Source organism: Shinella sp. WSC3-e, assembly GCF_945994535.1.
Classification (GTDB): domain Bacteria; phylum Pseudomonadota; class Alphaproteobacteria; order Rhizobiales; family Rhizobiaceae; genus Shinella; species Shinella yambaruensis.
The window spans coordinates 3,240,774-3,296,173 of the sequence record NZ_OZ000530.1 but is presented as its reverse complement, the minus strand read 5'-3'; the positions used below and the strand labels follow the sequence as shown (position 1 = coordinate 3,296,173).

55 protein-coding genes (2 of these 55 cut by a window edge) are annotated in these 55,400 nt (G+C 65.5%); 42 read left to right on the top strand and 13 right to left on the bottom strand.

Annotation, left to right across the window (positions count from 1 at the left end; all coding sequences use genetic code 11):
* Window positions 1-458, top strand: the final stretch of a protein-coding gene (gene ubiV, locus AABF56_RS16330) for a ubiquinone anaerobic biosynthesis protein UbiV (protein ID WP_272806736.1). Its footprint begins 478 nt before the window's first position; the window shows 458 of its 936 coding nt (coding positions 479-936); its start codon lies off the left edge, out of view; the stop codon is at window positions 456-458.
* A 6-nt stretch (window positions 459-464) separates the two neighbouring features.
* Here ubiV and AABF56_RS16325 read toward each other — a convergent pair whose 3' ends face one another.
* Complete coding sequence (locus AABF56_RS16325; RefSeq protein ID WP_272806735.1) at window positions 465-926, bottom strand: hemerythrin domain-containing protein; 462 nt, start codon at window positions 924-926, stop codon at window positions 465-467.
* 9 nt (window positions 927-935) lie between these two features.
* Entirely contained in the window at window positions 936-1,091 is a 156-nt protein-coding gene (locus tag AABF56_RS16320) for a hypothetical protein (RefSeq protein ID WP_023514989.1), read from the bottom strand.
* 109 nt (window positions 1,092-1,200) lie between these two features.
* Here AABF56_RS16320 and AABF56_RS16315 point away from each other — a divergent pair, with 109 nt between their 5' ends.
* The 6 genes from AABF56_RS16315 to AABF56_RS16290 all read left to right on the top strand — a co-directional run bounded on the left by AABF56_RS16315 (window position 1,201) and on the right by AABF56_RS16290 (window position 6,862).
* On the top strand, window positions 1,201-1,752 hold the full coding sequence (locus AABF56_RS16315; RefSeq protein ID WP_272807524.1) for a cytochrome c oxidase subunit 3: 552 nt from the start codon (window positions 1,201-1,203) through the stop codon (window positions 1,750-1,752).
* 7 nt (window positions 1,753-1,759) lie between these two features.
* Window positions 1,760-2,035 (top strand): cytochrome C oxidase subunit IV family protein, encoded by a 276-nt coding sequence (locus AABF56_RS16310; RefSeq protein WP_272806734.1) that lies wholly within the window; start codon window positions 1,760-1,762, stop codon window positions 2,033-2,035.
* A gap of 157 nt (window positions 2,036-2,192) precedes the next feature.
* Window positions 2,193-2,645 carry a c-type cytochrome gene (locus AABF56_RS16305; protein WP_244769797.1) on the top strand — a complete coding sequence of 151 codons (453 nt, stop codon included), beginning with the start codon at window positions 2,193-2,195 and terminating at the stop codon, window positions 2,643-2,645.
* 84 nt (window positions 2,646-2,729) lie between these two features.
* The gene (locus tag AABF56_RS16300; RefSeq protein WP_272806733.1) at window positions 2,730-4,076 is read left to right on the top strand and encodes a nitric-oxide reductase large subunit; all 1,347 of its coding nucleotides are present in this window, start codon (window positions 2,730-2,732) and stop codon (window positions 4,074-4,076) included.
* A gap of 65 nt (window positions 4,077-4,141) precedes the next feature.
* Window positions 4,142-4,954 (top strand): CbbQ/NirQ/NorQ/GpvN family protein, encoded by an 813-nt coding sequence (locus AABF56_RS16295; RefSeq protein WP_272806732.1) that lies wholly within the window; start codon window positions 4,142-4,144, stop codon window positions 4,952-4,954.
* Between the two features lie 9 nt (window positions 4,955-4,963).
* On the top strand, window positions 4,964-6,862 hold the full coding sequence (locus tag AABF56_RS16290) for a nitric oxide reductase activation protein NorD (protein WP_272806731.1): 1,899 nt from the start codon (window positions 4,964-4,966) through the stop codon (window positions 6,860-6,862).
* A gap of 59 nt (window positions 6,863-6,921) precedes the next feature.
* Here the strand turns inward: AABF56_RS16290 and hemN are convergent, their stop codons facing one another.
* The gene (hemN, locus tag AABF56_RS16285) at window positions 6,922-8,274 is read right to left on the bottom strand and encodes an oxygen-independent coproporphyrinogen III oxidase (protein ID WP_272806730.1); all 1,353 of its coding nucleotides are present in this window, start codon (window positions 8,272-8,274) and stop codon (window positions 6,922-6,924) included.
* A gap of 227 nt (window positions 8,275-8,501) precedes the next feature.
* Between hemN and AABF56_RS16280 the strand changes: the two genes are divergently transcribed.
* Genes AABF56_RS16280 through AABF56_RS16265 form a run of 4 tightly spaced genes read left to right on the top strand, consistent with a single transcriptional unit; the run spans window position 8,502 to window position 11,007 of the window.
* Entirely contained in the window at window positions 8,502-8,780 is a 279-nt protein-coding gene (locus AABF56_RS16280) for a DUF2249 domain-containing protein (protein WP_272806729.1), read from the top strand.
* 33 nt (window positions 8,781-8,813) lie between these two features.
* Window positions 8,814-10,166: a hypothetical protein gene (locus tag AABF56_RS16275; protein WP_272806728.1), complete on the top strand. Its 1,353-nt coding sequence runs from the start codon at window positions 8,814-8,816 to the stop codon at window positions 10,164-10,166.
* Between the two features lie 3 nt (window positions 10,167-10,169).
* Window positions 10,170-10,703, top strand: coding sequence for a DUF2249 domain-containing protein (locus AABF56_RS16270; protein ID WP_272806727.1), 534 nt, complete (start codon window positions 10,170-10,172; stop codon window positions 10,701-10,703).
* A 4-nt stretch (window positions 10,704-10,707) separates the two neighbouring features.
* On the top strand, window positions 10,708-11,007 hold the full coding sequence (locus AABF56_RS16265; RefSeq protein WP_272806726.1) for a metal-sulfur cluster assembly factor: 300 nt from the start codon (window positions 10,708-10,710) through the stop codon (window positions 11,005-11,007).
* A 40-nt stretch (window positions 11,008-11,047) separates the two neighbouring features.
* Here the strand turns inward: AABF56_RS16265 and AABF56_RS16260 are convergent, their stop codons facing one another.
* Window positions 11,048-12,262: an NnrS family protein gene (locus tag AABF56_RS16260; protein ID WP_272806725.1), complete on the bottom strand. Its 1,215-nt coding sequence runs from the start codon at window positions 12,260-12,262 to the stop codon at window positions 11,048-11,050.
* A gap of 212 nt (window positions 12,263-12,474) precedes the next feature.
* Between AABF56_RS16260 and nirK the strand changes: the two genes are divergently transcribed.
* The 3 genes from nirK (at window position 12,475) to AABF56_RS16245 (ending at window position 15,436) form a co-directional block, all read left to right on the top strand.
* The gene (gene nirK, locus AABF56_RS16255; RefSeq protein WP_272806724.1) at window positions 12,475-13,617 is read left to right on the top strand and encodes a copper-containing nitrite reductase; all 1,143 of its coding nucleotides are present in this window, start codon (window positions 12,475-12,477) and stop codon (window positions 13,615-13,617) included.
* A 133-nt stretch (window positions 13,618-13,750) separates the two neighbouring features.
* Window positions 13,751-14,665: a formylglycine-generating enzyme family protein gene (locus tag AABF56_RS16250; RefSeq protein ID WP_272806723.1), complete on the top strand. Its 915-nt coding sequence runs from the start codon at window positions 13,751-13,753 to the stop codon at window positions 14,663-14,665.
* 75 nt (window positions 14,666-14,740) lie between these two features.
* Complete coding sequence (locus tag AABF56_RS16245; RefSeq protein WP_272807523.1) at window positions 14,741-15,436, top strand: Crp/Fnr family transcriptional regulator; 696 nt, start codon at window positions 14,741-14,743, stop codon at window positions 15,434-15,436.
* Window positions 15,437-15,460: 24 nt separating this feature from the next.
* Here AABF56_RS16245 and AABF56_RS16240 read toward each other — a convergent pair whose 3' ends face one another.
* Entirely contained in the window at window positions 15,461-18,511 is a 3,051-nt protein-coding gene (locus AABF56_RS16240; RefSeq protein ID WP_272807522.1) for an aminotransferase class III-fold pyridoxal phosphate-dependent enzyme, read from the bottom strand.
* Between the two features lie 126 nt (window positions 18,512-18,637).
* Between AABF56_RS16240 and AABF56_RS16235 the strand changes: the two genes are divergently transcribed.
* The 10 genes from AABF56_RS16235 (at window position 18,638) to AABF56_RS16190 (ending at window position 28,134) form a co-directional block, all read left to right on the top strand.
* Window positions 18,638-19,072: an Lrp/AsnC family transcriptional regulator gene (locus AABF56_RS16235; RefSeq protein ID WP_064331380.1), complete on the top strand. Its 435-nt coding sequence runs from the start codon at window positions 18,638-18,640 to the stop codon at window positions 19,070-19,072.
* A 116-nt stretch (window positions 19,073-19,188) separates the two neighbouring features.
* A complete protein-coding gene (locus AABF56_RS16230; RefSeq protein ID WP_336314389.1) occupies window positions 19,189-20,028 on the top strand; it encodes a MurR/RpiR family transcriptional regulator in 840 nt (279 codons plus the stop codon).
* Window positions 20,029-20,124: 96 nt separating this feature from the next.
* Window positions 20,125-20,790 (top strand): N-acetylmannosamine-6-phosphate 2-epimerase, encoded by a 666-nt coding sequence (locus tag AABF56_RS16225; protein WP_272806722.1) that lies wholly within the window; start codon window positions 20,125-20,127, stop codon window positions 20,788-20,790.
* Window positions 20,791-20,815: 25 nt separating this feature from the next.
* Entirely contained in the window at window positions 20,816-21,829 is a 1,014-nt protein-coding gene (locus AABF56_RS16220; protein ID WP_272806721.1) for a Gfo/Idh/MocA family protein, read from the top strand.
* A gap of 93 nt (window positions 21,830-21,922) precedes the next feature.
* Window positions 21,923-23,215 carry an ABC transporter substrate-binding protein gene (locus AABF56_RS16215; RefSeq protein ID WP_272806720.1) on the top strand — a complete coding sequence of 431 codons (1,293 nt, stop codon included), beginning with the start codon at window positions 21,923-21,925 and terminating at the stop codon, window positions 23,213-23,215.
* Window positions 23,216-23,226: 11 nt separating this feature from the next.
* A complete protein-coding gene (locus AABF56_RS16210) occupies window positions 23,227-24,141 on the top strand; it encodes a carbohydrate ABC transporter permease (protein WP_272806719.1) in 915 nt (304 codons plus the stop codon).
* Window positions 24,141-24,950, top strand: a complete 810-nt coding sequence (locus tag AABF56_RS16205) for a carbohydrate ABC transporter permease (RefSeq protein ID WP_272806718.1) — start codon at window positions 24,141-24,143, stop codon at window positions 24,948-24,950. Before AABF56_RS16210 ends, AABF56_RS16205 begins: the two co-directional genes overlap by 1 nt.
* Window positions 24,951-24,954: 4 nt before the next feature.
* Window positions 24,955-26,049 carry an ABC transporter ATP-binding protein gene (locus tag AABF56_RS16200; protein ID WP_272806717.1) on the top strand — a complete coding sequence of 365 codons (1,095 nt, stop codon included), beginning with the start codon at window positions 24,955-24,957 and terminating at the stop codon, window positions 26,047-26,049.
* A gap of 53 nt (window positions 26,050-26,102) precedes the next feature.
* Window positions 26,103-26,966: an ROK family protein gene (locus tag AABF56_RS16195; RefSeq protein ID WP_272806716.1), complete on the top strand. Its 864-nt coding sequence runs from the start codon at window positions 26,103-26,105 to the stop codon at window positions 26,964-26,966.
* A gap of 31 nt (window positions 26,967-26,997) precedes the next feature.
* Window positions 26,998-28,134: a GNAT family N-acetyltransferase gene (locus tag AABF56_RS16190; protein ID WP_272806715.1), complete on the top strand. Its 1,137-nt coding sequence runs from the start codon at window positions 26,998-27,000 to the stop codon at window positions 28,132-28,134.
* Window positions 28,135-28,225: 91 nt separating this feature from the next.
* Here the strand turns inward: AABF56_RS16190 and AABF56_RS16185 are convergent, their stop codons facing one another.
* Window positions 28,226-28,906 carry a GntR family transcriptional regulator gene (locus AABF56_RS16185; protein WP_272806714.1) on the bottom strand — a complete coding sequence of 227 codons (681 nt, stop codon included), beginning with the start codon at window positions 28,904-28,906 and terminating at the stop codon, window positions 28,226-28,228.
* A 254-nt stretch (window positions 28,907-29,160) separates the two neighbouring features.
* Here AABF56_RS16185 and AABF56_RS16180 point away from each other — a divergent pair, with 254 nt between their 5' ends.
* From AABF56_RS16180 to AABF56_RS16155, 6 genes are all read left to right on the top strand, one after another.
* Window positions 29,161-30,348 (top strand): ABC transporter substrate-binding protein, encoded by a 1,188-nt coding sequence (locus tag AABF56_RS16180; RefSeq protein WP_244769819.1) that lies wholly within the window; start codon window positions 29,161-29,163, stop codon window positions 30,346-30,348.
* Window positions 30,349-30,445: 97 nt separating this feature from the next.
* Window positions 30,446-31,315 carry a branched-chain amino acid ABC transporter permease gene (locus tag AABF56_RS16175; protein ID WP_244769820.1) on the top strand — a complete coding sequence of 290 codons (870 nt, stop codon included), beginning with the start codon at window positions 30,446-30,448 and terminating at the stop codon, window positions 31,313-31,315.
* Window positions 31,316-31,319: 4 nt separating this feature from the next.
* Window positions 31,320-32,291, top strand: a complete 972-nt coding sequence (locus AABF56_RS16170) for a branched-chain amino acid ABC transporter permease (protein ID WP_272806713.1) — start codon at window positions 31,320-31,322, stop codon at window positions 32,289-32,291.
* Window positions 32,288-33,070, top strand: coding sequence for an ABC transporter ATP-binding protein (locus tag AABF56_RS16165; protein ID WP_272806712.1), 783 nt, complete (start codon window positions 32,288-32,290; stop codon window positions 33,068-33,070). The genes AABF56_RS16170 and AABF56_RS16165 overlap by 4 nt, the downstream gene beginning before the upstream one ends.
* Window positions 33,071-33,073: 3 nt before the next feature.
* Window positions 33,074-33,796, top strand: a complete 723-nt coding sequence (locus tag AABF56_RS16160) for an ABC transporter ATP-binding protein (protein ID WP_244769823.1) — start codon at window positions 33,074-33,076, stop codon at window positions 33,794-33,796.
* 1 nt (window position 33,797) lies between these two features.
* Window positions 33,798-34,511 (top strand): aspartate/glutamate racemase family protein, encoded by a 714-nt coding sequence (locus AABF56_RS16155; RefSeq protein WP_272806711.1) that lies wholly within the window; start codon window positions 33,798-33,800, stop codon window positions 34,509-34,511.
* Window positions 34,512-34,568: 57 nt separating this feature from the next.
* Here AABF56_RS16155 and derI read toward each other — a convergent pair whose 3' ends face one another.
* The 7 genes from derI to AABF56_RS16120 all read right to left on the bottom strand — a co-directional run bounded on the left by derI (window position 34,569) and on the right by AABF56_RS16120 (window position 41,725).
* Entirely contained in the window at window positions 34,569-35,027 is a 459-nt protein-coding gene (derI, locus tag AABF56_RS16150) for a D-erythrulose-4-phosphate isomerase (protein ID WP_244769825.1), read from the bottom strand.
* A gap of 13 nt (window positions 35,028-35,040) precedes the next feature.
* Window positions 35,041-35,805, bottom strand: a complete 765-nt coding sequence (locus AABF56_RS16145; RefSeq protein WP_272806710.1) for a triose-phosphate isomerase — start codon at window positions 35,803-35,805, stop codon at window positions 35,041-35,043.
* Complete coding sequence (locus AABF56_RS16140) at window positions 35,802-36,572, bottom strand: DeoR/GlpR family DNA-binding transcription regulator (protein ID WP_272806709.1); 771 nt, start codon at window positions 36,570-36,572, stop codon at window positions 35,802-35,804. The genes AABF56_RS16145 and AABF56_RS16140 overlap by 4 nt, the downstream gene beginning before the upstream one ends.
* A gap of 85 nt (window positions 36,573-36,657) precedes the next feature.
* The gene (locus AABF56_RS16135; RefSeq protein WP_244769828.1) at window positions 36,658-37,602 is read right to left on the bottom strand and encodes a sugar-binding transcriptional regulator; all 945 of its coding nucleotides are present in this window, start codon (window positions 37,600-37,602) and stop codon (window positions 36,658-36,660) included.
* Between the two features lie 72 nt (window positions 37,603-37,674).
* The gene (locus AABF56_RS16130) at window positions 37,675-38,610 is read right to left on the bottom strand and encodes a TIM barrel protein (protein ID WP_272806708.1); all 936 of its coding nucleotides are present in this window, start codon (window positions 38,608-38,610) and stop codon (window positions 37,675-37,677) included.
* 8 nt (window positions 38,611-38,618) lie between these two features.
* A complete protein-coding gene (locus tag AABF56_RS16125; protein ID WP_272806707.1) occupies window positions 38,619-40,130 on the bottom strand; it encodes a glycerol-3-phosphate dehydrogenase in 1,512 nt (503 codons plus the stop codon).
* 44 nt (window positions 40,131-40,174) lie between these two features.
* Entirely contained in the window at window positions 40,175-41,725 is a 1,551-nt protein-coding gene (locus AABF56_RS16120; protein ID WP_272806706.1) for an FGGY-family carbohydrate kinase, read from the bottom strand.
* A 771-nt stretch (window positions 41,726-42,496) separates the two neighbouring features.
* Here AABF56_RS16120 and AABF56_RS16115 point away from each other — a divergent pair.
* The 12 genes from AABF56_RS16115 to AABF56_RS16060 all read left to right on the top strand — a co-directional run.
* Window positions 42,497-43,144, top strand: a complete 648-nt coding sequence (locus AABF56_RS16115) for a DUF2291 family protein (protein WP_272806705.1) — start codon at window positions 42,497-42,499, stop codon at window positions 43,142-43,144.
* Window positions 43,141-44,679, top strand: coding sequence for a sugar ABC transporter ATP-binding protein (locus AABF56_RS16110; protein WP_272806704.1), 1,539 nt, complete (start codon window positions 43,141-43,143; stop codon window positions 44,677-44,679). The genes AABF56_RS16115 and AABF56_RS16110 overlap by 4 nt, the downstream gene beginning before the upstream one ends.
* Window positions 44,680-44,782: 103 nt before the next feature.
* Window positions 44,783-45,823 carry an ABC transporter permease gene (locus AABF56_RS16105; protein ID WP_244769834.1) on the top strand — a complete coding sequence of 347 codons (1,041 nt, stop codon included), beginning with the start codon at window positions 44,783-44,785 and terminating at the stop codon, window positions 45,821-45,823.
* Between the two features lie 118 nt (window positions 45,824-45,941).
* Window positions 45,942-46,889 (top strand): D-ribose ABC transporter substrate-binding protein, encoded by a 948-nt coding sequence (locus tag AABF56_RS16100; protein ID WP_244769835.1) that lies wholly within the window; start codon window positions 45,942-45,944, stop codon window positions 46,887-46,889.
* Window positions 46,890-47,005: 116 nt separating this feature from the next.
* On the top strand, window positions 47,006-47,860 hold the full coding sequence (locus tag AABF56_RS16095) for a DeoR/GlpR family DNA-binding transcription regulator (RefSeq protein WP_398432045.1): 855 nt from the start codon (window positions 47,006-47,008) through the stop codon (window positions 47,858-47,860).
* A gap of 73 nt (window positions 47,861-47,933) precedes the next feature.
* A complete protein-coding gene (locus tag AABF56_RS16090; protein WP_272806703.1) occupies window positions 47,934-49,634 on the top strand; it encodes a dihydroxyacetone kinase family protein in 1,701 nt (566 codons plus the stop codon).
* A gap of 327 nt (window positions 49,635-49,961) precedes the next feature.
* Window positions 49,962-50,789, top strand: coding sequence for a phosphogluconate dehydrogenase C-terminal domain-containing protein (locus AABF56_RS16085; protein ID WP_272806702.1), 828 nt, complete (start codon window positions 49,962-49,964; stop codon window positions 50,787-50,789).
* Window positions 50,790-50,893: 104 nt separating this feature from the next.
* A complete protein-coding gene (locus AABF56_RS16080; protein WP_244769839.1) occupies window positions 50,894-51,835 on the top strand; it encodes a D-ribose ABC transporter substrate-binding protein in 942 nt (313 codons plus the stop codon).
* A gap of 69 nt (window positions 51,836-51,904) precedes the next feature.
* Window positions 51,905-52,543, top strand: a complete 639-nt coding sequence (locus AABF56_RS16075; protein ID WP_244769840.1) for a DUF2291 family protein — start codon at window positions 51,905-51,907, stop codon at window positions 52,541-52,543.
* 1 nt (window position 52,544) lies between these two features.
* A complete protein-coding gene (locus tag AABF56_RS16070; protein WP_272806701.1) occupies window positions 52,545-54,089 on the top strand; it encodes a sugar ABC transporter ATP-binding protein in 1,545 nt (514 codons plus the stop codon).
* On the top strand, window positions 54,089-55,156 hold the full coding sequence (locus AABF56_RS16065; RefSeq protein WP_244769842.1) for an ABC transporter permease: 1,068 nt from the start codon (window positions 54,089-54,091) through the stop codon (window positions 55,154-55,156). The genes AABF56_RS16070 and AABF56_RS16065 overlap by 1 nt, the downstream gene beginning before the upstream one ends.
* 2 nt (window positions 55,157-55,158) lie before the next feature.
* A protein-coding gene (locus AABF56_RS16060) for a Gfo/Idh/MocA family protein (protein WP_272806700.1) crosses the window boundary here: on the top strand, window positions 55,159-55,400 show its beginning. The gene runs 793 nt beyond the window's last position; only the first 242 of its 1,035 coding nucleotides appear in the window; the start codon lies at window positions 55,159-55,161; its stop codon lies off the right edge, out of view.

Below are 55,400 nucleotides of genomic sequence, written 5' to 3'. Positions count from 1 at the left end.
ATTTCTCCTTCGAGGTCTTCGCCTTCGGCCGCATGCCGCTCGCCATTTCCGCGCGCTGCGCCCATGCGCGCTCCAAGGGGCTGACCAAGGACAATTGCCAGTTCGTCTGCGGCGAGGAGCCGGACGGCCTGCCGCTGCGCACGCTCGACCGTCAGTCCTTCCTCGTGCTGAACGGTGTGCAGACCCTGTCGAACAGTTGCGTCGTGCTCGTCGATGATCTTGCGCCGCTCGTCGAAGCGGGCCTGTCGCGCGTGCGGCTCTCCCCGCAGGATTGCGACATGGTGAAGGTGGCAAACCTCTACCGCGGGGTGCTCAACGGCAGGATCGACGGCGAGGAGGCGATCGCGGACCTGGTGAAGGTCTATCCCGGCGTGCGCTTCTCCAACGGCTTCCTGCACCGGCAGGAGGGCGCGGCCTGGGTGTCGCGCGGGCGGAACGCGGCGATAGGACGGGACTGAGGGCGGTCAGGCGAAGACATCGCGCCCCTCCGCCTTGGCGGCGATGAGCGTCTCCAGGATCATCTGTTCGGAAAAGACATGGCGGCGCAGGCTTTCCTGGAAGCCGCTTATCATGCGCGACACCGTCTCGGGCGAAAGCCCGCAGCGACCGTCGGCGACGGCCTTCAGCGTCAGCGAAAGCTCCTCGGCGGCGAGCCGGTCGCAGCGGTGCTCTGCCTTCAGGCGCTCGATCGCCAGGGCGGCGAAGCAGGAGCCGGCATGCCGGTCGAAATCCGGAAAGAGCAGGCGCTCCTCCAGCTCGTGCACCGCCTTGAGGGCGGGCGGAATGGCGTCGGCGAGCGCGCGCAGCTCGCCGGCGGTGCCCGGCTCGCTTGCCGTCTCCTCGAGGCGCAGGCAGAGATCGAGCAGGGCCTGGTGAAGCGTTTCCAGCCGGTCGATATCGGCGGCGTCGAGGCTCGCATCGTCCATCGCCGCCTCCTACTGGCCGAAGAAGAGCACGGCGGCGATGACCACCGAGGCGCTGACGGCGGACAGCGTTCCCGCGCCCTGCAGCACGCCCATGCGGTAGAGCATCAGGGCGAAACCGGCGATAACCGGAGCGGCGATGAGGAGACCGAACTGTGCATCCGTCATGGGAAGGTCCTTTCCGTTGCCGCCATCATGCCGCGTTGGGCAGCGCCGCTCTTTGCGCCGGCGCAAAGAAGCCCGCGGCTTCATGGGCTAGGGCTGGGCCATGGCGACGATGGACGATATGCGCACGGCGGTTGCGAAGGCGGAGAGCGGGGAGGGCGATTGCCTTCTTCTCTGGATCCTGGTGTGGAGCGAACTTTTGGCCTTCGGCGCGCTGCTCGTCGCCTTCATGGTGATGACGCTGGTGGACGTCGAAAATGCGTCGTTCCTGCGCGCGCATCTCCATCCCGGCCTTGCCGCGCTCAATACGATCCTTCTCGTCCTCAGCGGCTGGCAGGCGGCGCTGGCGGTTCGCCGCGGGGCGGATCTTTCGGGCGTTCGCCGCTCCCTCGTCCTTGCGGGCCTTCTCGGCCTTGCCTTCGCGGCGGTGAAACTCGCCGAATACGGGATGGAGGTCCGCTCCGGCATCGGCGGGGCAGGCACGCTTGCCGAACTCTATTTCCTCGTCACCGGCTTCCACCTGCTGCACGTCGTCTTCGGCGCTGCCATCCTCTTCCTCGTCGCCTGGCGCCCGTCGCGCAGCAATGCCGTGATGATCGCGACGCTCTGGCATGCGATCGACCTCGTCTGGCTCGTGATGTTCCCGATCGTCTACCTCACCTGAGACCGCCATGACCCGACAGGCCCGCGAACAGTTCATCGCCACCCTTGCCATGCTGCTGACGCTCGCCGTCGGCGGCGCCCTCGTCGGCGGGCTCAGCGGCGGGCTGCTGGTGCCGATCGCCGCGGTGCTGATCATGGCCTATGCCAAGGGTCGTTTCGTCATCCTCGATTTCATGGAATTGCGCGCGAGCCGCAGCGCGCTGCGGCCGGCCCTGCTTGCCTGGCCGGCGCTGCTCCTGTCGCTGGCGCTCGCCCGCTCGGTCCTCGCCGCGCTCTTCGGCTGACGAACCGCCCCGCTCTTTGCCAATGCGCAAAGAAGGCTTTTTCCCTCCCGCTAGAACAAGGACGTCCCGCAGTGCCGGCGAGGGGATCGCCGGCAGAAAGTCGGCGGGGGTTTTTCGCCGGAGCCATGGAGTTTCCGGCAAGGGAAAGGACCATGGGATGGCAGAGCGCCTTACCAAGACCGGGGCCCGCAACGTCTTCTATGGCGGGTCCATCTTCTTCTTCACGATCTTCGTCGGGCTGACCGCCCATTCCCATTACTACATGCGCACGACCGCCACCGACGAGACGACGCTGACCGACAGCGTCGCGCGCGGCAAGCATGTCTGGGAGAAGAACGCCTGTATCAACTGCCACACGCTGCTGGGCGAAGGCGCCTATTTCGCGCCCGAGCTCGGCAATGTGTGGAAGCGCTATGGCGGGGCAGACGACCCGGAAGGCGCGCGCGAGGCCTTCAAGGCCTGGATGGCGGCGCAGCCGAGCGGCGCGGAGGGCCGGCGGCAGATGCCGCAGTTCAACCTCACCGAACAGGAACTCAACGATCTCGCCGATTTCCTCGAATGGACGAGCAGGATCAACACCCAGAACTGGCCGCCGAACGATGCCGGCTGAAGCCTTTCCGTTCTTACGCAATTCCGGACGCAAAACCGCGTCGCACTTTTACTGGAATTGCTCCCGGCGTTCAGGAGACAAGAGATGAAATATCAAACGCAAAAGGTCGCCATGCTGTATTTCTACGGCGCGCTCGGCCTCTTCCTCGCCCAGGTGGCTTTCGGCGTCCTCGCCGGCACGATCTACGTGCTGCCGAACGTGCTCTCCGAGCTGCTGCCCTTCAACATCGTGCGCATGATCCACACCAATGCGCTCGTCGTCTGGCTGCTCATGGGCTTCATGGGCGCCACCTACTACATGATCCCGGAGGAGACCGAGACGGAGCTTTACAGTCCTAAACTCGCCGTCCTGCAGTTCTGGATGTTCTTCGTGGCGGCGGGCCTGACGGTGGTCGGCTACATGTTCCGCATCCATGAGGGCCGCGAATTCCTTGAGCAGACCTTCATCGCCAAGGTCGGCATCGTCGTCGTCGTCCTGATGTTCCTCTTCAACATCACCATGACCGCGCTGAAGGGCCGCAAGACCACGGTCATCAACATCCTGCTCTTCGGCCTGTGGGGCCTCGCGCTCTTCTTCCTCTTCGCCTTCTACAACCCGGTCAACCTGGCGCTCGACAAGATGTACTGGTGGTATGTCATCCACCTGTGGGTCGAGGGCGTCTGGGAACTGATCATGGCCTCGGTGCTCGCCTTCCTGATGATCAAGCTCAACGGCATCGACCGCGAGGTCGTGGAAAAGTGGCTCTATGTCATCGTCGGCCTCGCGCTCTTCTCGGGCATCCTCGGCACGGGCCACCACTATTACTGGATCGGTGCGCCGGGCTACTGGCAGTGGATCGGCTCATTGTTCTCGACGCTGGAAGTGGCGCCCTTCTTCACCATGGTCATCTTCACCTTCGTCATGACCTGGAAGGCCGGCCGCAACCATCCGAACAAGGCGGCGCTCCTCTGGTCGATCGGCTGCTCGGTCATGGCCTTCTTCGGCGCCGGCGTCTGGGGCTTCCTGCACACGCTGTCGTCGGTCAACTACTATACCCACGGCACGCAGGTCACCGCCGCGCATGGGCACCTCGCCTTCTTCGGCGCCTATGTGATGCTGAACCTTGCCATGATGGCCTATGCGATCCCGGAAATCCGTGGCCGCGCGCCGTTCAACCAGTGGCTCTCCATCGCCAGCTTCTGGATCATGTGCACGGCCATGTCGGTGATGACCTTCGCGCTGACCTTCGCCGGCGTCGTGCAGGTCCACCTGCAGCGCGTGCTCGGCGAGGGCTTCATGGACGTCCAGGACCAGCTCGCGCTGTTCTACTGGGTGCGCCTCGGCTCGGGCGTCGTCGTGCTCGTCTCGGCGCTGATGTTCATCTGGGCGGTGCTCGTGCCCGGCCGCGAGCGTAGCGACAGCCTCACCCGGATGGTCCAGCCGGCCGAGTGAGTGCTGGCCGGCCCCGTCATCCCGCGGGGCCGGCACCTTCTTTCGACAGTTTCTTGGAGATCAGAATGAACGTCCTGCTCAAGGATACGCCCCGTCCCGTTCCGGATATCCCGGCCTACAGCCCCTCCGGCAACGAATGCGCCCTGTTCGAGACGGCCTGGACGCGCCAGCTCCCGCTGCTCCTGAAGGGGCCGACCGGCTGCGGCAAGACCCGTTTCGTCAGCCACATGGCGGCAAGGCTCGGCTTGCCGCTCTCCACCGTCTCCTGCCATGACGATCTTTCGGCCGCCGACCTCACGGGCCGCTACCTCCTGAAGGGCGGTGATACGGTCTGGGTGGACGGGCCCCTGACCCGCGCGGTGCGTCAGGGCGGCGTGTGTTATCTCGACGAGATCGTCGAGGCGCGCAAGGACGTCGCCGTCGTGCTGCATCCGCTCACCGACGACCGGCGCATTCTGCCGCTGGAGCGCACCGGCGAGGTGCTGGAAGCGCCATCCGGCTTCATGCTCGTCGTCTCCTACAATCCCGGCTACCAGAACCTCCTGAAGGCGCTGAAGCCCTCCACCCGCCAGCGCTTCGTCGCCATCGAGTTCGATTTCCTGCCGAAACCCCAGGAAATCGCCGTCGTCGCCACGGAAAGCGGGCTGGACGAAGCGCAAGTCGCGCCGCTCGTCGCGCTGGCACACCGGTTGAGGGCGCTCAAGGGGCACGACCTGGAAGAGGGGGTCTCCACCCGCCTCCTCGTCTACTGCGCCTGCCTTATCGACAGCGGCATGACCATGCGCGAGGCGGTGCGGGCGGCGATGATCGAGCCGCTGACCGACGAGCCGGATGTCCGGGCCGCCCTTCTCGAAATCGCCGACGCGATGATCCGCTGAGGAACCGCCATGCTGGACTTCCTGGAGCTTGAGGAAACGGTCGGCCGGGCCTGGCACCGGCTTGTCGGCAATACCGGCACTTGGCCGCGCCATCCGGAGCATGCCGTGCGGCTGGAGGATGTCCGGCCGGTGCTCGCCGTCTGCTTCCGCGGCTTCGGCGGCGAGGGCGCGGTGCAGATCGCGCCCGCCCGCGGGCGCACCTCGGCGCATCGCCTGAGGCTACGCCAGCGCATGGGGCTCGGCGAGGAGAAGCTGGTGCAGCCCGGCCGCGACCATGCGACGCTGATGCTGCCCGCCGCGATCGACCTCTTCGCCGATCGCGGCCTCAACCGGGACCTTTATGTCTGGCTCGCAGCGACGATGGCGGTGATGCCGCTCGATCCGATTGTGGAGGGCGATCCGCTCCAGCGCGACCTTGCCATTCTCCAGCGGGCGGAGGCGACGGTAAAGGCGGTGCTTTCGGCCTTTCCGGGTCTTGCGCGTCGCTACCGGCGGCTTTCGGCCGCCACGCTTTCGGTGCGCCGCAGCCGGCCGCTTCCCTCCGTCGAGCGGCATGTGGAGAACCGCATCCTCAGCCTCCTGAGGAAGGGCGCCGGCCTTGCGGACGATACGCTGCCGGTCATCTTCCCGCACCGGGCGCCGGCCGGATACCTGCCGATGCTGCCTGTGCCGCTATGGCCGGATGCGCTCCTGCGCGAGGAGGGCGAGGGGCGCGGCGAGGAGGACCAGCCGGCGACGGGCGGTACGCCCGAGACCCCGGAGACCGGCCGCCATGTCGCGCTGCGCGAAAAGGCCGAGAACCGCAAGAACGAGCGCAGCCCCTTCATTCTCAACCGCTTCGAAAAGATCCTCGCCATGGCGGAGATGGTCAATGTTGACCGCCCCGGCGATGACAGCGACGACCACGATTCGAGCGCCGCCGACGAACTGGACGACATGACGCTCGGCGAGCGCAAGGGCCGCCCGTCCGCCCGCTTCCATTTCGATCTCGACCTGCCGCCGGAGGCGCTCGACCGTACGCAGCTCACCGGCGAGCACACCTATCCCGAATGGGATTTCCGTACGGGCACCTACCTGCCGGACCATTGCCGGGTGCTCGCCTCGCCGGCACCGGATATGGCTGCCGTGCCCGAGGCCGATGCCGACACGAAGAGCCTGATCCGCCGCGTGCGCCGGCAGTTCGAAGTGCTGCGGCCGCGCCACGAGATGCTGCGCGCGCAGCTCGACGGGGCAGAGTTGGATCTCGACGCCGTGGTGCGCGCCCGCAGCGACCTTGCCGCCGGCGGGCAGGGCAGCGACCGCATCCACCTGATGAGCCGGCCGCAGGCGCATGACCTTGCCGTCACCATCCTCGTCGACGTGTCGCTTTCGACGGACGCCTGGTTCGACAACCGCCGGGTGCTCGACGTGGAGAAGGAGGCGCTGCTGGTGCTGGCGCACGGTCTTGCCGCCTGCGGCGACAGCCACTCGATCCTCACCTTCACCTCGCGGCGGCGCTCCTGGGTGCGGGTCGAGACGGTCAAGGATTTCGGCGAGACGATGAACCATGCCGTGGAAGCGCGCATCGCGGCGCTGAAGCCGGGTTTCTACACCCGCATCGGCCCGGCGATCCGCCATGCGGCGGCAAGGCTGCGCGAGCAGCCGAACCGGCGAAAGCTCCTCCTGCTGCTCACCGACGGCAAGCCGAACGACGTCGACCACTACGAGGGCCGCTTCGCTCTGGAGGACAGCCGCCGGGCGGTGAACGAGGCGCGGCGCACCGGCGTCAGCGTGTTCGGGGTGACGGTCGACCGGGAGGCGCAGGCCTATGTGCCGGCCATCTTCGGCCGCAACGGCTATGCCATCGTCAGCAATATCGCTCGGCTGCCTGCGGCGCTGCCGGCGATCTATCGCGGTCTTGTCGGATAGAGGCGCGAGACCTGCGAGGAAGGGCCCGGCATGCCGCACCATGCCGGGCCCTTTTTGTCTCAAGCTGCCTTGCTGTGCGTGCGGGCCGACTGGTCGATATAGGCGTCGAAGGCGGCGGCGACCGCGCGGATGATGAAGCGGTGGTCCTGCTTCACCGTCACGGTGCCGCCGCGGATGTCGATCGCGCCATCCTCCGCAAGCGCCGCCAGCCGGGCATTGCCGTTAAGAAGCGGGGCCGCATCGAAACCGTGCCGCGCGGCGATGCTCGTCACGTCGACGCGGAAATCGCACATCAGGCGCTCGATGATCTCGGCGCGCAGCCGGTCCTCCGCCGTCAGCCGGTAGCCCTTGGCGGTGGCGAGGCGGCCGGAGGCGATGCGCTGGGCATAGAGGCCGGGCGGCACCTCGTTCTGCACGTAGCCTTCCGCCGTGCGGCCGATCGACGAGGCGCCGAAGCCGATCAGCGTGGTGCAGGCATCCGTCGTATAGCCCTGGAAATTGCGGCGCAGCCGGCCTTGCCGGGCGGCAACGGCAAGGTCGTCTTCCGGCAGGGCATAATGGTCGAGGCCGATGCGTACATAACCGGCGGCGGCAAGCGTTTCGGCGATCGCCTCGGCCTGCGCGCTGCGCATGGCGGCATCGGGCAGCGCGCGCTCGTCGATCAGCCGCTGGTGCTTCTTGAAGGAGGGGATGTGGGCATAGCCGAAGACGGCGAAACGCTCTGGCCGCATGCGGATCGCTGCCTGCGCGGTCGCGATGCAGGAGGCGACCGTCTGGTGCGGCAGGCCGTAGATGAGGTCGAAATTGATGCCGCTGATCCCGGCCTTGCGCAGCCGCTTAGCGGCCTCGGCCGTCTGCGCTTCGCTCTGGATGCGGTTGATCGCCTTCTGCACGACGGGATCGAAGCTCTGCACGCCGAGGCTCGCGCGGGTGACGCCCGCTGCGCCGAGCGCGACCGCCATCTCGGCGGAGAGGGTGCGCGGGTCGATCTCAACGGCGATCTCCGCGCCGCCGGCAAAGGCGAAGCGGGCGCGCAGGAGGCCGATCAGGTCGCGGAACTCCTCCGGCTGCATGATGGTGGGCGTGCCGCCGCCGAAATGCACATGGCGGATGATCGGCCGGCCGCCGATCGTCCCGGAGACGAGGTCGATCTCTTTTCGGAGCATGTCGATATAGTCGAGGATCGGCTCGTCGCGCTGGGTGATTGTCGTGTGACAGCCGCAGTACCAGCACATGGAGCGGCAGAAGGGGATGTGCAGGTAGAGCGAGGCATCGGTGCCGGGCTTGATGGCGGCAAGCCAGTCGCCATAGGTGCCGGTGCCGACGGTCGGCGAAAAGCCCGGCGCCGTCGGATAGCTTGTATAGCGCGGCAGCCGTGCCTCGCCGTATTTTTCGATCAGGGCCTGTTGCATGGCGCATTCCTTTGTCCGGGTGGATGAATGGGAGGAGCCTAGGGGCCGGGCCGGAGTGCTTCTTTGCGAAAAGCCAAGCAGCGGGACGTCGCGGCCGCGCATTTCCCGAATTGTTTGCGCAACGTCAAAGTGGCGGGCAGGTCGCGGGGTTAGCGTCGGCTGGTTCCGGTCGGTCGGGCCGTGCCTTCCGGAACGGGATCGGAGCGGCCGGGACGGAACAGAAAACCATGTCAGACGACCAGGCCAAGCCTTCCATCGATGTCCGCACCATTGCCCCGCGCGAGCGTCATCCGCGCATTTTCGGCATGCTCGGCGCGCTGCTTCCCGGTAAATCGATGCTGATCACCAGCGACCACGATCCGCGGCCATTGCACTACCAGCTCGAGACGAATTTCCCGGGCCAGTTCGGCTGGGACTATCTCGAACAGGGACCGGAGGTCTGGCGCGTCGAGATCGACCGGATCGAGGACCGCAGCTGCGATTGCTGCTGCGGCTCGGACCACTAGGCGGCAGACGGCACACGGCGAAGGGGAAACCTTATGCAGGGCGCGACGCTCTCCCGCTGGACCATGTCCTATTTCGCCCTGGCCTGTCTGATGCTCGTCATAGGACAGGGCCTGATGCTGGCGGGCTACGGCTATCCGACCGTCGCCGTCAGCGCGCCGGAAACCCTGGTGCTCGTCCATATCCTTGCGATCGGCTGGCTGAGCCTCCTGATGGCGGGCGCGCTCCTGCAGTTCGTGCCGGTGCTGATCGCCCGTCCGCTGGTCGGCGGGCGGTTCGCGGCGCCTGCCTTGCTGCTCATCGTTGCCGGGCTCTGCGCGCTGGTCGGCGGCTTCGTGGCGCTGTCCGGCGCCATCGACCTGCCACTCGCGCTCCTGCCCCTCGGGGGCGGATTGCTGCTGGCCGGTTTCGTCCTCCTCGCCGCCGTCCTCGCCGCCACGCTTCTTGCGGCGCGGCCCCTTCCGCTACCGGCGCGCTTCGTCGCCGTCGGGCTGTCGGCGCTCGTCGGCGCGGCCCTTGTCGGTTTCGCTTTCACGCTTGCCCTTTCCGGCACCAGCGACAATCTGTTGCTTGTGCGGCTCGTCGCCGACGGCGTGGATTTGCATGCGGCCCTGGGCCTTGGCGGCTGGCTGAGCATCACCGCGGTCGGCGTCAGCTACCGGCTGCTCGCCATGTTCCTGCTGGCACCTGAGACGGAGCGGCCGACGAGCCGCATAGTCTGGTGGGCGGCAAGCCTTGCCATCGGGCTTGTCACCGTCTGCATTCCGGTCGTCCTTCTCGCCGCCTCCGATGTGACGGCGCTTTTTGCCGCCGCCCTCCTTCTGACGCTCGCCGCGGTGCTGCTGTATGGCAGCGATGTCGTGCATCTCTACCGCTCGCGCAAGCGCAAGCAGGCGGAGCTGAACATCCGGGCGACGTTCGCTGCCTTTGGCGCGCTTCTATTGTCCGTCGCCTTGCTCAACCTGCCTGGCGTCCGTGCGGGCGAGGGGCTTGCGGCGGTCGTCTACCTTTTCGTCTTCGGCTGGCTGACGGGGCTGGGGCTTGCCCAGCTTTACAAGATCGTCGCCTTCCTGACATGGTTGGAGGCCTATGGGCCGGTGCTCGGCCGCGCGCCGGTGCCGCGCGTGCAGGATCTGGTCGATGAAGGACGCGGGCGTGTCCTGTTCTGGTTCTATTACGGCGCGGTGGCGGCGGCCACGCTCGCGCTTTTCGCGGAGGCTTCCGGCGTTTTTCGCGCGGCGGTCCTCGTGCAGCTGGCCGCGACGCTGGGTTTGATAGGAGAACTCATCCGCGCGCGCCGGCTTTGCATCGTGCCGAAAGCGCTGCGCGCGCCGGCCGGCATGGTGCGCCCCCATCTCTTCCTGCCTACATTTGTTTCAAGGAGATAACCGATGTCCGACGTCTCAAACGCCATCGCCCCCAAGACCCTCGACGTGCGGCCGATCCTGGAAAGCGGCGGCGAGCCGTTCCAGGCGATCATGGAGGCGGTGCAGTCGCTCGGCCCCGGGCAGGGGCTCCGGCTCTTCGCCACCTTCCGCCCCCAGCCGCTGTTCCGCGTCATGGCGAGCCGCGGCTTCGACCATGAGGCCCATGAGATCGAGGGCGGCGACTGGGAGGTCCTCTTCACGCCGCAGCAGGTGGTGGCACCCGTCGAAACCTCCGACAATGCGGATCGCCCTGAGACCTGGCCGGATCCCTCGCTTCATCTCGATCTCAGCGACCTCGATCCGCCCGAGCCGATGGTCCGCATCCTTGCGGCGGCCGAGACGCTCGGGCCGGGCGAGGTCCTCTTCGCGGTTCTTTCCCGCGAGCCGCTGTTCCTGTTCCCCGAACTGACGAAGCGCGGCCACCAGTGGGCCGGCAATTTCGACGAGACGGGTTCGGCCTACCGCATCCTCGTGCGGACCGGCCGGGCAAAGGCGTGATCCGATGGACGAGGACGAGAAGGCTGCGCTGACCGAGGCCATCCGCAATGCCCTGCGCATGATCATCGACCCGGAGATCGGCCGCAACATCGTCGATCTCGGCCTGATCTACGAGATCGCGGTGGAGGAGGGGGGCATCGCGCGCATAGCCATGACGACGACGACGCGAGGCTGCCCGGCAAGCGACTACCTCAAGGATGCCGTGAGCAACTGCGTCTGGTATGTGCCGGGCGTCGAATATGCCGAGGTGCGGCTGACCTACGAGCCGCCCTGGACGCCGGAGATGATAGTGGCGGAAGGCTAGGCAGAAAACGGCCCGGAACTGCTTCCGGGCCGTTTCGCGTTCAGAGCGGTGCGCGGCGCTTGCGCGCGAGGATCGGCGCATATTCCAGGCAGAAGAGCCCGAAGGCCGCGATCCAGAGAAGCCCGGAAGCGGCGTAGACGAGGTGGCTCGCCTCGGGAAAGACCTCGCCGAGCGGGCGGATGAGCGCGCAGAGGATCAGTGCGCCATAGGCGGTGACGGTGAGGCGCGAGGCCTGCAGTGGGCGGCCGGTATGGCCGAGGCTCGCCCGCGTCATGACGGCCAGCATCATGCAGGCGATGGCGCCGACCGAGAGAAGATGCAGCACGGAGCGCTCCTCCAGAAAACCGAGCGCGCTGAGGGCGATGGACGCGAGGCCGAGCGGCACGAAGGCATAGGCGACGTGCAGGACGACGAGCAGCTTTTCCGGCCGCGTCGTCCAACCACGCCAGCGGTGGAGGCGGATGCAATGCAGGAGGGCGGCGGCCAGGCCGAGGCCGGCGGTGCCGGGGTGCTCGGGCCCTAGCGTCCAGGCGGTGAGCGCGCCGACGCCGGCAAGGATGGCGACCATGTCGAAGCGGTTGTAGGGCACGGGAAAATCCGTGCGGCCGGACTTGTTGAGCCAGTTGCGGGTGAAGCTCGGCAGGATGCGGCCGCCGACGATCATCACCAGCACGACATAGGCGGCGACGGCAAGGCGGATCGCCATGTGGTCGTGTTCGCCGTCGATGGCCGCCACATGGAAGATGCCGTTGGCAACCGACAAGGCGAGGAGGCCGCCGAGTACCTTCAGGTCCTTCCACTTGCGCCCCGCCACGACCTCGCGCGTGCAGATGGCAAGCAGCGCCGGCAGGAAGAGCCCGTCGATGACGGCCGCCGCGGTCACGCCGATCGTGTCTGGCACGAGCAGTGCGATACGTCCGGCGCACCAGAGTGCAAACAGCGCGAAGAGCGGCCAGCCGGAGACGGGCAGGCGCCCGGTCCAGTTCGGCACCGCCGTCAGCAGGAAACCGGCGAGCACGGCGGAGGCGAAGCCGAACAGCATCTCATGGGCGTGCCAGTTGGGCGCGCCGTAATCGCCCCCAAGCTCGATATGCCCGGTGATCGCTGCGATCCACAATGTCATGGCGGCGACCGCCCACAGGCCGGCGCCGAGGAAGAACGGCCGGAAGCCATAGGAAAACAACACCGGGCCGGTGCGGGAAAGGCCGCGGGGAACGGCGCGGCTGATGCGCGTTGCGGGTTGGCTTGCGCTCATTTGGATCTGCTCCTTCGCATTTGTCAGCTCTTTCTAGGGCACCCGCGGGGCTCTTTCTTTGCGAGATGGCAAAGAGCAAATCAGCATCTGCCAAAATGCCGCAGCGGCCGGAAAGACCTGTTTGTCCCATCACAAAGAGGCCGGCGCGAATGCTCCTAGAACAGAGAGGACCGGGCGATACACCGCTCCGTCCTTTCAAAAGGAGAGAAACAATGACCGAGCAGTTTCAGATGACACGCCGCACAATCCTGGGCGGAGCCGCCTTTGCCGGCGTCCTGACGCCGATCATTGCGGCGTCGATGGCGCGAGCGGAAGGCGGCGCCATCGAGACAAATGCAGCCGCAACGGCGGCCGACATCGCCAAGCTGGAACGCGTGAAGGTCGAGCTGGTCAAGCCGCCCTTCGTTCACGCCCATACCCAGAAGGCCGAAGGCGGACCGAAAGTCTACGAATTCACCATGACGATCGAGGAAAAGAAGATGATCCTCGACGACAAGGGCACCGAGGTCCATGCGATGACCTTCAACGGCTCGGTTCCAGGGCCTCTGATGGTCGTGCACCAGAACGACTATGTCGAGCTGACGCTGATCAACCCCGACACCAACGAATTGCAGCACAATATCGACTTCCACTCGGCAACGGGTGCGCTCGGCGGCGGCGCGCTGACCGTGGTCAACCCCGGTGAACGCACGGTGCTGCGCTTCAAGGCCACCAAGGCCGGCGTCTTCGTCTACCACTGCGCACCTCCCGGAATGGTGCCCTGGCACGTCACCTCGGGCATGAACGGCGCCATCATGGTTCTGCCGCGCGAGGGCCTGACGGACGGGCACGGCAAGGAGCTGACCTATGACCGGGTCTACTATGTCGGCGAGCAGGACTTCTACGTGCCGCGCGACGCCGAAGGGAACTACAAGAAGTATGAGAGCGTCGGCGAATCGTATGCCGATACGCTCGAAGTCATGCGCACGCTGACCCCGAGCCACATCGTCTTCAACGGCGCCGTCGGGGCGCTGACCGGCGACAATGCCCTGCAGGCCAAGGTGGGCGAGAAGGTGCTGATCGTGCACTCGCAGGCCAACCGCGATACCAGGCCGCACCTGATCGGGGGGCATGGCGACTATGTCTGGGCGACCGGCAAGTTCCGCAACGTGCCGGACGTCGACCAGGAGACCTGGTTCATACCGGGCGGCACGGCGGGCGCTGCCTTCTACACCTTCGAGCAGCCCGGCATCTACGCCTATGTCAACCACAACCTGATCGAGGCCTTCGAACTGGGCGCCGCCGCCCACTTCACGGTCACCGGCGAGTGGAACGACGACCTGATGACCTCGGTCACGCCGCCGAGCGGCGCCTGACACCCTGAGCTGCCGGCATGCCCGTTCGTGAGGGCGGGCGTGCCAATGCGGGCCGCCGCCGGCGGCCCGGTCCGAAAGCGGCGCCCGTCCCGGACGCCGAACGATCGTCCGGGCGATGCGCAAGGAGGCCGTCATGGCTGCACTGACTTCGAAACCCGCCATTACCTGGACATCGCTCGCCCTTCCCGCGCTGCTCCTCGCCGCGCTTGCCGGCGGCATCGCGGTGAAGACGGACATTATCGGCGCTACACCCGCCGGTCCCGTGCTGGACGAGCCGATGACGGTGGAGATCGCGCCGCGCCGCTTCGAATACCGCGAGAGCGGCGAATTCTTCCGCAACGGCTTTGCCGTGGACGGGCCGGTCAAGACGGTCACCGTGCGGCGCCCGCTCACCATCATGAAATACCAGGTGAGCGCGGCCGACTACCGGCGCTGCGTCGCAGACGGCGCCTGCGCGCCGGCCGAACCCGGCTTCGTGCCGGCGGAAGCGGCCACGGCGCCGGCGACGGGCGTCAGCTATGACGATGCGATGGCCTATGCCGGCTGGCTGAGCGCCCGCACCGGCGAGATCTGGGCCCTGCCGAGCGACGAGGATCTCGCCTTCGCCGCCGGCACGCGCTTTCCCGACGATGCGCTCGGTGTCGACATCAACAGCACCAATCCGGCCGAGCGCTGGCTTGCGGACTATCGCCGAGAGGCGGCGCGCAAGGCCTCGCGCGATCCCGTTCCCCAGCCGCTCGGCCGCTTCGGCGAAAACGAGTTCGGCCTTGCCGATTTCGCCGGCAATGTCTGGGAATGGACCGCGACCTGCCACCGGCGCGTCAATCTGGACAAGGCGGGCCGGGTGGTGAACGACGTGTCGTCGTGCGGCATCTACATTGCCAGCGGCAAGCACCGGGCGGCGATGAGCTCGTTCGTGCGCAACCCGAAGGGCGGCGGCTGCGCCGTCGGCGTGCCGCCGGACAATGTCGGCTTCCGCCTCGTCAAGGACACGCGCTGGTATGCGCCCCTGCTCGTTGCCTTGAAGGAAAAGGGGTTTTCTTTCTGACGGGGATGTTCAAACTTTCAGGTGGCGGCATGGCGTGATAGAAGCCGGTAGCTTTCACGCGAGAGGGATTTGGCTGTGAAGATCGACCGGACCGTCGTCCGCTCGCTTGCCCTGTTCGACAGGATGAGCGACGAGGACCTCGACAGGCTGCTGACCCATGCGACGGCGCGCCGCGTGGCACAGGGCGACGCCATCTTCGAACAGGGCCAGCAGGCGTCGAGCTTCTTCCTCCTGCTGCATGGCCGGCTGAAGGTGACGCAGGTGACGGAAGACGGCCAGCAGATCATCGTTCGCGTCGTGCATCCCGGCGACCTCTTCGGCTTTGCCAAGGCGCTGCAGCGCACGGACTATCCGGGCACCGCGCGGGCGGCGACGGAAAGCGTCATCCTCGGCTGGCCGACGGATCTCTGGCCGCATTTCGTCGAGCAGAACCCCCGCCTTGCCGTCACGGCCATGCAGACGATCGGCCAGCGGCTGGAAGAGGCCCATACCCGTATCCGCGAGATGTCCACGCAGGAGGTAGAGCGCCGGGTGGCGCATGCCGTGCTTCGCCTGTCCCAGCAGGCCGGGCGGAAGGAAGAGGCCGGTATCCGCATCGACTTCCCGATCTCGCGGCAGGATATCGCCGAGATGACCGGCACGACGCTGCACACGGTCTCGCGCATTCTCAGCGCCTGGGAGGCACGCGGCCTCGTCGAGGGCGGGCGGCAGAAACTGCTGATCCGCGACATGGCAGGACTTTCGGCGCTTGCCGAGGGCGCGCGCGAATAGGCGCCACTTGCGGGCGCGCTTCTCCTAGCCCAGGGTCCGCGTGACGTCGGCGAAGGTTTCCTCGAGCACGGCGATCAGATGATCGGCGTCCCGCTTCGAGAAGATCATCGGCGGGCGCATCTTCAGGACGTTGTCATGCGGCCCTTCCGTTCCCATGAGCACGCCGCGGCGGCGGGCACCGTTGGAAACGGCGCGGGCGAACTCGGTGGCGGGCGCCTTCGTCCTGCGGTCGGTGACGAGCTCGATGCCGAGGAAGAGGCCGAGGCCGCGCACGTCGCCGATCACATCGTATCGCGCCTGCATGGCGCGGAAGGCATCCATCAGATAATTGCCGATGGCCAGCGCATTGCCGCGCAGGTCCTGGCCTTCGATGACATCGAGCACGGCAAGGCCGACGGCGCAGGAAACCGGGTTTCCGCCGAAGGTGTTGAAATATTCCATGCCGTTGTTGAAGCTGTCGGTCACCGCGCGGGTCGTCACCACCGCGGCCATGGGATGGCCATCGCCGATCGGCTTGCCCATGGTGACGATATCGGGCACGACGCCCTGCGTCTCGAAGGCCCACCAATGGCTGCCGACGCGGCCGAAGCCGACCTGAACCTCGTCGGCGATGCACACGCCGCCCGCCGCGCGCACCAGCCGGTAGACCTCCTTGAGGTAGCCTTCGGGCAGGAAGACCTGGCCGGCGACGCTCGGAATGGATTCGGCGATGAAGAAGCCGGGGCCTTCGCCCCTGGCCTGCATGCCGGCGATCAGCTCCGCGACGCTTTCGGCAAAGCGCTTGCCGTGCTCCTCGACCGGCCAGTCGTCGGGCGCGCGGTAGCTGTCCGGAACGGCCGCGACATGGACATGGGGCTTCGGCCCCTTGCCGCCCTTGCGGCGGAACTTGTAGGGGCTGATGTCGATCAGTTCCTGCGTCGTGCCGTGATAGGACCAGTCGAGCGTGATGGCGTTCTCGCGGCCGGTATGCGCCCGCATCAGCCTGAGCGCCAGGCCGTTGGCTTCCGATCCGCTGTTGACGAAGCCGGCGACCGTCAGTTCCTTCGGCAGCGTCGCCGTCAGGCGCTCGGCATAGGCGACGATGTTGTCGTGCAGGTAGCGGGTGTTGGTGTTGAGTGTTTCCGCCTGCTTCGCCATCGCCTCCACCACGACCGGATGGGCATGGCCGATGTGGCAGACATTGTTGAAGCAGTCGAGATAGGCACGGCCGCTGTCGTCGATCAGGAAGACGCCTTCGCCGCGCACGAACTTGATCGGCTTGTCGTAGGAGATGGAAAGGTTCGGCAGGAGCAGCTCGCGCCTGAGCTTGACGATCTCCTCATGCGAGCGGCCGTGGCGTTCGTAGAACTCCCCGGCGATGCCGGCAAAGGTGCTGGCATCGGGGAAGAGCTCCGCCCAGACGTCGAGATAGCGGGCCTCGCCGACGCCGAGGATTTCGGTGGCGGAGAGATTGGTGTCGGTGGAGAGCTGGAGATGGAGATGCGGCGCCCAGCCGCCGTTTTCCATGGGTAGGCCCATCTCGCCGACGAGTGCGCCGGCTTCCAGCCGTTCGCCGGCCTTCAGGCGGCCCGTCGCCTCATGGGCGAGATGGCCCCAGAGGCTGGTAAAGGGCGGGCAGCCTTCCGGTTCGTGGCGCAGTGCGATCAGGCAGCCGTAGCCGAGCGGCTCCTTCTCGATCTCGACGCTGACGACGATCGCCGGCAGCGGCGTGAAGACCTTCGTGCCGGCGGACATGAAGAGGTCGAGGCCGAGATGGCGGGTGCGGCGCGTCTTCTCGATGAAGCGCGAGACGAACATCTCGCCGGCATAGACGGTGCGCTCCTCGCCGAAGGGACCGATGCCGAGTTCGATGCCGTTCTCGCGGCAATGGGCCTCCCAGATCGCCTGCGCCGCGTCCGGTTGCCCGGCGGCGGACGTGACGGTCATCGGGTGGGCCGGGTCACCGTAGGGGACAAGGGCTGCCGGATAGGTCGCGGCCGGGCGCTCCAGCAGGGGGGCGAGCGCCTTGCGGTTCCTCGCGATCCAGCCGGCGACGGCGCGGGCGCCCGGCGCGGCCTCGAAGCCGCAGGCCTTGCGCAGGATGGCGGTGGCGAAACGCGGGTTCATGCGGTCGAGCTTGCGCAGCAGCGTCCAGGCCGGGCGCTCGCTGATGGCGAGATACGGGTTGTCATGCGTGTGGCTGCGGCGCGAGGCGGAGATCGTCACGGACGTGACGAGGCGGATGGCGATGAGGTCGTAGAGAAGATCGATCTCCTCTTCCTGCAGCGGATATTCGGCATGAAAACCGCTGGCAATGGCAGCGGCCGCGCCGATCGGGTCGGCATGGTCGAGGCCGGCATAGGCGGCGGCGATGGCGACCTCGGCGATGACGGGCGCATGCAGCGCATCGCCGAAATCGATCAGGCCGGAGATCCGGTCGGCATCGCCATTGTCGACGAGCACGTTCCAGTCGTTGGCGTCGTTGTGGATCACCGCGGCGCGCAGCATCGCAAGGCGCGGGGCAATGGCGGCGAAACGCGTAAGGAAGCGTTCGAGCAGCGCCCGGTCCTCGGCGGCGGCGACATGCTGCAGGCGCCCGGCGGAGCGGCCGGCATGGCGGATGTCCCAGTCGAGATCGCGCAGGGCGCCCGGATGCATGAAGCCCTTCAGCGCCGCATCGAAACGGCCGAGCATGCGGCCGAGGGCGTGGAGCGCGGCATCGCTGCGTTCCGTCTCGGCGAGCGGCCTGCCTTCGACCCAGCTGACCAGCCGGATGCGATGGCGCACGCCATGCGGCCCGGTGGTGGAGGCAAGGCTCGCGCCGGACAGCGCCGGGCGGATATGCGGCACCGGCAGGTCGCCGGCATTGGCGCCGAGATGGGCGAGCAGCGCCGTCTGGAAATCGCTCTCGACCTCAGGCTCCGCGGCGTTGACGATCTTCAGGATGAAGGTCCCCTCCGCCGTCTCCACCTTGAAATTCTGGTCCCGTTCGCTGGCCAGCGGCGAAAGCATGCCGGAAAGGCCGTAGTGCTCGGCAAGCAGCGCGGCGGCGGCGTCGATGGAGAAATCCGGGGTCGTCTTCAGCATGTCGTTCATGGTCATCCTCGTTCCTGCCGGAAGAGTTGCATGGACGGCGCGGCGGCGCATCCGGCATTATGCCGGTTGTGCCGGCACTCTGTTTATAATAACCGTCATCTTGTCGGCGTGTTGTTAGGAGGAGCCATGCAGGATACGGACGCCATCGATCGCACGATCCTCAGCATCCTCTCACGCGAAGCGCGCATTCCGATGAAGTCGCTGGCGGGACGGATCGGCCTTTCGCGCAGCGCCACCACCGAGCGTGTCAGCCGGCTGGAAAAGGCCGGGATCATCCGCGGCTACCGGGCGGATATCGGCCAGCTCGACGACGGGCAGATCCAGGCCTTCCTGCTCGTCACCCTCAAGCGCACGCCCTCGATCGGCGTGCTCGACCGCCTCGCCGGCTTTTCCGCGGTGCGCAAGGTCTCCTCGGTCAGCGGCCAGCTCGATCTCGTGGTGGAGGTGGAGGTCGGCTCGATCAATGCGCTCAACGAATTGCGCAACGAGGTCTCGACCATGGACAATGTCGAGGATCTGACGACCTCCATCGTGCTCCGGCGTGATATCGAGCGGAGCTGATCCCGGCGTGCCTGGCTGCCGCATGCGTGCGGCTCCGGCGGCGGACTGTTTTCTTTCGGCCCTCCGTCGCCTATGAATCAGGCGACCCGAAAGCTTAGATCCAGCAAGGAAACCAGGTGGACGTACATCCTCAACCGCCGCTGATCGCGCGAATCCGCTCGCATGCGCCAACGATGACCCGGGCCCTGGAACGGGTCGCCGCCTTCGTGCTTGCCGATCCGCAATCCGTTCTCTTCAAGAGCATAACGGAGCTTGCCGAAGAGGCGCAGTCCTCCGAGGCGAGCGTCATCCGCTTCTGCCGCGAGCTCGGTTACCCCGGCTTCCAGAACTTCAAGCTGGCCCTGGCGCATGAACTTGCGACCTTGCAGCAGCCCGTCTCCACGGCGACGCCTGGGGATGTCGTGCAGGAACTCGTCGAAACGGCGCGCATCGCGCTCGACGAGACGCAGCGGCTGCTCGACCGCAAGGTCATTGCGGACGTGTCGTCGTTGCTGCTGTCCGCCCGCCATGTCGAGATCTTTGGCGTGGCGGCCTCCGCCATCACGGCGCAATATCTCGAATACAAGCTCGCCCGGCTCGGCATTTCCGCCCATATCGCCCGGGATTCGCATCTTGCCACCATGGCCTCGGCGACAGCGGCGGCCGCCGACCTCTATATCCTCGTCTCCACCTCCGGCTCGACCATCGACACGCTGCGCGTGGCGGAGAATGCCCATGCGCGGGGCGCGCGCATCGTCGGCATCACCAACCGGACGAAGAGCCCGCTCGCGGCGATCTGCGATTTCGTGCTGCTCGCCTCCTCGCCGGAAACGCCGCTGACCGGGGGAGCCTTCCAGTCGAAGATTAGCCAGCTCCTGATCGTCGATGCCATCGCCAGCACCATCACCAAACTCGATCCGGCACGGCTGGAGACGATCAAGGACACGGCGGAGAGCGTCAGTGACCGCAACATCTGAAGATAAGTTTTGAAGATAATCTTCATATGAAGAAAATTATTGACGATTTCCATCAAAGACCGTAACGTCCCTTCCATTCAGGGAGATGCGGTGTTCATGGACATCATGGAAACAATGCGGGGCCGGCTCGTCGTGTCCTGCCAGGCGGCGGAAACGAGCCCGCTCCATGCCACGGAGCATATCGTGGCGCTCGCCCGGGCGGCGGCTCTCGGCGGCGCGGCGGGCGTGAGGATCGAGGGCGTGCGCAACGTGCAGGCCGTTCGCGGCGCCATCGACCTGCCGATCATCGGCATCACGAAGATCGCCCAGCCGGGCTCGGACGTCTACATCACGCCCTCGCTGGAAGACGTGCGCAGCCTTGTGGCCGCGGGCGCCGATGTCATCGCCTTCGATGCCACCGACCGGCCGCGCCCCGTGCCGGTTGCCGATATCGTGTCGGAGATTACGCGGCTGGGGAAGGCCAGCATGGCCGATGTCAGCACGCTCGCGGAGGCCCGGCAGGCCATTGCCGCCGGTGCGGATTTCGTGGGCACCACGCTTTCCGGCTACACGCCCTATACCGCAGGCACGGCCGCCCCGGATTTCGCGCTGATGGGCGACCTTGCGCAGGCCGGTATCGCCTTCGTCGCCGAAGGGCGCATCTGGGAGCCGGAGCAGGCGCGGCGCGCCCTCACGCTCGGCGCGGCCTTCGTCGTCGTCGGCTCGGCAATCACCCGGCCCGACGAGATCACCCGGCGCTTTGCTGACGCGCTTGCCGGCTGACGGCCCCGATATTTTGGAGGATGACATGATCAAGACAGCAAAAGTGGCCGTCATCGGTGCCGGGTTCATGGGCTCGATGCATGCCTCGATCTTCGCGAGCGATCCGCGGGCGGAGCTGGTGGCCATCGTCGACCGCGACCGCGCCCGGGCGCAGGCGGTGGCCGACGGGCTCGGCGGCGGCATCCGCGTCTATGGCTCGCATGAGGAGCTGCTTTCGGCCGAGACGCTCGACCTCGTCAGCATCTGCACGCCGGATCACCTGCACCTCGAGCCCGCGCTCGCGATCGCCGCAAAGGGCGTCAACCTCTTCATCGAAAAGCCGATCGCCTCGACGCTGGAGGATGGCCGGCGGATCGTTGACGCGTGCAAGGCGGCGAATGTGAAGCTCGGCGTCGGTTACCTCCTGCGCTTCGACCCGCGCTACTACAAGGCGCGCGAGTTGATCGAGACCGGCAGGATCGGCACGCCGATCCATGTCTATGCAAGGCGCAACAGTGCCCGCACGGAAGGGCCGAAGCGGTATGCCGGCACCCTGCCGCTCGCCATGCACGTCACGGTGCACGATGTCGACATGGTGCTCTGGATGCTCAAGGGCCAGACGCCGGTCACCGCCTATGCGCAGCAGACCGAGATCCTGCTCGGCGAAATGGGCACGCAGGACACGATCGCCGGCGTCGTGCGCTTTTCCGGCGGCACGGTGGTGACGTTCGAAAGCGCCTGGTCGCTGCCGGCGGGTGCGCGCCACATGATCGACGCACGCCTCGAAATGATCGGCACGGAAGGCTCCTTCGAGGTGCAGTGCGGCGACAGCGGCCTCTACTTCGCCGACAACCAGGCCTCGCGCGAGATCGACACCCAGCACTGGCCGGAGATCGGCGGCAGGGTCGGCGGTGATCTCCGCCTCCAGCTCTCCAGCGTGCTCGAATGGATCGGCGGCGCCGAATGCCAGGTCGCGACCGGTGAGGAGGCGCTCCTGTCGCTGGAATTGACTCAGGCGCTCGTGCGCTCGGCTGATACCGGCGAGGTGCAGCGGTTCTGAACGCGACAGAAATTCAGGGAGATACAGCGCGTCTCGGCGCTGCGAAGTGCGACTGACGGCTCGTTGACGAGCGACATTCAAAAGGGGAACGACATGAAAAGACGTCACTTCATTGCATTTGCGCTTGCACTGTCCTCGTCCGTGGCCGCATCGGCCTTCGCGCAGGATGCGGACCAGCCCTACAAGGGAACCCGTCTCGCCGTGCTGATGGAAGGCCATCCGACGACGGACGGCATCCAGGCGCTGCTGCCGGAATTCACCGCGGCGACCGGTATCGAGGTCGAACTCGAAGTGGTGCCGGAATCCGACATCACGGCAAAGATGCTGCTGGAGTTTTCCTCCGGTTCCGGCCGCTACGACGTGGTCCAGAACAACATCATCTACATTCCGGGTTTCCTGAAGGCCGGCTATATCGCGCCGCTCGACGAGCTCGCGGGCAAGTTCCCCGCGGACTACGACAAGGCGGACTTCGTGCCGGGCTATCTCAACACCAACATCGTCGACGGCAAGCTCTACGGCCTGCCGGTCTATGGCGAAAGCACCTTCCTGATGTACCGGAAGGACCTGTTCGAAGAATACAGCATCGCTCCTCCCAAGAGCTTTGGCGAGGTGACGGCGGCCGCGAAGACGATCAAGGAAAAGTCGAACGGCGCGGTCGCCGGCATCACCATGCGCGGCGCGCAGGGCATCCAGAACGTCTATGTCTGGGCCGGCTGGCTGTGGGGCTATGGCGGCGAGTTCATCACGGCGGACGGCAAGTCGGCGCTCGGCACGGACGAGGCCGCCGCCTCGCTCGACGCCTTTGCCAGCGTGCTGCGCGACTATGGACCGGTCGGCGTCGCCAATTTCGGCTGGGAGGAGAACCGCGTGCTCTTCCAGCAGGGCAAGGCCGGCATGACGATGGACGCCACCGTCAACGGTGCGTTCAACGAGGACCCGTCCATCTCGTCCGTCGTCGGCAAGGTCGGCTATGTGCCGGTGCCGGTTGAGACCGACACGCTGAAGGGCGGCTCCTCCTCGCTCGCCGTGCACAGCCTCTACATTTCCGAGGCCTCGCAGAACAAGGAGGCGGCCTGGCTCTTCGCTTCCTGGGCGACGGCCAAGGAACAGCAGATCAAGTCCTTCGCCCTCGCGCCGAATTCCGGCGTGACCTCGCTCGCCGCGCTGAATTCGGAGGAGTTCGCCAAGCGCTACGGCGCCTTCAAGGACGCCATGCTCGCCTCCATCAATGCCGGCAATCCGCAATACCTGCCGACCGTCGAGGCCGCCAACGAGGTCATCAACAATGCCGGCATCGCCGTCTCGAAGGTGCTGGCCGGCACGGCATCGGCCAAGGATGCGCTCGCCGAGGCCAATGCGGCGAACGACGCCGCGCTCAGCCGTTGAGAACAAGCGCCATGCCCGGTTCGCCGGGCATGGCCGGCCTTGCGGGGAGCGGCGCCATGAAGGATGCGACCACCTATTTCTACCGTCCGATCGTCCTTCTGTTCGGCTCGGTCTCGGTCATCCTGACCGTCTATGTGCTGTGGCTGACGCTGCACAATATCAGCCTGCTTCGCCCGGGGCAGGAGAGCTTCATCGGCTTCGACAACTATGTCCGGCTGCTGTTCGACGGCCGCGCCATCAATGCGCTCGGGCGCACGGTGCTGTTCACCGTCGCGGCGACGGTCATCGAAGTGGCGCTGGGTCTTGCGATCTCGCTTCTGGTGGATCGCGAATTCCTCGGCAAGCGCATCGTGCGCGGCATCCTGCTGGTGCCGATCGTCATGACGCCCGTCGTGGTGGGCCTCACCTGGCGCTTCCTGCTCGATCCTTCCAACGGCATGATGAACTATCTGCTCTCCACCATCGGCTTTGGCCCGGTCGACTGGCTCGGCAATCCGAATGTCGCGCTCTTCTCGCTGCTGATGGCCGATATCTGGCAATGGACGCCCTTCGTGGTGCTGCTCACCATGGCCTCGCTCGAATCCCTGCCGGGCGACCCGCAGAACGCCGCCCGCGTCGATGGCGCGCGGGAATGGCAGGTGCTCTGGTTCATCACCCTGCCGGCGCTGAAGCGGGCGCTCATGGTCGTCGCGCTCATCCGCGCGATCGATGCGGTGAAAGCCTTCGACATCTTCTACATCATGACCCGCGGCGGGCCGGCGCTGTCGACGGAGACGCTCAACCTCTACGGCTACATCTCCGCCTTCACCAATTTCGACATCTCCTATTCGCTGACCATCGCCCTGGTGCTGACCATCCTCACCAATGTCGCGCTGCTCCTGCTCTACAACCTCGCCTTCAAGGCGCCCAAGCAAGGAGAGATCTGATGCGCCGGATCGTGTTCTGGGTTGCGCTCGCCGTTCTTCTTCTCTGCGTGCTGTTTCCGCTCTACTGGGTGATCGCGACCTCGCTGAAGACCCAGCGCGACGCTTTCGCCATGCCGCCGGTCTGGCTGTTCGCGCCGACCTTCGAGAACTACGCCAAGGTGCTGAACAACGGCGTCTTCATCCGTGCCTTCTTCAACAGCGTCGTCATTTCGCTCTCGGCGAGCGTGATCTCGGTCGGCGTCGGCGCGCTCGTCGCCTATGGGCTGGTGGCGCAGGACGAGCCGACCAAGCGGCAGAACGAGAAATTCATCCTGAGCCTTCGCATCGCTCCGCCGCTGATCTTCATCATCCCGACCTATTTCCTGGCGGCGCAGATGAAGCTGCTCAACAATCACTGGATCGTCATCGGCGTCTACGCCTTCGTCAACATCCCCTTCGCAATCTCGCTGCTGATCACCTTCTTCGAGGATATTCCGCGGGAACTGAGGGATGCGGCCAAGGTCGACGGCGCGCGCGAATTCACAATCTTCCGCGAGATCTTCCTGCCGGTGGCGCTCGGCGGCATCGTCGCCACCTTCATCCTGTGCGTGCTCTTCACCTGGAACGAATTCTTCATCGCGCTTGTCCTGACGGGGCGCGACACGCAGACCCTGCCGGTCAGCATCACCTCGTTCCTCACCTTCCAGGGTGTGCAATGGGGGCCGCTGACGGCGGCGGCGGCGCTGGTCATGCTGCCGATGCTGGTGCTCGGCATGCTGGTCCAGGGCAAGGTGGTGCGCGGCATGTCGCTCGGCAGCATCAAGGGATAGAACGATGACGGGAACAGACACAATGAAGCGATCCCTGCTGCTGAAGAGCATCCGCAAATCCTATGGCAGCGTCAGCGTGCTGAAGGGCATCGACATCGAGGTGCAGGAGGGCGATTTCGTCGTGCTGCTCGGCCCTTCGGGCTGCGGAAAATCGACCCTCCTGCACGCGATCGCCGGCCTGCATCCGATCGACGGCGGCCTGATCGAGATCGAGGGCCGCGACGTGACGGCGGTGCCGACGCGCGAGCGGGACATCGCCATGGTGTTCCAGTCCTATGCGCTCTATCCGAACATGACGGTACGGCAGAACATCGCCTTCCCGCTGCGCATGCGCAGCGCCAGCGCGGCGGAAAAGGAGACGAAGGTCGCCGAGGTGGCGCGACTCCTGCAGATCGAACCGCTCCTGGAGCGGAAGCCGCGCGAACTCTCCGGCGGCCAGCGCCAGCGCGTGGCGATCGGCCGGGCGCTGGTCCGCGCGCCGAAAATCTTCCTGTTCGACGAGCCGCTTTCCAATCTCGACGCCACCTTGCGCGTCGAGACGCGGGCGGAGATCAAGCAGCTGCACGAGCGCATCCGCAAGACGATGATCTACGTCACCCATGACCAGATCGAGGCGATGACGCTGGCCACGAAGATCGTCGTGATGAACAAGGGCGAGGTGCAGCAGATCGGCAGTCCCTACGAGATCTATCACCGTCCCGCCAATCTCTTCGTGGCGAAGTTCGTCGGCTCGCCCGCCATGCATTTCGTGCCTGGCGACCTGGTGCTTGCGAATGGCAGGCCGGCCTTCGACGACCGGAAGGGCTGGTCGCTGCCGCTTGCCCTGCCGGAAGGAACCGTGGCGAAGGGCGACGTCCTGCTCGGCATCCGGCCGGAACATATCCGCCTTGCGCGCGACGGGCAGCCGGCCATCGAGGCGCGCGTCGAGATGGTGGAATCCACCGGGCCGGAGGACAATGTGACGCTGTCGCTTAACGGTCATTCGCTGGTCGCCCGCATGGAGACCGGGAGCGTTGCCCAGGGGTCCGTCGTGCCGGTCACGATTGCGGCGGAAAAGGTTTCGGTCTTCGACGCGGCCGCCGGGCGGCTGATTGGCTAGAGCGGTTTCAGCAAAAATGCGCAACGGCTTCGGGTGAAGCCGGAAAGATGAGCATGACGGACGACAAGGCAATCCTCGCGGTCGATATCGGCGGCACCAAGACGCTGGTCGCGCTCGTTCGTGCATCCGGCGTGGTGGGTGAGGTGACGGTTCCCACCAGGCGGGAGGATGGGCCGGATCGCTGGCTGGAGGCGGCCCTTGTCGCGGCAGGGCCCTGGCGCGGGCGGTTTTCCGGCATCGGCCTTGCCGTCACGGGCTTCGTGCGGGATGGCCGGTGGTCGGCGATGAACCCGGCGACCCTCGGCATCCCGCCGGATTATCCACTCGTTTCCCGGGTCGAGGCGCTGTTTTCCCGCCCTGCCATCGCCGTCAACGATGCGCAGGCCGCCGCCTGGGGCGAACATGCGCTCGGGGCGGGGCAGGGCGAGGATCTCGTCTTCCTGACCATTTCCACCGGCATCGGCGGCGGCATCGTGCTGAACGGCCGTCTGCGGGAGGGGCTCGCCGGGCATTTCGGACTGACGACCGAGGGCGAGGATGGCGTCTTTCTTGAGGATCGCGTCTCCGGGCGCTGGATGGCGGCCGAAGCCCGGCGTCACGGACAGGCGGCGGATGCGCGGCAGGTTTTCGCCAGCGCCGCGATGGGGGAAGCATGGGCGATGGATATCGTTGCGGCCTCCGCGCAGCGCGTCGCGCGCCTGTGCCGCAACATCCAGTTGGCGCTCGATCCGCCGCGCATCGTTCTCGGCGGCGGCATCGGCCTTGCGGAAGGGTTCATCGACCGGGTGCGTGCGTTGATGCCGCCGCTCGGCCCCGTTGCGCCGGTGCCGATCTGCCGCGCCGAACTCGGCGTTCGGGCCGGCATCCTCGGTGTCGCGGATATGGCCCGTATCGCATTTTCGGGCGCGGGTCGCTAAGACCGGTCGCCGACAGAAGGAGAAACCGACCATGGTGGTTCGCAAGGCCGCAGCGGCAGACCTGCCGTTCATCATCGACGCCTATCGCCTCGCCTTCGCCTTCGACGAGGCGCGCACCCGCCGCTATGTCGAGATGACGGGCCTCGATTGTTTCCGTGTCCTTGAGAGCGACGGGCAGCCGGCCGCGGTCTGGGCGGTCATTTCCTGCGGCCACTGGTTCGGCGGCAGGGTGGTTCCTGCGGCCAACATCGCCCACGTCGCCATCCAGCCGGAGTTTCGCGGCAGCGGCCTTGCCGCCGGCATCCTGGATCTCTCCTGCGAGGACGCCCGCAAGGGCGGGGCGCTGCTCGCCAGCCTTTTCGCCTCGACGCGCCCGGTCTATCGCCGCTCCGGCTTCAACCTTGCGGGTCACGAGATGATCTACGAGGCCGAGACGTCGGAATTCTACAAGATCCGGCAGGACATCCGCTGCCGCCGCGTATCGCTTGGCGCGGCGCGCGCCGTGCTCGAGCCCATCTACCGGCGTGCCTGCCGCCCGCAGTCCGGCCTGCTGGACCGCCACGATGCCCACTGGAATGCCCGCCTCGACGAGACGGCGAGCATCCCCTCGGTCTTCGTCTTCGGCGAGGATGCAGCTTACGTGGTGATCGACACGTCGGACGAGGACGTCCTTGATGTTCGCGACTGGGCCGCGCTGAGCGGCGCGGCGGCCCGGCAGATCCTGAAATTCATCGGCACCTTCTCGACGGTCTATCGCAAGGTGCGCTGGCACGGCGCCCCGCAGGATGCCCTCATCTTCGCCATGCCGGACAAGGGCTGGTCGCTGGTCCACCAGGAGGAGTTTCTGCTGCGTGTGCTGGAGCCGGCGGCCGCGCTGGCGGCGCGCGGCTATGCCTGTGATGACGGTGAGTTGACGCTGGCGATAGAGGGGGCGGAACGGCAGGTCCTGCATCTTGCCCTTCGCGATGGCACAGCGCATTGCACGGCCGATGGCGATGGAGGGCCGGTCCTGACGATCGAGGAGGCCCAGTTCCCCAGCCTGTTCTCCGGCTTCCGCCCGGCCAGTTTCCTGCAAAGGGTAGGCCATGCCGATGGCACGGCCGAAGCCGTTGCCCTTGCCGACCGCATCTTCGTCGGCCCGCCGCCATGGGTTGCCGAACACTTCTGATGACCGCCCGCCCGCTCGCGGTTGGAAAGCATGTCGAGCCGACGAACGGGCTTGCGGCCGACGTGTTCTTCCTTGGAGAACCTGCTCTGGGTCAGGCCTTGCCGAACAGGGCCATGAGATCGACGCTGTCGGAGGTCTTGGCGCCGGCTTCCAGATGGTCCTGGATGTGGCGGAGGTGCAGCGTCATCATCCAGGCCGCCTTTTCCGCATCCCGTGTATGGAAGGCGCCGACGATGGCGGCGTGGTCGTCGTCACGACAATTGCTGACGCCGGGCGCGCCGAAAAGGCCGATGATCAGCGAGGTGCGGGTCACCAGTTCCTTCATCGTGCGGATGAGGATGGCATTGCCGGCGATCTGCGCCAGCAAGGTGTGGAACTGGCCGGACAGGCGGATCGCGTCGTGGCGGTGCCGCTCCTTGTGCGCCACATATTCCATTTCCAGATGGCGGGTCAGCGCCGCGATGTCCGCCTCGCTCGCACGCTGGACGGCGAGGCGGGCGATGTTCGGCTCCAACGCAAGGCGGGCCTCGAAGACTTCGCGGGCCTGCTCGGGCGTGGGCGAGGCGACGAAGGCGCCGCGATTGGCATGCAGCTCCACGACCTCGCGGCTCGCCAGCAGCAGCAGGCTGCGGCGAATGCGCATGCGCCCGACGCCGAAGGCTTCGCATAGCGCCGATTCGGAAAGCTTCGTGCCCGGCGGCAATCTCTGTTCGATGACCGCTTCGAAAATGCGATCGACGATATCGCTCTCGTCGATCTCCTCCGCTTCCATCAGATTTTCCCTGCCTACATCAACCACCGAACTCACCCTGACATGCGTAGTCTGTTGCTCAGCCTCTAAATAAGGCTGATTTGGTTGACCAACAAGCGTCGATTTCGTCGACACGGCTCAGCATGTCTTGTTCACAACCACTTGACAAGATCGTTAACAATGCGCTCAATGCCTCTGCCAAGGCCGATTGGAGCCGCACCTTGCGGCCCATGCGCCTATCAAAAACAGATCAATGGCCCAGAGGAAGAACAATCATGCACAAGCGCACATTCCTGAAAGTTTCCGCTCTTGCCGCAGCGACCATGCTGTCGTTGCCGCTGATGGCCTATGCGCAGAACGCCACGCTGAAGATCGGCTTCGTCGGTGTCACCTCCGGCCCCGCAGCGGCCTGGGGCATTTCCAACCAGCGCTCGATGGAGGCGCGCGCGGCCTGGCTGAACGAGCTCGGCGGCGTGACGATCGGCGACAAGACCTACAATATCGAGATCGTGCCCTTCGACGACCAGAAGGACCCCAAGCGTGCCATCGCCGGCATGGAGAAGATGGCGCAGGACGGCGTGCACTACGTCGTCGGCCCGAACGTCGATGACGGCGCGGCCGCGGTCCGCCCGGTCGCCGAGCAGAACGGCATCATGTATTTCCCCTACGCCTTCCCGAAGGAGCTCTACACGCCGCCGGCATCCAACGCGATCCTCGGCATGGTGGCGAACTACCAGTCGGGCCCGGCCATCTACAAATATCTCATGGAAAACAAGGGTGTGAAGAAGGTCGCCTTCGTCGCGGCCAACGAATCCGACCCGCTCAGCCAGCGTGAATCCGGCATTGCGGCGGCGCAGGCGCTCGGCCTCGAGGTGGTTTCCGGAAACGTGACCTACCAGGTGGACACCACCGACTTCACGCCGGTGCTGCTGCCGGTCATCCAGGCCTCGCCCGATCTGCTCGTGCTTTCGGGCGTCTCGCCGGCCAATGCGCCGCAGCTCATCCGCTCGGCGCGCGAACTCGGCTATACCGGCCTCATCTCCACGGAAACGGCGCAGGATGCGACCGTGCTTGCCGAAGGGGCGGGCGAGCTTGCCGAGGGCTTCATCTCGGTCGGCGGCGCATCGACGCCGGAGCTTGCCAGCGACGCGATGAACGAATTCGTCGAGCGCTACACGAAGATGTTCGGCGAATACAATGACGAGTCCAACACCAAGGTCTATGCGCTCGAATATATCATCGAGACGCTGAAGGCGAACCCGGCGGCGATCGACAATGTCGAGGAGTACAAGAAGACCATGGACACGTTCGAGGCCGCCAACCCCTTCATGAAGGGCGACGCCAAGCTGAAATATGTCGGCACGACCTCCTTCGGCCAGAAGCGCCAGGTCTCCGTACCGCTCGTCGTGAACGAGTACAAGGGCGGCAAGTTCGAGACGCTGTTCGTCGGCCAGGTCGACTGATCGGAGCCTAGGCACTTTCAAGATGGGGACCCGGACGGCGCCAAGTCGTCGGGCCGGGTCTCTCTTTGCCTGAACCTTCTTCCATTGGAGGCTCACGATGGAACAGATAATCGCCAATGGTCTCTACCTCGGGGCGCAATATGCGTTGATCGCCCTCGGGCTGACGCTGATCTTCTCGCTGATGAACGTCTTGAACTTCGCCCACGGGCAGATGTACGTCTTCGGCGGCTTCGTCACCTATACCGTCGTCGTCCAGCTCGGCCTGCCGTTCATCGTCGGCCTCTTCGCCTCGGCGATCGTCCTTGCGGTCATGGGCGCGGCGATCGAGAAATTCCTCTTCGCGCCGGTCGTCCGTCGCTCCAAGCGCGATGAATCGACCATGCTGCTCGCCGCGGGCGTCGCCTTCTTCCTCGATGCCGTCATCCTCTTGTTCTTCGGGGAAAAGCAGCGCGGCGTGCCGAAGATCGTCAACGGCGTCTTCAACTGGGACATGCGCATCATCATGCCCTATGACCGCATCCTGATCGGCGTGCTCGCCATCCTGCTCATCGTGGCCTTCATCGCCTTCATGAACTACTCCAAGACCGGGCGCGCCATGCGGGCGCTCGCGCAGGACAAGATGGCCGCCCAGCTGATGGGCGTGAACGTCGCCCGCTATTCGATGATCGGCTTTGCGCTCGGCGCGATGCTGGCCGGCCTCGTCGGCGGCCTGCTCGTCACCATCACCGGCGTCAATCTCGGCATGGGCGGCCCGACCTCGATCAAGGCCTTCCTGATGATCATGATCGGCGGCGCGGGCGTGATTTCCGGGGCGATCGCCGGCGGTTTCATCCTCGGCATGATGGAGAGCGTCGGTCTCACCGTGCTCTCGGCCTATGGCGACATCACCTATCTCGTGATCTTCGCCTCGCTGATGGTGTTCCTGGCCGTCCGCCCGCAGGGGCTGATGGGCAAGCCGTGGGGTTGAGATCATGGACACGAAAAAACTGCTCGGCTTCGCCGTCTTCCTTCTTGCCGTCTTCGTGCTCGTGCCGCTGTTCATCGGCGCCACCGGTCGCGTCGATTTCTTCTATACGCTGACCTCGGTCGCGCTCCTCTCCGTCGGGGCGGCCGGCGTCTGGCTCACCTTCTATATCGGCCGCATCAATATCGGCCAGGGCGCCTATGCGCTGGTGGGCGGCTATGTGTCGGCCATACTGGTCACGCAAGCCGGCGTCTCCTTCTGGCTGACGCTGCCGCTGGCCGGCCTCTTCTGCGCCGCCATCTCGGTGGTGATCGGCTTGCCGATCCTGCGTCTTCGCGGCGTCTACTTCGCCATGGTGACGCTGGTGCTGACGGAGGTCGCGCGCCTTTCCGCGCTCGCCTTGCCGGTCACGAACGGTGCCAAGGGCATCACCTCGATCCCGCTGCCGGGCGAGCTTTCCCTCTTCGGCCTGACGATCATCCCGGCCTTCGGCTCGCTCTCCAATCCGCGCATCGGCTTCTACATGATGGCCGTCGTGCTGATGGTCGTCACCTATCTGGTGCTCTGGCGCATCGTGAACTCGCGGCTCGGGCATCTGTGCCGCAGCCTCCAGCAGAACGAGGAGCTTTCGGCCTCGATCGGCGTCAACACCGCCTATCTCAGGGTGCTCGCCTATGCGATCTCTTCGTTCTTCGGCGGTATTGCCGGGGCCATGTTCGCCTCCATCGCCCAGTCGATCTATCCGTCCTCCTTCGTGGTCGCCGACAGTGTGAACTTCATGCTCTACTGCTTCCTCGGTGGCCTTGGCTATGTCTTCGGCCCGATGCTCGGCACGCTGCTGCTCTATTTCGGCTGGGACCTCCTGTCGATCGCCAAGCAATACCAGCTCCTCGTCTACTCCGGCGTCATGATCCTGCTCATGCTTGTCCTGCCGAACGGGGTTCTCAGCCTTCTCGACAAGAAGGAGGGCCGCGCATGAGCACCATCCTGCAGATCAAGAACATCACCAAGCGCTATGGTGGCCTGACGGCGGTCAACGACGTCTCTTTCGACGTCAACAAGGGCGAGATCCTCTCGGTGATCGGCCCGAACGGTGCGGGAAAATCGACGCTGTTCAAGCTGATCTCCTCCTTCGTGCCGGCGACCAGCGGGGAGGTGCTCTTCAACGGGGAGCGCATCTCCAGCCTCGCCCCGCACAAAGTGGCCCGCATGGGCGTCGTGCGCACCTTCCAGGAAACGACGATCTTCCGCTCCATGACGGTGCGCGAGAACATCATCGTCTCCCATCACCTGCGCTCGAAGGCGAGCCTCTTCGGCTTCTTCCTCGGCACGAAGCAGGCGAAGGACGACGAGGCGGCCTTCGCGGCCTCGGCGGACGACATCGTCGATTTCCTCGGCCTCCAGGCCATCCGCAACGAGCTCGCCTCCAACCTGCCGCAGGGGCATCTGCGAGCGCTCGGCATGGCCATCGGTCTTGCCACCGATCCGAAGGTCATCCTGCTCGACGAACCCTTCGCCGGCATGAACCATGACGAGACGATGAAGATGGTCGGCCTCGTGCGGCGCCTGCGCGACGAGCGCGGCGTCACCGTGCTCCTCGTCGAGCACGACATGCCCGCTGTCATGAAGATCAGCGACCGCATCGTGTGCATCAACTTCGGCCAGAAGCTGGCCGAGGGCACCCCCCAGGAAATCCGCGAGAACGAGAAGGTGATCGAAGCCTATCTCGGCTCCGAAGATGCGGCGATCGGGATGTAAGCCATGACGAAGATATTGAGCGTTGAGAATATCGAACTCTACTACGACCACATCTATGCGCTGAAGGGCGTCTCCATCGATGTGGACGAGGGCGAAACCGTCGCGCTGATCGGCGCGAACGGGGCGGGCAAATCCTCGATCCTTCGGGCGATCACGGGGCTCCGGCCGGTCAAGTCCGGCCAGATCTTCTACCAGGGCCAGCGCCTCGACGGTACCCCCGCGTCCGATGTGGTGCGCAAGGGCATTTCCATGGTGCCCGAGGGCCGCCGCGCCTTCCCGCTGATGTCGGTGAAGGACAATCTCCTGATGGGGGCTTTCACCCGCACCGACAAGGCGGAGATCGAGCAGACGCTGGAGAACGTGCTGACGCGTTTCCCGCGCCTGCGCGAACGCTACCATCAGCAGGCGAACACCATGTCGGGCGGCGAGCAGCAGATGATGGTGATCGGCCGCGCGCTGATGGCCCGCCCGAAACTGCTGCTGCTGGACGAGCCGTCGCTCGGCATCGCGCCGAAGCTGGTGCAGGACATCGCCCGCGCCATCGTCGCCATCAGCCGCGACGAGAAGGTCTCCATCCTCCTCGTCGAACAGAACAGCCGCATGGCGCTGTCCATCTCCAACCGCGCCTATGCGCTTTCCACCGGGTCGATCGCGCTGTCGGGCAATTCCAGGGACCTGATGAACGACGACCGCATCAAGGCTGCCTATCTCGGAGGCGAACTCTGACATGAAAATCCTCGTCATCAACCCCAACACCACAGCATCGATGACGGACCATATCGGCAAGGCGGCGCGCGGCGCCGCCTCTGCCGGAACCGAGATCGTCGCCGTCAACCCGGTGAAGGGGCCGGTCTCGATCGAAGGCTATTTCGACGAGGCGATGAGCCTTGCCGGCCTGCTCGGTGTCATCAAGGATAATCCGGATTGCGATGCCGTCGTCATCGCCTGTTTCGACGATACCGGGCTCGATGCAGCGCGCTGCCTTACCGACCGGCCGGTGATCGGCATCGGCGAGGCGGCCTATCACTTCGCCTCGATGATCTCGAACAAGTTCTCGGTGGTCACGACGCTCGCCCGTTCGGTGCCGGCGCTTGAGCACAATCTCTCGCGCTACGGCCTTTCGGCTCGCTGCGCCCGCGTGCGTTCCTCGGAGGTGGCGGTGCTGGAACTGGAGCAGCCGGGCTCCAATGCGCGCCAGAAGATCAGCGCCGAAATCGGCCTCGCCGTTAGCGAGGACCGAGCGGAGGCGATCGTGCTCGGCTGCGCCGGCATGGCGAGCCTTGCGAACGACCTTGCCGGCGAGCACGGTCTGCCGGTGCTCGACGGCGTCACCTGCGCGGTCAGGCTGGCCGAGGCCATGGCCGGCCTCAACCTGCGTACATCCCGCCTCGGCGGTTACGCCCCGCCGCCGCCGAGCAAGCTCCGGGCGGCGCTCGGTTAGCTCTTTCCTACAAAAGAGCGGAACGCGGCCAGGCCGCATTCCGCTTTCGCGCTCGGCTTACTTGCCGGCGTTGTACTTGGCGTCGACCTCGTTGATCGCCTGGACATTGCCGGCCGAGCGGCCGTTCTCGTCGAAGGTCTGGGCGAGGAAGGCGTCGGCGATGGACTTTGCCAGTTCCGAGCCGATGACGCGCGCGCCCATGGTGATGATCTGGGCGTTGTTGGACAGCGCGGCGCGCTCGGCCGAATAGGTGTCGTGCGTCAGCGCGGCGCGGATGCCGGGCACCTTGTTGGCCGAGATGCAGACGCCGATGCCGGTGCCGCAGACGAGGATCGCGCGGTCGTAATCACCGGCGATGACGGCGGAGGCGACGCGGTCGGAGAGGTTGGCGTAAAATGCGTCCGGGCCGGCATCGGTGCGCGAGATCTCGTGCACCTCATGGCGGTCCTTCAGGTGATCGGCGAGAATCTTGGCGAGGCCTTCGCCCGCACTGTCACCGGCAATTGCAAGTTTCATGGGAAGTCTCCTTTCAGATGGTGGCGGCGCAGCGCGCCAGGATGTCGAGATAGCCTTCAACCTTCCAGGCTGAGCGGCCGATGAAGAGCCCGTCGATATTGGGGCAGGCGATCAGTTCCTCGCAGTTCTCAGGGTTGACCGAGCCGCCGTAGAGGCAGGGAATGCGGCGGCCGAGGACTTTTTCCGCGACCTCGGCGATCTCGGCATGGCGGGCATCCGCATAGTCCGCGCTTGCCGGGATGCCCTTTTCACCGATCGCCCAGACGGGCTCGTAGGCGAGCAGGATGTCCGCCTGCTTCTGCGTGGTGTCGAGCCGCGAGAGCGCGCCGCGCACCTGCTGGGCGAGAACCTCGGTCGCATTGCCGCCTTCGCGGTCGGCGAGCGTTTCGCCGATGCAGATCAGCGGTACGAGGCCGTGGCGCACGGCAGCTTCGGTCTTCAGGCCGACCGTCTCGTCCGTTTCGCCGAAATGCTCGCGGCGCTCGGAATGGCCGAGCTCGACGAGATCGAGATTGCAGTCCTTCAGCATCACCGGCGAAATCTCGCCGGTCCAGGCGCCTTCGTCCGCCCAGTGCATGTTCTGCGCGCCGACCTTCACCGAGGTGCCGGCAAGGAGCGCCTTGACCTCGCGCACGGCGGTGAAGGGCGGAATGACGAAACGCTGGATGCGGGGTTCGCGGCCGCTATCGGCGGCTTTCAGCCCCTCGGCGAAAACCGTTGCCTCCGCCAGCGTCTTGTTCATCTTCCAGCTCGTGCCGACCCAGAATGTGCGGCTCATGACGTCGTCTCCTTTGCGATCCTGACCGTCGTCCGGCCGCCAAGTTCCGCGGCGGTGTCGTGCGGCAGGGGTTTGTCTGAAATGACCGTGTCGAATTCGGCAAGGTCGGCGAGCACGTGCAGCGCCGTGTGGCCGAAGCGGCGGCTGTTGATCAGCAGGCATTTCTGCCGGCTCGCCGCCATCATCGCCCGCTTGGCCCGCACCACGGCCTCGTCCATGTGATAGGAGAGGCGCCCCGAGGCGGCCGGGGCCGAGACGAAGGCGATGTCGGCGCGCAGCCGCGACAGCGCCTCTTCCGTCACGATGCCGAAATAGGCGTTGAACTTCGCCGAGAAGACGCCGCCGAGGCCGATCAGCGTCACGCCGGACATGCCCTTGGCGCGTTCCAGGATGGCGGCGTTGTTGGTGATGAGGGTGATCGGCTTCTTCGCGCACAGAACGTCGCCGAGCACCGAGGCCATCGAGCCGTCGTTGATCATCACCGTCATGCCCGGCTCGACCAGTTCCGCGGCGGCTTCGGCCAGCGCCCGCTTGACGTCGGCCTCCTGCAGTTCGCGGAAGCGGAAATCGCTTTCGAACTGGGTGCCGGCATCGATCGTCGCGCCGCCGCGCACTTTCCGAAGCACGCCTGCCCGTTCCAAATCGTCGAGGTCGCGGTGGATGGTCATCTTGGAGACGCCGAAGCGTGCCGCGACGTCGTCGAGTTCGACGGCCCGGCTTTCGACCAGAAGATTGATGATCTCCTGCCTGCGCTCTTCTCGTTTCACGGCGTTCTCCATCTCACGCTGCGGTCAGGCCTATAACATCCTTTCGCACATAATATAACATAAAGTATGTTATTTTGTGATTTTTCTATGTCGAGCTCTGCAGAAGCTGCCGCGCCGTCCGCTCGTCCGTGATGAGCCCGTGAAGGGTGTGGCTGTGCAGCACGGCGCGGATGGCCTCGGTCTTCACCGGCCCGCCGGCAATCGCGACGATCCGGTCCCCGCCCGCTTCCGAGAACGAGGCGGCAAGGGTCCGGGCGGTCACGGCGGTTTCGAGGATGCGACCCTTGGCGTCGAAGAAATGGCCGAGCAGTTCGCCGACGCCGCCGAGCGCGACGATCTCCTCCAGTTCGTCGGGCTGCAACATGCCCGAGGTGACGAGGTGGGCCTGGTTGTCGACGGTGCCGATGCCGACGACCTTGAGATCGGCGCTGCGGGCGAGGTTGAACACCTCGCTGACGCCGCGCTGCGAGAGCAGCACTTCCCGGTCCTCCTCGGTGTTCGCGAAGAACGGCACCGGCATCACATAGGCCTGGGTGCCCGTCTTGGCCGCCAGGCGATGCATGACGTCGTAGGGGTTGGCGGCGTAGTTGCGGGTGAGGCCGCCGAGCAGCGAAACGAAGCGCGTGCCGCTGGCGCTGATCCGCGGCAGATGATGCACGGCCGCCGAGAGCGTGCGGCCGTGGCCGAAGCCGATGACGGCGGCTTCGCCGCGTTCGATTTCGCGCCGAAGGAAATCCGCGCCGATATGGCCGAGCGTCGTCAGGGCCAGCGGATCGTCGTCGACATCGGGTGCGACCTCGCAATAGTCGAGCCCGTAACGGGTGGAAAGATCGAGCTCGAGCTGGACGCATTCGGCGATCTCGCCGTCGATGCTGACCTTCACCACGCCCTCGGCGACGGCGCGGGCGATCAGCCGGTGTGCCTTCACCGAGGGAATGCCGAGCCTTTTCGCCACGGCGGACTGGGTGAACCCGCCGACATAGTGCAGCCAGGCGGCGCGGACGGCGAGGGAGTCTTCAATGTCGGTCATCGGCGATGTCCTGTCCTGCTTTCAACCGGAAGCGGTCTTCAGGCCCAGTCTTAGCAAGCGGCCTCGGGATGGTCAGCCCAGCTTCAGGTCCGACGCACCGGTATCGATGTGAGGAGCCCAGAAGGCGATGCTTTCTGCGATCTGCGGAATGACCTCGCGGTCGTTCGGCTCGCGCTCCTTGAAGGAAAGTTCGAGGCAGATCTCGTTGTCGGCGGCGCCGCCCTCGGCGAAGGCCTGCAACAGCGGTTCCGGCTGGATACGGCCCCTGGCGTTGAATTCGGCGGTGAAGGGCCGGTGGCCGCCCTTGTCCATCAGGCTCTGCTTGATGTGGATGATCGGCGACACCTTCGGCACCGCGCGCGCCCAGGCGTAGGGGTCGAAGTCGTCCGGATTGTCGGAGGTGACGTCGCCATGGTCGATATCGGCCATCATCCACATGGGGATCGCCATATTTGCCGCGGTGAGCCGGTCCTGCAGCGACAGGCACGCCTCGATGGTCTCGCCGAATTCACGGCCGACACTCATCGGTTCCCAGAAGACATAGGAAAGGCCCGCGCCCCTGGCATGCTCGGCGACCTCGGCCCAGCAGTCGATGGCGATGTCGATCAGCTCCGCGCGGCGAGCCGGATCGTCGAAATCCCGGTAGGTGAAGATGGCGAACTGGGTGCCGACGGCGGCGCCGCCGAGATCGCCGATGATATCGGCAAAGGTCTTGAACCAGTCGACATAATAGCGCCGCACCTCCGCATCCGGATGGCCGAAATGGTTGAGGCGGCCATAGGGGCCGGTCATACCCGAGGTGACGCGCACGCCGCTGCGCTGGAGCGCCTTGTCCATCTGCCGCGTCAGTCGGCGGATCGTCGTGGCGCTCCAGCTCGGATTGATGAATTCATGGGTGAGCTGGAGGTCGCGCAGGCGCAGTTTTCGCGCGACCGTGTCGATCAGGTCGTCGGGATCGGCGAAGCGGTTGACCAGAGGATTGGTGTTGAGCGAGAGCGTCAGCGGCATAACGGTCCTCAGGCGGCGGCGAGGCGGGCGGTGTCGAACCAGTCGGCGAAGGCCGCGCGCTCGGCTTCGGTCAGGTGCAGGTAGTGCTTGGTGCGGCGATAGAGGATGTCTTCCGCCGTATCGGCCCATTCGCTGGCGACGAGATAGCGGGCCTCGGCCTCATAGAACTGCCCGCCGAAATGCCGGCCGAGGCTGTCCAGATTGCTTGCGCCGGCGACGACGTTTTTCGTGCGCGTGCCGTAGAGGCGGCCGTAGTGGTGCACCAGCTTGCGCGGCATCCAGGGATAGGTGTCGCGGAGGGTGTTGGCGAAGGTCTCGTAGTCGGCGTTCGGCATGTCGCCGCCCGGCAGCGGGGCCTTTTCCGTCCAGTCGTCGCCCATGTTCGGGAAGATGGGCCTGAGGCGCTGCATGCCGCGCTCGGCAAGCTCGCGGAAGGTGGTGATCTTGCCGCCGAAGACGTTGAGCAGCGGCGCGCCGCCCGTCTCGTCGAGATCGAAGACGTAGTCGCGGGTGACGGCGGAGGGATTGCCCTTGCCGTCGTCGAACAGCGGGCGCACGCCGGAAAAGCTATGCAGCACATCCTGCCGGCGCAGCTTTTCCTTGAAATAGCGGTTCACCGCCTTGAGCAGGTAGTCGATTTCGCTCTCGTCGGCCGAAACATCCTCGGCGCGGCCCTCATAGGCGATGTCGGTGGTGCCGATCAGCGCCTTGTCGCCCTCATAGGGGTTGATGAAGATGACGCGCTTGTCGTGGTTCTGCACGAGATAGGCGTTCGCGCCGGCCCAGAATTTCGGAACGATGATGTGGCTGCCCTTGACGAGGCGCACGTTGCGCGTGGAGTTGGAGCCGGCGACGCGGTTGATGACGTCGGAGACCCAGGGGCCGGCGCAGTTGACCACGCATCTGGCGCGGAAGGTGCGGATCTCGCCGGTCAGGCTGTTCTTCGTCGTCACGGTCCAGGCGCCGTTTTCGCGGCGGGCGGAGATCGCGGGCGAGCGGGTCAGCACCACGGCGCCCTTTTCCGCCGCGCCGACGGCGTTGAGCGTGACGAGCCGGGCGTCGTCCACCCAGCAGTCGGAATATTCGAAGCCACGCGTATACTGGTCGAGGATCGGCGTGCCTTCGGGGTCGCGTCTCAGGTCCAGCGTGCGCGTGCCCGGCAGTTTCTTGCGGCCGCCGAGATGGTCGTAGAGGAAGAGGCCGAGACGCACGAGCCAGGCGGGGCGATCCTCTGGACTGTGCGGCAGCACGAAACGCATGGGCCAGATGATGTGCGGGGCGGCGTTGAGCAGCACCTCGCGCTCGATCAGCGCCTCGCGCACCAGGCGGAATTCGTAATATTCGAGATAGCGCAGACCCCCGTGCACCAGCTTGCCGGAGCGCGAGGAGGTGCCCTCGGCGAGATCGCCCTTTTCGCAGAGCACGACCTTCAGCCCGCGGCCGGCCGCGTCACGGGCGATGCCGGCGCCGTTGATGCCGCCGCCGATCACGAAGAGGTCGATATGCTCGGGTTCGTTCATCTCAGTCTCCTTCGGCGCCCCGCGGGAAGGCGCGATCGTTTTCCTCAATGCGCAGCCAGGATGTCCCAGGCGGGAGCGATGCCCCGGCGTACATCCGAATAGGCGGTGAAGAGGCGCGTCATGCGTTCGGTGCCTTGCGGCGCCGGTGGTTCGGCCGTGCCAAGCTCGGGCGTCACCCAGTCGGCGATGCAATCGTCCATGGTGCGGTAGGCGCCGATGGCGACGGCGGCCATCATCGAAGCGCCGGCGGCGCCGGCCTCCTCTCGGCTGCTGACCCGCACCGGCGCGCCCAGCGCCGCGGCGAGCGTGCCGCGCAGCGCCACGGAGCGTGCTGCGCCGCCGCTGATGCGCAGTTCCGGCGGCAGGGCGCCCATGGCGGCGTAACAATCGCGCGTCGCCATGCCGAGGCCCTCGACGACGGCGCGCACGAGATCCGGGTAGCGATGGCGGCTGGCAAGGCCGGTGAAGTTGGCGCGTGCCCGGGCGTTGACGAAGGGGCCGCGCTCGCCGGCCTCGGAAATATAGGGGTGATAGAGGATGTTGCCGGGCCTGCTTTCGGCAAACCAGGGGTCGATCCGGGTGATCATCTCGTCAAGGCCGACGGGGATGCCGAATTCGCCGAGCAGGTCCGCGCCGAGTTGCAGCAGCCAGTCGAGATTGATCGTCGCGCCCATGTTGGTCTGGACCTGGGTGACGATGCCGGGGATCGGCAGGGTGATGACATAGCCGGTGCGCTCGGCGTTGAGCACCACGTCGCCGACGGGCTTTGCCAGCAGATGCACGCCGGTCGAACCGATGGCGGAGCAGGCGGCGTTGCGGCCTTCGCTGCGCACGCCCGCTCCGAGCGCCGTCATGACCATGTCGACATAACCGAGGCAGACGGGCGTGCCGGCCACGAGGCCGGAGGCGGCGGCCGCTTCGGCCGTCAGCGGATGTACGGTCTGCGTGCCCTCGATGACCTCCGGCAGCAGGCTGCGGCGATGGGTGAGGCCGAGGGCGGCGAGCACGTCATCGTCATAGCGGCGGGTGCGGAAATTGCCGAAGGTGAAGCTCACCTCGGACGGGTCGGTGGCGCGGATGCCGGTGAGGTTGAGGTAGAGCCAGTCCTTGCAGTGCATGGCCGTTTCGGCTTCGGCGAGCAACTCCGGGAAATACTGGTCCATATGGGCAAGCTGCGTGCCCTGCTGGCAGGTGTTGAGGCCGGTGCCTGTCGCCGAAAAGCGTACGCGGTCGGCGTCCGCAGCGGCCAGCCGCTCGACGGTCGGCGCGGCGCGGGCGTCGAGCCAGAGCCACGCGTCGCCGGCCGGCCGGTTTTCCGCGCCGACGAGCCAGGTGCCGTCGCCCTGGCCGGTGACGGCGATGGCGGCGGTGCGCTTGGCGAGGCCTTCGACCTTTTCGGCGAGGCTGCGCAGGGCGCGCGTGCAGTCGAGCCAGGTCTGGTCGAGCGACTGGGTGACGGCGCCGTCTTCGCCGGTCCTGTAGGTGTTGCGCACGGAAGCGCTGGCGATCTGGCGGCCGGCAAGCGTGAAGGCGACGGCCTTCATCACGGAAGTGCCCGCGTCGATGCCGATGATCAGGTCAGCCGCTTCAACCATGGCATGCACCCGCGGATCCCGCGACAGCCCGTGCCGCTTCGCCTGACCCGAAACAGAGCATTCGATCCTCCCGATAGTCTCTCGGCCTTAATGCGTGGTTTTCGGATCAGGGCCCGCCCGTCCGTACGGAATTTACCACGAACCTCCCGAATGTCGCCATGGAACATACCACAAAGTTATCATGTGTCTCGTAAAATTTTTCGAGCATCGAATTTTTTTTCAGATATTATAGGCGATGAGCATGTTCACGGGCGGCGGGCGGCTTTTGCAGCTCGTCCGCCGCTACCTTTCCCGTGCCATGGTGCCGGCATGCGGTCGCTGCCGCGTAGTCGCCGCTTGTGCTTCAATTTATGCTCAGTTTAATCAATGGTTTGATTGACTATCAATGCCGCCTGCCTGTTTGTGTCGGAGACCGCCCGGCAGTAGCGCTTCCTCCGTTCTGTCCTCTCTTGCAGGGGTGATTTCTTGAGTGTGGGCGTGGCGGAAGGAGATGCAGCGGGCAAAAAGGCCGATTGACAAGTTGTGTTAATTTAACATATACATTGCGACATATAACACATTTATACCGCAACTGCGAAAATGTGTGCACTGCAGCGCGAAGCCGGTGAGGAGACTGGCGGGCGCCGGCCATGGGAGGATGTCATGACCCTTTTTTCTCGGAAGAGAGCGCAGCCCGATGGCCGCAGCGCATATGCAGACGCGCGTGCGCCATCGGCGCCGTGCCGGAGCGCCCGCTAAAACTTCCTTCGTTCAATCGCAAGGCCCATCGACATGACTGACGCCACGCAATCGAAATCGCCCCAGCCCGCGCGAAACGTCCGTTGGATCGGTGTCGCCGCCGCGGTGCTGGTCGGCGCCATGATCTTCGACACGAAGATCGTGCGCATCGGCTCGGAAAACGACGTTCAGGTGCAAAGATTCTCGGCCGAGGCTTTCGGCGCCGAGCAGTTCCCGTTGATCAAGCAGAGCGTCGAGACGCGCGCTGTCGATGCCGTTGAGCTGGCGCAGGCGATCGCCGCCGACAGGAAGGCGGCCGGCGAGAAATACGGCGTCGCGACCTCGGTCGGGCCGGTGATCCCGGTCAAGTTCACCGGCACCGTCGGCGAACGCAAGGCGAACTACAATGTCGTCGCCGTCGAGGGCCTGCCGGCCGAGCTGACCCTGCGCGTGCAGACCGGGCCGGCGCTGAACGGCACGGACCTGCGCGATGCGACCGGCCAGATCGAATTCGGCCAGTTCAAGAACCAGATCGAATACCAGGACGCGGGATCCGCCATCAACAACGAGGTCAAGAAGGTCGTGCTCACCGGCATCGATCCGGCGGCGCTCACCGGCAAGACCGTCTCGGTGATCGGCGTCTTCAAGCTGGTCAATCCGAAGAGCTGGATCGTCACGCCCGTGAGGCTCGACGTCCAATGAGCGCGCTTGATCCCGGCCGAAAGGATGAGGTCGTGCTCGCCGCGCGCAACGTGGCGAAGGCCTATGGCAACATCCATGCCCTAAAGGGCGTCAATTTCGACATTCACCGCGGCCAGGTGACGACGCTGTTCGGCGAGAACGGCGCCGGCAAGTCGACGCTGATGAAAATCCTCTCCGGCGTGGTGCAGCCGACGTCCGGCGAAATCCTTCTCGATGGAGATCCGATCGTTTTCGCGTCATCCTCCCAAGCACGCGACCGCGGCATCTCCATCATCCATCAGGAGCTGAGCCTCGCGCCGAACATGAACGTCCGCGACAACATCTTCATGGGCCGCGAGATCATGACGGCGACGGGCGTGGATTTTTCGGAAGAAGAGCGCCAGACGCGGCTCCTGATGGCTGAACTCGAAGAGGATATCGATCCTCTTACCCCGGTCGAGGACCTGCGCCTCGGCCAGCAGCAGATCGTCGAGATCGCGCGGGCTCTTTCGGTCAATTCGCGCATCCTCATCATGGACGAGCCGACCTCGGCGCTCAGCGCCTCCGAAGTCGAGGTGCTGTTCAAGGTCATTCGGGACCTTACCAATCGCGGCGTCTCCATCGTCTATATCTCGCACCATCTCGAAGAGGCCCTGCAGATCACCAACCATGCGGTGGTGCTGCGCGACGGCGTGATGACGGCCTATGCCGAGCGCAAGGACATCGACCTCGAATGGATCGTCCGCCACATGGTCGGCGACAATTTCGATCTCGGCGTCCCGCCGGCCGGCTACGAGAAGGGCGATGTCGCACTCTCCATCGAAGGGCTGACGGTGCCCGATCCGGGCGGTGCCGGCTATGCGGTCGTCGACGGGCTTTCGCTTGCGGTGCGGGCGGGCGAGATCGTCTGCATCTATGGCCTGATGGGCGCGGGCCGCACGGAACTGCTCGAAACGGTCGCGGGCCGCCTCAAGGCGTCAGCCGGCAGGGTGGTGCTGAAGGGCCGCGACGTCACCGGGCAGTCCATCTCGCAGTGCATTCGCGACGGTCTCGTGCTCGTGCCGGAAGACCGGCAGCGCGACGGCCTGGTGCAGACCATGACGGTCGGCCGCAACCTGTCGCTCGCCAGCCTCGGCGCCTTCACGCGCGGGCTTTTCACCTCCCCCGCCCGCGAGGCGGGCCTCGTCGGCAACGCCATCCGCAAGGTGCACATCAAGACCGATGGCGGCGGGGCGGCGATCGGCTCGCTCTCCGGCGGCAACCAGCAGAAGGTGGTCATCGGCAAGATGCTGGCGACCGATCCCGACGTCATCTTGCTCGACGAGCCGAGCCGCGGCATCGACATCGGCGCCAAGGCCGAGGTCTTCAAGCTGCTCGCCGAGCGGGCAAAACAGGGTCTCGCCGTCGTCTACACAACGTCGGAGGTCGGCGAATGCCTCAGCATCGCCCACCGCATCCTCGTCATGCGGCGCGGCCGCATCTCCGCGGAATTCGGTCCCGACGTGACCAAGGAACAGATCATGGCCGCCTCCGGCGAAGCCGTGCATGCCCACTAGAGCGATCCCGGTTCACCGGAATTGCTCTGGGTTGTTGTTTTTATCGCATTCTCCGACGCCGAAGCGATGCTTCGGCTGGAAATGCACTAGGAGCGCTGAAGCAATGTCAGTCACACCTGCAATCGACACAAAGGCAGCGGCCGGAAGCGGCAAGCGCAAGAAGGGCTTCGTCGAGCTCCTGTTCGAAGGCCGCGCCTTCTTCGCGCTGATCGCCATCGTCGTCGTCTTCTCGCTGATGTCGCCGAACTATTTCACGGTCAGCAACTTCCTCATCATGGCCTCGCATGTGGCGATCTTCGGCCTGCTCGCCATCGGCATGCTGCTCGTCATCCTCAATGGCGGCATCGATCTTTCGGTCGGCTCGACGCTCGGGCTAGCCGGCGTCGTCGCGGGTTTTCTCATGCAGGGCGTGACTCTGCCGCAGCTCGGCGTCATCCTCTATCCCTCGGTCTGGGTCGTGGTGGTGCTGACCTGCCTGCTCGGCGCGGTGGTCGGGGCGGTCAATGGCGTGCTGATCGCCTATCTGCGCGTGCCCGCCTTCGTCGCGACGCTCGGCGTGCTCTATGTCGCCCGCGGCATCGCGCTCCTGATGACCAACGGCCTTACCTACAACAATCTCGGCGGCCGCCCGGAGCTCGGCAATACCGGTTTCGACTGGCTCGGCTTCAATCGTCTTGCCGGCGTGCCGATCGGCGTCCTCGTCCTGCTCGTTTTCGCGATCATCTGCCACATCCTCCTGACGCGCACGGCCTTCGGCCGCTGGCTCTATGCTTCCGGCGGCAACGAGCGGGCGGCGGAGCTTTCGGGCGTGCCGGTCAAGCGGGTCAAGATCACCGTCTATGTGCTTTCCGGCGTCTGTGCGGCCGTCGCGGGCCTGGTGCTTTCCTCGCAGCTCACCTCGGCCGGACCGACGGCGGGCACGACCTATGAACTGACGGCGATCGCCGCCGTGGTCATCGGCGGGGCGGCGCTGACGGGCGGGCGCGGCACGGTCATCGGCACCATGCTCGGCGCCTTCGTCATCGGCTTCCTGTCGGACGGCCTCGTGATCATCGGCGTTTCGGCCTACTGGCAGACGGTCTTCACCGGCGCCGTGATCGTCACCGCCGTTCTGTTGAACAGCATCAAATACGGCCGCCGCTAAGGTAAGCGGCGACTGACAGGAACTGACTGCGGCCGGGAGAGGCGGACCATCGAACGCCCGGCAGCGGAAAGTATTGCCGAAAATCGGCGCAACCGGACTCAACAAAGGGAGTGAGACCATGTTCAAAAAAGGTATGCGTGTACTCTTCGCAGCAACCGCCGTCGTGCCGTTGCTCTTCAGCTCCGCCTTCGCCGAAGGCCTGATGACGATCATCGTCAACGATCCGTCCAACCCCTATTGGTTCACGGAAGGCGAAGTCGCCAAGGCGACGGCGGAAAAGCTCGGCTATACCGCGAATGTCGGCGCCCACAAGGGGGACACCAACACCGAAAGCAACCTGATCGACACCGCGATCACCAACAAGTCGGTCGCCATCATCCTCGATCCGGCCAATGCCGACGGTTCGGTCGGCGCGGTCAAGAAGGCCGTCGCCGCGGGCATTCCGGTCATCCTCGTCAATGCCGAGATCAACCAGGAAGGCCTTGCCAAGGCGCAGCTCGTCTCGAACAACGCCCAGGGCGCGGCCCTCGGTGCGCAGCAATGGGTCGAGGCGGTCGGCGACAAGGGCAAATATGCCGAGCTCTTCGGCAATCCGGCCGACAACAATGCCGCGACGCGCTCGAACGGTTACGAGACCGTGCTGACGCAGTATCCGGACCTCGAAAAGGCCGCCAAGGAAGTCGCCGACTGGGACCGCACCAAGGGTCACGCCAAGATGCAGTCCATGCTGCAGGCGAATCCGGACATCATCGGCGTCATCAGCGGCAATGACGAAATGGCGCTCGGCGCCATCGCGGCACTGAAGGAGGCCGGCAAGCTGGAGCAGGTCAAGGTCGGCGGCTTCGACGGTTCGCCGGATGCGGTCGCCGCCATCAAGGCGGGCGAGTTGCAGTACACGGTTCTTCAGCCGGTCGCCGTCTTCTCCGAAGAGGCCGTCAAGCAGGCGGACAACGTGATCAAGAACGGCAGCACGGGTGCGGCGAGCGAGAAGCAGCTCTTCGATTGCCTGCTGATCACCAAGGACAATGTCGACAAGTACACCGCTCCCTTCGTTCTGAGCGAGTAATCGGCGCGGGGAGCGCCCCTGCGGGCGCTCTCCTTTCGCATCCCGGCGAGGTCCGGGGTCAGCTTGGCATTTCCCTTGCCGCCCGATACGAGATACGAAACGCTATCCTCGAAATATTGGCAGGGTCTCCGGTGAACAAGAAAGTCGACGTCAAGGATTTGCTTTCGGAAGAGCTGCCGAGCGACAGCCGGCATGCGCGCCAGCTGGTGCGCCGGCAGATGATCGCCGAGACGGTCATCGCCGAAGGCTCCATCCGCATCGAGGACCTGACCGAGCGCTTCGGCATCAGCCTGATGACGGCGCACCGCGATGTCGACGAACTCGTCAGCCGCGGCCTGTTCCGCAAGACGCGCGGCATCGTTTCCGCCGCGCCGACCAGCCTCATCGAATCCTCCGACGTCTACCGGGCGACGAAACAGGCCAAGGAGAAGAAGGCGATTGCCCGCGCCGCCATGCGCTTCGTCGAGCCGGGCCAGGCCATCTTTCTCGACGACGCCACCACCGTGCACGAGATGACCGCCTTCCTGCCGGCCAAGGTGCCGCTGACGGTCATCACCAATTCGCTCGTGCTCATCAACGAGTTGAAGGACGTCAACGACGTCAACCTCATCTGTCTCGGCGGCCAGTTCTACAATTGGTGCAATGCCTTCATGGGGCACATCACCACCAACGAGATCCGGCGCCTGAGGGCCGATACCGTCTTCATGTCGCTCTCGGCCATCGTCGATGACGTGGTCTATCACCAGTCGCCGGAGACGGTGGAGACAAAACGGGCCATGTTCGAGAGTTCCACCAAGCGTGTGCTCCTGGCCGATCACACCAAGTTCGAGCGGCGTGCGCTGCACCACTTTGCCGGGCTGCAGGAATTCGACGCCGTGATCGTCGACGAGGATATCCCCATCTCGCATCTCTCGCGCATGCGCTCGAAGGGCATCAACGTCATCGTGGCGGATGCCGAGCGTTCCGCCTGACCCCCCTTTGCTCTTTTCTCCCTTCGACCAATATTGCATCTTCGCGGCGTGATTGCCTGCGGGGAGGACCGGTATGACGAAGATTGTCGATGATCCCGAAACCTTTGCCTCGGCGGCGCTGGCGGGTTTCTCTCGGGTCTACGGACGTTACGTGCGGCTGGTGAAGGGTGGTGTGGTGCGCGCCACCGCGGTGCCGCGCGGAAAGGTTTCGGTCATCGTCGGCGGTGGATCCGGACATTATCCCGCCTTCGCCGGCTATGTCGGGCCGGGCATGGCGGACGCGGCCGTGGCGGGTGAGATCTTCGCCTCGCCCTCGACGGCAGCGGTCGCCCGGGTTTGCCGCAAGGCGGACTTTGGCGGCGGCATCCTGCTCGGCTTCGGCAATTATGCCGGCGATGTGCTCAATTTCGGCGTTGCGGCAGAGCGGTTGAGGGCGGAAGGTATCGACGTGCGCATCGTCACCGTGACGGACGACGTGGCGAGTGCGCCGGCGGATAGGCACCTGCAAAGGCGCGGCATCGCCGGCGATTTCCTCGTCTTCAAGGTGGCCGGCGCGGCGGCGGAGGCGGGGCTGTCCCTTAACGAGGTCGAGCGCGTGACGCGGCTCGCCAATGCGCGCACCTTCTCGTTCGGCGTCGCCTTCGGCGGCTGCACGCTGCCGGGTGCGACGGCGCCGCTCTTCACCGTGTCCAAGGGCATGATGGCGCTCGGCCTCGGCATCCATGGCGAGCCCGGCATCCGCGATACGCAGATCGTTCCGGCGGGCGACCTTGCAACGCTGCTGGTGGATACGGTGCTCGCCGAGCGTCCGGCCGGTGCGCGCCGCGCCGCCGTGCTGCTCAACGGCCTCGGCGCCACCAAGTATGAGGAACTGTTCGTGCTCTGGGGCGCGGTCGAGGGGCGGCTTGCGGCGGCCGGGGTCGATCTTGTCGCGCCCGAGGCCGGCGAATATGTCACCAGCCTCGACATGCAGGGCTGCTCGCTGACGGTGATGTGGCTCGACGAGGAACTGGAGCGCTTTTGGCTTGCGCCTTGCGATACGCCGGTCTTCCGACGCGGCGAGGGTTTTCAAACGCAGCCCGCCGCATTCGTCGAGGATGCCGGGGACGAGACGCCGGCTGTCGGCCCGGCTTCCGGCGCCTCGCGCGAGAGTGCCCGCTGCCTTGCCGGCATTCTCGAAGCCATGGTTTCGGCGCTGGAGGAGGCGGAGGCCGAACTCGGCCGGATCGATGCCTTTGCCGGCGATGGAGACCATGGCCAGGGCATGCGGCGCGGCGCCGCCGCCGCGCGGGATGCCATCCATCAGGCCGTGGTACGCGGCGCCGGTGCGAAAACGGCGCTGGCCGTCGCCGGTGATGCCTGGGCGGATCGGGCCGGCGGAACCTCCGGTGCGATCTGGGGCTTGCTGCTGCGGTCGTGGAGTTCCGCCTTCTCCGACGAGAAGGCCTTGCCGGAGGCCGATATCGTGCGGGGCGCGCGCCTGGCGCTCGATGACGTGATGCGTCTTGGCGGGGCGAAACCGGGCGACAAGACCCTCGTCGATGCCTTCGTACCCTTCGTCGCGGCGCTCGAAACGGCGAGGGCGGACGGCTTGTCCCTGAAGGATGCTTGGCGGAAGGCGAGCGTCACCTGCGAAGAGGCGGCCCAGGCCACCGCGCCGCTCTCGCCGCGGCTCGGCCGGGCGCGTCCGCTTGCCGAGCGCAGCATCGGCCATCCGGATGCCGGCGCCGTCTCGCTGGCCCTGGTCGCAAGGACGATCGCCAGCCGGCTTTGACGGGTTTCATCGTGCGTGCTTTCCCTTAAGGAGGCACGATATCAACATTCCTGCTGTGACATTGAGCCGAACGGCGCGTGACGTTCGGCTTTTTTCGTTTGTCGTTCCGGCAGTGAAGTCTCTGTATTTTCAGTGGTATGCCTTGGCCTGTTCGGCGTGCGCGTCGAAGCGATGCCGTGTTATGTTCATCGTGATATCACATATTCTAAGAGATAATCATTGACATATTATACCAGTTGGGAAATATAGGCCTGCGCCGGGTGCCCGGCGAAGGAAATTTCAGCCGGGCGACATGGAATCCGGCTGCCGCATTCAGGGAGGTCTTCGATGACATCGATCGCGCTGTTCGGTGCCGGTGGCAAAATGGGCTATCGGCTTGCCAAGAATCTCAAGGGCTCGCGCTTCGATGTCCGCCCCATCGAGGTGAGCGACGCCGGCCGGGCGCGGCTTGCCGACGATCTCGGCCTTTCCTGCGTTTCCGCCGATGAGGGCCTCGAAGGCGCCGACGTCGTCATCCTCGCGGTTCCCGATACGGCGATCGGCAAGGTCGCGGCCGGCATCGTCGACAAGCTGAAGCCGGGCACGATGGTCGTCGTGCTCGATGCGGCCGCCCCCTTCGCCGGCCACCTGCCGGAGCGCGCGGACCTCACCTATTTCGTTACGCATCCCTGCCATCCGCCGATCTTCAACGACGAGACGGACCCGGCCGCCAAGCGCGACTTCTTCGGCGGCATCGCTGCCAAGCAGCACATCGTGTCCGCGCTGATGCAGGGACCGGAAGAGACCTATGCGCTCGGCGAGGAGATCGCCAAGGCCATCTGGGCGCCGGTCATGCGCTCGCACCGTGTCACCGTCGAGCAGATGGCGCTGCTGGAGCCCGGCCTTTCAGAAACGGTCTGCGCCTCGCTGCTCGTCGTGATGCGCGAGGCGATGGACGAGTGCGTCCGGCGCGGCGTCGCCGAGGAGGCCGCCCGCGACTTCCTGCTCGGCCACATGAACGTGCTCGGCGCGGTCATCTTCGAAGAGACGCCCGGCGTCTTCTCCGACGCCTGCAACAAGGCGATCGAGTTCGGCAAGCCCGTGCTGATGAAGGACGACTGGAAGCGCGTCTTCGAGCCTGCGGAAATCGCGGCCAGCATCCGGCGCATCACCTGATGCCCGGCGGGTTCGCCCGCCGATGAACCAACTTGCACCGGGGCGGCCCTTTTCAATGGAGGAATGGCCGCTGGAGACACCGGTGCCTAACCGGGAGGAAAAACATGAACATTACCCGCAGACTGATCACCGTCGGTTTCGCCGCCGTCATGGCCGCCGGCGTCGCCATGCCGTCCTTCGCCGCCGATCTCATCGCCATCATCACGCCGAGCCACGACAACCCGTTCTTCAAGGCGGAAGCCGTCGGCGCGGAGGCGAAGGCCAAGGAACTCGGTTACGAGACGCTGGTCCTCGTGCATGACGACGACGCCAACAAGCAGTCGCAGCTCATCGACACGGCGATCGGCCGCGGCGCGAAGGCGATCATCCTCGACAATGCCGGCTCGGAAGCCTCGATCGCCGCCGTGCAGAAGGCGAAGGACGCGGGCGTTCCCTCCTTCCTGATCGACCGCGAGATCAACGCCACGGGCGTCGCCGTCTCGCAGATCGTCTCGAACAATTACCAGGGCGCGCAGCTCGGCGCGGAAGAGTTCGTCAGGCTGATGGGCGAGAAGGGCAACTATGTCGAGCTGCTCGGCCGCGAAGCCGATCTCAATGCCGGCATCCGCTCCAAGGGTTATCACGACGTCATCGACGAATATCCCGACATGAAGATGGTCGCCCAGCAGTCGGCCAACTGGAGCCAGACCGAAGGCTATTCCAAGATGGAGACGATCCTTCAGGCGAACCCCGATATCCAGGGCGTGATCGCCGGCAACGACACCATGGCCATGGGCGCGATAGCGGCGCTCCAGGCCGCCGGCCGCAAGGACGTCATCGTCGTCGGCTTCGACGGCTCGAACGACGTGCGCGACTCGATCAAGGCGGGCGGCATCAAGGCCACCGTCATGCAGCCGGCCTACGCCCAGGCCCAGCTCGCCGTCACCCAGGCGCATGAATACATCACGACCGGCAAGGCGCCGGCCGAGGAAAAGCAGCTCATGGACTGCGTGCTCATCACCGCGGACAACGCCGACAAGCTCGAAACCTTCGCGCTCTCGGAATAATCCTCCCCGCGAGGGTGCGAGGCGGGGTGCGGTCCCGCCTCGCATTTCTGTTCATGACGGAGAATGCCAATGCTGAGGTTTCAGGCTGCCTTTCCGGTCCTGCTTGCCGGCGCGCTGGCGCTCGGCGGCTGCAAGTTCGTCAAGACCGAGGACGAGCGGAAGCAGGCGGCGGCCGGCGCCTTCAATCCGGACAAGCTGGTCGCCGATATCTGGGACACCAGGGTCGTGCCCTATATCGAGGAGCGCGCCGGCCCGTTCCAGGAGGTTTCCGCCCTTGCGGCGAGCGACCTGAATGCCGCGGCTGAAAAATACGGCCACAAGGAAAAGCAGGGCAACGCGCCCTGGACCTTTGCGGCCAGGATCGACGGCGTGATCGTCGCCGAGGAGACGAAGTCGCGCGCGGCCTATGTCGACGTGGATGTTAACGGCGACAGGCAAGCGGATGTGCGTGTCTCGATCGGCCCGGCCATTCGCGGCACGGCGATCCGCGACAGCCTGAAGTTCGTGAATTTCAACGAGTTCAAGAACCAGATCGAATGGGCTCAGTACGGCAAGTCGTTCAACACCCATGTCAACGGCCTGCTTCTGGAAAAGCTGCCGCGGGAAAACCTGACGGGCAGGACGATCAAGGCGACCGGCGCCTATCCGCTGCCGGCCAAGGGCCAGTTGCCGCAATTCGTGCCCGTCACGATCACCGTCGGGGGTTGAGATGAGTGGCATCGACGACGGCGACGTCATTCTGGAACTCAAGGATATCACCAAGGCCTATTCCGGCATCGTGGCGCTGAAGAAGGCGGACCTGAAGCTGCGGCGAGGCGCGGTCAACGTGCTCGTCGGCGAGAACGGCGCGGGCAAGTCGACGATGATGCGCATCATCGCCGGCGTGGAGCGGCCGACGCTGGGCGAAATCTGGATGGACGGCGAGCGCATCCATTTGAACAGCCCCGCCGACGCGGTGCGCCACGGCATCGGCATCGTCTTCCAGGAACTGAACCTGTTCGGCAACCTCTCCGTTGCCGAGAACATCTTTGCGACGCGTGAGATCACAAGAGGCCTTCGCGGCATCGACCACAAGGCGCAGGTGGAGAAGGCCAACGAGTTCCTGAACCGTCTCGAAGCCGGCATTTCCGCCGATACGCTGGCGGAAGACCTGCCGATCGGCCAGCAGCAGCTCGTCGAGATCGCGCGCGCCGTCTCGCTCGACACGCGCATCCTCATCATGGACGAACCGACCTCGGCGCTCAGCGCGGCGGAGGTCGATGTGCTCTTCCGCGTCATCGCCGACCTCAAGGCGCGCGGCGTCGCCATCGTCTATATCTCGCACCGGCTGGAGGAGCTGATGCGTATCGGCGATTACATCACCGTCCTGAAGGACGGCCAGATCACCGGCCATGCCATGGTCAAGGATATCGATACACGCTGGATCGTGCGCTCGATGATCGGCTCGGACGCCAAGGATTTCGCGAAACAGATCGATCACGAGCCCGGCGCGGAAGTGTTTCGCACGGAAGAGATCTGCCTGCCGCGCGCGCAGGGCGGCTATGCGGTCGACCATGTCTCGATCGGCGTGCGCAAGGGCGAGATCCTCGGCATCTACGGCCTGATGGGCGCAGGGCGTTCGGAACTCTTCGAATGCATCATGGGCCGGCATGAGCACTATACGGGAAAGATCTTCATCGAAGGCGAGGAGCTGAAGGGGCGCGACACGACCCGGCGCATCCGCGAGGGCCTGGCGCTGATCCCGGAGGATCGTCAGCGCGAGGGCCTGGTGCAGTCCATGTCGATTGCCGACAACCTGTCCATGGCAAGCCTCGGCCAGTTCCTGAAGGGCGGATTCCATATCGACCTGAAGCTGGAGAAGACGGCGATCCTAGAGATGATCCGCAGCCTTTCGATCAAGGCGAAGAACCCGGAATTCGACGTTACCTCCATGTCCGGCGGAAACCAGCAGAAGGTCGTCATCGGCAAGGCGCTGATGACCGGGCCGAAGGTGCTTTTGATGGACGAGCCGAGCCGCGGCATCGATGTCGGGGCCAAGGCGGACGTCTTCCGCACCATGCGGCGGCTGGCGGGCGAGGGGCTCGCGATCCTCTTTTCCACCTCCGACCTCGAGGAGGTCATGGCGCTCTCCGACCGCATCGCCGTCATGAGCAACGGCCGCCTCGTGACGGTGGTGGACCGAAGGGACGCCACCGAGGACATGATCGTCTCGGCCTCCGCGGAGGGACATAAAACCAGAAGGATGCATGCGTGATGACGACAGCAACGCACACTGCCGCCGCCGGCAACCATCTCTCGACAGGCGCGGCCCTGCTCACGATCATGAAGCTCAGGACCTTCATCGCGCTCTTCGCGGTGATCATCTTCTTCTCGATCTTCGCGCCGAATTTCCTGTCGACCGCGAACATGATCCTGATGTCGAAGCACGCCACGCAGAACGCCTTCCTCGCCATCGGCATGACCTTCGTCATCATCACCGGCGGCATCGACCTTTCGGTCGGCTCGATCGTCGGCCTCTGCGGCATGATCGCCGGCGGGCTCATCATGTACGGCGTGGCGCTGCCGCTCGGCTACACGGTCTATTTCAACGTGGTCGAGGTGGCGATCATCGTCATGGCCGTCGGCATCCTGATCGGCGCGGTCAACGGCCTGCTCATCACCCGCCTCAACGTCGCGCCCTTCATCGCGACGCTCGGCACGCTCTATGTGGCGCGCGGCATGGCGCTGCTCTATTCCGACGGTCAGACCCTGCCCAATCTCACCGGGCGCGAAGACCTCGGCAACCAGGGTTTTTCCTATCTCGGCTCCGGTTCGATCCTCGGCCTGCCGGTCTCCGTCTGGATCCTGATCGTCGTCGCGCTGGGCGCGGCCTATTTCGCCCGCTTCGTGCCGCTCGGTCGGCATATCTTCGCGGTCGGCGGCAATGAGCGCGCCTCGCGCATGTCCGGCATCCGCGTCAACCGCGTGAAGATGTTCGTCTACATGTTCTCCGGTTTCTGCGCGGCGATCGTCGGCCTCATCATCTCCTCGGAACTAATGGCCTCGCACCCGGCGACCGGCACCAATCTCGAGCTGAACGCCATTGCGGCGGCCGTTCTCGGTGGTACATCCATGTCGGGTGGGCGCGGCACGATCGGTGGCACGATCATCGGCGCCTTCGTGATCGGCATTCTTTCCGACGGGTTGGTGATGATGGGGGTCAGTTCCTTCTGGCAGATGGTGATCAAGGGCCTCGTGATCATCGTGGCCGTCGTTGTCGACCAGGCGCAGCGCCGGCTGCAGCAGCGCGTCACCCTGATGCAGATGGCGAAGGCGGGCTGAGCATGAGGAAATTCAAGGGTGCGCTGATCGGCTGCGGCTTCTTCGCCGTCAACCAGATGCATGGCTGGCGGGACCTGCCGGAGGTGGAGATCGCGGCGATCTGCGACCGTGATCCGGAGCGGCTCAGCATCGTCGGCGACGAATTCGCCGTCGACAGGCGCTACCAGTCCGCGGAGGCGATGTTTTCCGATGGCGGCTTCGATTTCGTCGACATCGCCACCACGGTCGGCAGCCATCGCGCGCT

What these genes read in the sequence shown, in the direction of transcription:
- AABF56_RS16325 (WP_272806735.1), bottom strand. Translation starts at nt 926, where the DNA reads ATGGACGATGCGAGCCTCGACGCCGCCGATATCGACCGGCTGGAAACG.
- AABF56_RS16320 (WP_023514989.1), bottom strand. Translation starts at nt 1,091, where the DNA reads ATGACGGATGCACAGTTCGGTCTCCTCATCGCCGCTCCGGTTATCGCC.
- AABF56_RS16315 (WP_272807524.1), top strand. Translation starts at nt 1,201, where the DNA reads ATGGACGATATGCGCACGGCGGTTGCGAAGGCGGAGAGCGGGGAGGGC.
- AABF56_RS16310 (WP_272806734.1), top strand. Translation starts at nt 1,760, where the DNA reads ATGACCCGACAGGCCCGCGAACAGTTCATCGCCACCCTTGCCATGCTG.
- AABF56_RS16305 (WP_244769797.1), top strand. Translation starts at nt 2,193, where the DNA reads ATGGCAGAGCGCCTTACCAAGACCGGGGCCCGCAACGTCTTCTATGGC.
- AABF56_RS16300 (WP_272806733.1), top strand. Translation starts at nt 2,730, where the DNA reads ATGAAATATCAAACGCAAAAGGTCGCCATGCTGTATTTCTACGGCGCG.
- AABF56_RS16295 (WP_272806732.1), top strand. Translation starts at nt 4,142, where the DNA reads ATGAACGTCCTGCTCAAGGATACGCCCCGTCCCGTTCCGGATATCCCG.
- AABF56_RS16290 (WP_272806731.1), top strand. Translation starts at nt 4,964, where the DNA reads ATGCTGGACTTCCTGGAGCTTGAGGAAACGGTCGGCCGGGCCTGGCAC.
- hemN (WP_272806730.1), bottom strand. Translation starts at nt 8,274, where the DNA reads ATGCAACAGGCCCTGATCGAAAAATACGGCGAGGCACGGCTGCCGCGC.
- AABF56_RS16280 (WP_272806729.1), top strand. Translation starts at nt 8,502, where the DNA reads ATGTCAGACGACCAGGCCAAGCCTTCCATCGATGTCCGCACCATTGCC.
- AABF56_RS16275 (WP_272806728.1), top strand. Translation starts at nt 8,814, where the DNA reads ATGCAGGGCGCGACGCTCTCCCGCTGGACCATGTCCTATTTCGCCCTG.
- AABF56_RS16270 (WP_272806727.1), top strand. Translation starts at nt 10,170, where the DNA reads ATGTCCGACGTCTCAAACGCCATCGCCCCCAAGACCCTCGACGTGCGG.
- AABF56_RS16265 (WP_272806726.1), top strand. Translation starts at nt 10,708, where the DNA reads ATGGACGAGGACGAGAAGGCTGCGCTGACCGAGGCCATCCGCAATGCC.
- AABF56_RS16260 (WP_272806725.1), bottom strand. Translation starts at nt 12,262, where the DNA reads ATGAGCGCAAGCCAACCCGCAACGCGCATCAGCCGCGCCGTTCCCCGC.
- nirK (WP_272806724.1), top strand. Translation starts at nt 12,475, where the DNA reads ATGACCGAGCAGTTTCAGATGACACGCCGCACAATCCTGGGCGGAGCC.
- AABF56_RS16250 (WP_272806723.1), top strand. Translation starts at nt 13,751, where the DNA reads ATGGCTGCACTGACTTCGAAACCCGCCATTACCTGGACATCGCTCGCC.
- AABF56_RS16240 (WP_272807522.1), bottom strand. Translation starts at nt 18,511, where the DNA reads ATGAACGACATGCTGAAGACGACCCCGGATTTCTCCATCGACGCCGCC.
- AABF56_RS16235 (WP_064331380.1), top strand. Translation starts at nt 18,638, where the DNA reads ATGCAGGATACGGACGCCATCGATCGCACGATCCTCAGCATCCTCTCA.
- AABF56_RS16225 (WP_272806722.1), top strand. Translation starts at nt 20,125, where the DNA reads ATGGACATCATGGAAACAATGCGGGGCCGGCTCGTCGTGTCCTGCCAG.
- AABF56_RS16220 (WP_272806721.1), top strand. Translation starts at nt 20,816, where the DNA reads ATGATCAAGACAGCAAAAGTGGCCGTCATCGGTGCCGGGTTCATGGGC.
- AABF56_RS16215 (WP_272806720.1), top strand. Translation starts at nt 21,923, where the DNA reads ATGAAAAGACGTCACTTCATTGCATTTGCGCTTGCACTGTCCTCGTCC.
- AABF56_RS16210 (WP_272806719.1), top strand. Translation starts at nt 23,227, where the DNA reads ATGCCCGGTTCGCCGGGCATGGCCGGCCTTGCGGGGAGCGGCGCCATG.
- AABF56_RS16205 (WP_272806718.1), top strand. Translation starts at nt 24,141, where the DNA reads ATGCGCCGGATCGTGTTCTGGGTTGCGCTCGCCGTTCTTCTTCTCTGC.
- AABF56_RS16200 (WP_272806717.1), top strand. Translation starts at nt 24,955, where the DNA reads ATGACGGGAACAGACACAATGAAGCGATCCCTGCTGCTGAAGAGCATC.
- AABF56_RS16195 (WP_272806716.1), top strand. Translation starts at nt 26,103, where the DNA reads ATGACGGACGACAAGGCAATCCTCGCGGTCGATATCGGCGGCACCAAG.
- AABF56_RS16190 (WP_272806715.1), top strand. Translation starts at nt 26,998, where the DNA reads ATGGTGGTTCGCAAGGCCGCAGCGGCAGACCTGCCGTTCATCATCGAC.
- AABF56_RS16185 (WP_272806714.1), bottom strand. Translation starts at nt 28,906, where the DNA reads ATGGAAGCGGAGGAGATCGACGAGAGCGATATCGTCGATCGCATTTTC.
- AABF56_RS16180 (WP_244769819.1), top strand. Translation starts at nt 29,161, where the DNA reads ATGCACAAGCGCACATTCCTGAAAGTTTCCGCTCTTGCCGCAGCGACC.
- AABF56_RS16175 (WP_244769820.1), top strand. Translation starts at nt 30,446, where the DNA reads ATGGAACAGATAATCGCCAATGGTCTCTACCTCGGGGCGCAATATGCG.
- AABF56_RS16170 (WP_272806713.1), top strand. Translation starts at nt 31,320, where the DNA reads ATGGACACGAAAAAACTGCTCGGCTTCGCCGTCTTCCTTCTTGCCGTC.
- AABF56_RS16165 (WP_272806712.1), top strand. Translation starts at nt 32,288, where the DNA reads ATGAGCACCATCCTGCAGATCAAGAACATCACCAAGCGCTATGGTGGC.
- AABF56_RS16160 (WP_244769823.1), top strand. Translation starts at nt 33,074, where the DNA reads ATGACGAAGATATTGAGCGTTGAGAATATCGAACTCTACTACGACCAC.
- AABF56_RS16155 (WP_272806711.1), top strand. Translation starts at nt 33,798, where the DNA reads ATGAAAATCCTCGTCATCAACCCCAACACCACAGCATCGATGACGGAC.
- derI (WP_244769825.1), bottom strand. Translation starts at nt 35,027, where the DNA reads ATGAAACTTGCAATTGCCGGTGACAGTGCGGGCGAAGGCCTCGCCAAG.
- AABF56_RS16145 (WP_272806710.1), bottom strand. Translation starts at nt 35,805, where the DNA reads ATGAGCCGCACATTCTGGGTCGGCACGAGCTGGAAGATGAACAAGACG.
- AABF56_RS16135 (WP_244769828.1), bottom strand. Translation starts at nt 37,602, where the DNA reads ATGACCGACATTGAAGACTCCCTCGCCGTCCGCGCCGCCTGGCTGCAC.
- AABF56_RS16130 (WP_272806708.1), bottom strand. Translation starts at nt 38,610, where the DNA reads ATGCCGCTGACGCTCTCGCTCAACACCAATCCTCTGGTCAACCGCTTC.
- AABF56_RS16125 (WP_272806707.1), bottom strand. Translation starts at nt 40,130, where the DNA reads ATGAACGAACCCGAGCATATCGACCTCTTCGTGATCGGCGGCGGCATC.
- AABF56_RS16120 (WP_272806706.1), bottom strand. Translation starts at nt 41,725, where the DNA reads ATGGTTGAAGCGGCTGACCTGATCATCGGCATCGACGCGGGCACTTCC.
- AABF56_RS16115 (WP_272806705.1), top strand. Translation starts at nt 42,497, where the DNA reads ATGACTGACGCCACGCAATCGAAATCGCCCCAGCCCGCGCGAAACGTC.
- AABF56_RS16110 (WP_272806704.1), top strand. Translation starts at nt 43,141, where the DNA reads ATGAGCGCGCTTGATCCCGGCCGAAAGGATGAGGTCGTGCTCGCCGCG.
- AABF56_RS16105 (WP_244769834.1), top strand. Translation starts at nt 44,783, where the DNA reads ATGTCAGTCACACCTGCAATCGACACAAAGGCAGCGGCCGGAAGCGGC.
- AABF56_RS16100 (WP_244769835.1), top strand. Translation starts at nt 45,942, where the DNA reads ATGTTCAAAAAAGGTATGCGTGTACTCTTCGCAGCAACCGCCGTCGTG.
- AABF56_RS16090 (WP_272806703.1), top strand. Translation starts at nt 47,934, where the DNA reads ATGACGAAGATTGTCGATGATCCCGAAACCTTTGCCTCGGCGGCGCTG.
- AABF56_RS16085 (WP_272806702.1), top strand. Translation starts at nt 49,962, where the DNA reads ATGACATCGATCGCGCTGTTCGGTGCCGGTGGCAAAATGGGCTATCGG.
- AABF56_RS16080 (WP_244769839.1), top strand. Translation starts at nt 50,894, where the DNA reads ATGAACATTACCCGCAGACTGATCACCGTCGGTTTCGCCGCCGTCATG.
- AABF56_RS16075 (WP_244769840.1), top strand. Translation starts at nt 51,905, where the DNA reads ATGCTGAGGTTTCAGGCTGCCTTTCCGGTCCTGCTTGCCGGCGCGCTG.
- AABF56_RS16070 (WP_272806701.1), top strand. Translation starts at nt 52,545, where the DNA reads ATGAGTGGCATCGACGACGGCGACGTCATTCTGGAACTCAAGGATATC.
- AABF56_RS16065 (WP_244769842.1), top strand. Translation starts at nt 54,089, where the DNA reads ATGACGACAGCAACGCACACTGCCGCCGCCGGCAACCATCTCTCGACA.